The organism is Chelatococcus sp. HY11, from assembly GCF_018398335.1.
Lineage (GTDB): Bacteria > Pseudomonadota > Alphaproteobacteria > Rhizobiales > Beijerinckiaceae > Chelatococcus.
Window position 1 is genome coordinate 904,856 of the sequence record NZ_JAHBRX010000001.1, and the last position, 55,630, is coordinate 960,485.

At 62.4% G+C, this 55,630-nt stretch carries 54 protein-coding genes and 1 tRNA gene (2 of these 55 cut by a window edge); 31 read left to right on the top strand and 24 right to left on the bottom strand.

The features are described from left to right. Together ribH and nusB are read left to right on the top strand one after the other, a co-directional pair. Positions 1 to 198, top strand: partial view of a 6,7-dimethyl-8-ribityllumazine synthase gene (gene ribH / locus KIO74_RS04410; RefSeq protein ID WP_213330872.1) — the end only. It extends 303 nt beyond the left edge of the window; the window shows 198 of its 501 coding nt (coding positions 304-501); its start codon lies beyond the left edge, outside the window; it ends in the stop codon at positions 196 to 198. Beyond that, positions 195 to 674 (top strand): transcription antitermination factor NusB, encoded by a 480-nt coding sequence (gene nusB, locus KIO74_RS04415; RefSeq protein WP_213330874.1) that lies wholly within the window; start codon positions 195 to 197, stop codon positions 672 to 674. Before ribH ends, nusB begins: the two co-directional genes overlap by 4 nt. Positions 675 to 761: 87 nt before the next feature. On the opposite strand, the gene KIO74_RS04420 is transcribed toward nusB, so the two are convergent. Continuing rightward, complete coding sequence (locus tag KIO74_RS04420; protein ID WP_213330876.1) at positions 762 to 1,856, bottom strand: adenylate/guanylate cyclase domain-containing protein; 1,095 nt, start codon at positions 1,854 to 1,856, stop codon at positions 762 to 764. 308 nt (positions 1,857 to 2,164) lie between these two features. On the opposite strand from KIO74_RS04420, the gene KIO74_RS04425 reads away from it, so the two are divergent. Continuing rightward, positions 2,165 to 2,548 (top strand): hypothetical protein, encoded by a 384-nt coding sequence (locus KIO74_RS04425; protein WP_213330878.1) that lies wholly within the window; start codon positions 2,165 to 2,167, stop codon positions 2,546 to 2,548. A gap of 101 nt (positions 2,549 to 2,649) precedes the next feature. On the opposite strand, the gene KIO74_RS04430 is transcribed toward KIO74_RS04425, so the two are convergent. Further along, positions 2,650 to 3,441, bottom strand: coding sequence for a class I SAM-dependent methyltransferase (locus tag KIO74_RS04430; protein ID WP_213330880.1), 792 nt, complete (start codon positions 3,439 to 3,441; stop codon positions 2,650 to 2,652). 100 nt (positions 3,442 to 3,541) lie between these two features. Between KIO74_RS04430 and KIO74_RS04435 the strand changes: the two genes are divergently transcribed. The 4 genes from KIO74_RS04435 to KIO74_RS04450 all read left to right on the top strand — a co-directional run bounded on the left by KIO74_RS04435 (position 3,542) and on the right by KIO74_RS04450 (position 6,824). Next, a complete protein-coding gene (locus KIO74_RS04435; protein ID WP_249730856.1) occupies positions 3,542 to 4,678 on the top strand; it encodes an ABC transporter substrate-binding protein in 1,137 nt (378 codons plus the stop codon). A gap of 14 nt (positions 4,679 to 4,692) precedes the next feature. Then, positions 4,693 to 5,757, top strand: coding sequence for a FecCD family ABC transporter permease (locus KIO74_RS04440; RefSeq protein WP_213330882.1), 1,065 nt, complete (start codon positions 4,693 to 4,695; stop codon positions 5,755 to 5,757). Further along, the gene (locus KIO74_RS04445; RefSeq protein WP_213330883.1) at positions 5,751 to 6,509 is read left to right on the top strand and encodes an ABC transporter ATP-binding protein; all 759 of its coding nucleotides are present in this window, start codon (positions 5,751 to 5,753) and stop codon (positions 6,507 to 6,509) included. Before KIO74_RS04440 ends, KIO74_RS04445 begins: the two co-directional genes overlap by 7 nt. Positions 6,510 to 6,602: 93 nt before the next feature. Beyond that, positions 6,603 to 6,824 (top strand): hypothetical protein, encoded by a 222-nt coding sequence (locus KIO74_RS04450; protein WP_213330884.1) that lies wholly within the window; start codon positions 6,603 to 6,605, stop codon positions 6,822 to 6,824. A 27-nt stretch (positions 6,825 to 6,851) separates the two neighbouring features. Here KIO74_RS04450 and KIO74_RS32145 read toward each other — a convergent pair whose 3' ends face one another. Beyond that, a complete protein-coding gene (locus KIO74_RS32145) occupies positions 6,852 to 6,983 on the bottom strand; it encodes a hypothetical protein (RefSeq protein ID WP_283772115.1) in 132 nt (43 codons plus the stop codon). A 410-nt stretch (positions 6,984 to 7,393) separates the two neighbouring features. Here KIO74_RS32145 and KIO74_RS04455 point away from each other — a divergent pair. Then, a tRNA-Ser gene (locus KIO74_RS04455) sits at positions 7,394 to 7,483 on the top strand. A 98-nt stretch (positions 7,484 to 7,581) separates the two neighbouring features. Here KIO74_RS04455 and KIO74_RS04460 read toward each other — a convergent pair. After that, positions 7,582 to 8,124, bottom strand: a complete 543-nt coding sequence (locus KIO74_RS04460; RefSeq protein WP_213330885.1) for a deoxynucleotide monophosphate kinase family protein — start codon at positions 8,122 to 8,124, stop codon at positions 7,582 to 7,584. Next, entirely contained in the window at positions 8,057 to 9,448 is a 1,392-nt protein-coding gene (locus KIO74_RS04465) for a helix-turn-helix domain-containing protein (protein WP_213330886.1), read from the bottom strand. Before KIO74_RS04465 ends, KIO74_RS04460 begins: the two co-directional genes overlap by 68 nt. A 16-nt stretch (positions 9,449 to 9,464) precedes the next feature. On the opposite strand from KIO74_RS04465, the gene KIO74_RS04470 reads away from it, so the two are divergent. Continuing rightward, on the top strand, positions 9,465 to 9,680 hold the full coding sequence (locus tag KIO74_RS04470; protein ID WP_213330887.1) for a hypothetical protein: 216 nt from the start codon (positions 9,465 to 9,467) through the stop codon (positions 9,678 to 9,680). Positions 9,681 to 10,055: 375 nt separating this feature from the next. Here KIO74_RS04470 and KIO74_RS04475 read toward each other — a convergent pair whose 3' ends face one another. Further along, positions 10,056 to 10,340, bottom strand: coding sequence for a phage protease (locus KIO74_RS04475; protein WP_213330888.1), 285 nt, complete (start codon positions 10,338 to 10,340; stop codon positions 10,056 to 10,058). A 347-nt stretch (positions 10,341 to 10,687) separates the two neighbouring features. Beyond that, on the bottom strand, positions 10,688 to 10,954 hold the full coding sequence (locus KIO74_RS04480) for a hypothetical protein (RefSeq protein ID WP_213330889.1): 267 nt from the start codon (positions 10,952 to 10,954) through the stop codon (positions 10,688 to 10,690). Positions 10,955 to 11,501: 547 nt separating this feature from the next. Between KIO74_RS04480 and KIO74_RS04485 the strand changes: the two genes are divergently transcribed. Next, positions 11,502 to 12,113, top strand: a complete 612-nt coding sequence (locus KIO74_RS04485; RefSeq protein WP_213330890.1) for a hypothetical protein — start codon at positions 11,502 to 11,504, stop codon at positions 12,111 to 12,113. Between the two features lie 264 nt (positions 12,114 to 12,377). Here KIO74_RS04485 and hutC read toward each other — a convergent pair whose 3' ends face one another. From hutC to KIO74_RS04500, 3 genes are all read right to left on the bottom strand, one after another. Then, the gene (gene hutC / locus KIO74_RS04490) at positions 12,378 to 13,127 is read right to left on the bottom strand and encodes a histidine utilization transcriptional repressor HutC (RefSeq protein WP_213330891.1); all 750 of its coding nucleotides are present in this window, start codon (positions 13,125 to 13,127) and stop codon (positions 12,378 to 12,380) included. A 213-nt stretch (positions 13,128 to 13,340) separates the two neighbouring features. Further along, positions 13,341 to 14,870, bottom strand: coding sequence for a histidine ammonia-lyase (gene hutH / locus KIO74_RS04495; protein WP_213330892.1), 1,530 nt, complete (start codon positions 14,868 to 14,870; stop codon positions 13,341 to 13,343). Between the two features lie 169 nt (positions 14,871 to 15,039). After that, positions 15,040 to 16,002 carry a cucumopine synthase-related protein gene (locus KIO74_RS04500; RefSeq protein ID WP_213330893.1) on the bottom strand — a complete coding sequence of 321 codons (963 nt, stop codon included), beginning with the start codon at positions 16,000 to 16,002 and terminating at the stop codon, positions 15,040 to 15,042. A gap of 360 nt (positions 16,003 to 16,362) precedes the next feature. On the opposite strand from KIO74_RS04500, the gene KIO74_RS04505 reads away from it, so the two are divergent. The 5 genes from KIO74_RS04505 to KIO74_RS04525 all read left to right on the top strand — a co-directional run bounded on the left by KIO74_RS04505 (position 16,363) and on the right by KIO74_RS04525 (position 21,668). After that, positions 16,363 to 17,364 (top strand): cucumopine synthase-related protein, encoded by a 1,002-nt coding sequence (locus KIO74_RS04505; RefSeq protein WP_249730857.1) that lies wholly within the window; start codon positions 16,363 to 16,365, stop codon positions 17,362 to 17,364. A 495-nt stretch (positions 17,365 to 17,859) separates the two neighbouring features. Beyond that, complete coding sequence (locus KIO74_RS04510; protein WP_213330894.1) at positions 17,860 to 18,882, top strand: ABC transporter substrate-binding protein; 1,023 nt, start codon at positions 17,860 to 17,862, stop codon at positions 18,880 to 18,882. Then, positions 18,882 to 19,964: an ABC transporter ATP-binding protein gene (locus KIO74_RS04515; RefSeq protein WP_213330895.1), complete on the top strand. Its 1,083-nt coding sequence runs from the start codon at positions 18,882 to 18,884 to the stop codon at positions 19,962 to 19,964. Before KIO74_RS04510 ends, KIO74_RS04515 begins: the two co-directional genes overlap by 1 nt. Beyond that, the gene (locus tag KIO74_RS04520; protein WP_213330896.1) at positions 19,933 to 20,844 is read left to right on the top strand and encodes an ABC transporter permease; all 912 of its coding nucleotides are present in this window, start codon (positions 19,933 to 19,935) and stop codon (positions 20,842 to 20,844) included. Before KIO74_RS04515 ends, KIO74_RS04520 begins: the two co-directional genes overlap by 32 nt. Then, the gene (locus KIO74_RS04525) at positions 20,841 to 21,668 is read left to right on the top strand and encodes an ABC transporter permease (protein WP_213330897.1); all 828 of its coding nucleotides are present in this window, start codon (positions 20,841 to 20,843) and stop codon (positions 21,666 to 21,668) included. Before KIO74_RS04520 ends, KIO74_RS04525 begins: the two co-directional genes overlap by 4 nt. A gap of 147 nt (positions 21,669 to 21,815) precedes the next feature. On the opposite strand, the gene KIO74_RS04530 is transcribed toward KIO74_RS04525, so the two are convergent. The 6 genes from KIO74_RS04530 to KIO74_RS04555 form a co-directional block, all read right to left on the bottom strand. After that, positions 21,816 to 22,328: a MaoC family dehydratase gene (locus tag KIO74_RS04530; RefSeq protein ID WP_213330898.1), complete on the bottom strand. Its 513-nt coding sequence runs from the start codon at positions 22,326 to 22,328 to the stop codon at positions 21,816 to 21,818. Continuing rightward, entirely contained in the window at positions 22,328 to 23,506 is a 1,179-nt protein-coding gene (locus tag KIO74_RS04535; RefSeq protein WP_213330899.1) for a CaiB/BaiF CoA transferase family protein, read from the bottom strand. The genes KIO74_RS04530 and KIO74_RS04535 overlap by 1 nt, the downstream gene beginning before the upstream one ends. Before the next feature lies 1 nt (position 23,507). Further along, positions 23,508 to 24,689, bottom strand: coding sequence for an ABC transporter substrate-binding protein (locus KIO74_RS04540; RefSeq protein ID WP_213330900.1), 1,182 nt, complete (start codon positions 24,687 to 24,689; stop codon positions 23,508 to 23,510). Positions 24,690 to 24,702: 13 nt separating this feature from the next. Next, positions 24,703 to 26,001, bottom strand: coding sequence for a TRAP transporter large permease (locus KIO74_RS04545; protein WP_213330901.1), 1,299 nt, complete (start codon positions 25,999 to 26,001; stop codon positions 24,703 to 24,705). Further along, entirely contained in the window at positions 25,998 to 26,522 is a 525-nt protein-coding gene (locus KIO74_RS04550) for a TRAP transporter small permease (RefSeq protein WP_213330902.1), read from the bottom strand. Before KIO74_RS04550 ends, KIO74_RS04545 begins: the two co-directional genes overlap by 4 nt. A 248-nt stretch (positions 26,523 to 26,770) precedes the next feature. Further along, positions 26,771 to 27,751: a C4-dicarboxylate TRAP transporter substrate-binding protein gene (locus KIO74_RS04555; protein WP_249730858.1), complete on the bottom strand. Its 981-nt coding sequence runs from the start codon at positions 27,749 to 27,751 to the stop codon at positions 26,771 to 26,773. Between the two features lie 96 nt (positions 27,752 to 27,847). Between KIO74_RS04555 and KIO74_RS04560 the strand changes: the two genes are divergently transcribed. The 12 genes from KIO74_RS04560 (at position 27,848) to KIO74_RS04615 (ending at position 41,437) form a co-directional block, all read left to right on the top strand. Continuing rightward, the gene (locus tag KIO74_RS04560) at positions 27,848 to 28,711 is read left to right on the top strand and encodes an IclR family transcriptional regulator (RefSeq protein ID WP_213330903.1); all 864 of its coding nucleotides are present in this window, start codon (positions 27,848 to 27,850) and stop codon (positions 28,709 to 28,711) included. A 121-nt stretch (positions 28,712 to 28,832) separates the two neighbouring features. Further along, positions 28,833 to 29,285 carry a MaoC family dehydratase gene (locus KIO74_RS04565; RefSeq protein WP_213330904.1) on the top strand — a complete coding sequence of 151 codons (453 nt, stop codon included), beginning with the start codon at positions 28,833 to 28,835 and terminating at the stop codon, positions 29,283 to 29,285. A gap of 247 nt (positions 29,286 to 29,532) precedes the next feature. Further along, on the top strand, positions 29,533 to 30,342 hold the full coding sequence (locus KIO74_RS04570) for a LuxR C-terminal-related transcriptional regulator (RefSeq protein WP_213324793.1): 810 nt from the start codon (positions 29,533 to 29,535) through the stop codon (positions 30,340 to 30,342). A gap of 582 nt (positions 30,343 to 30,924) precedes the next feature. Next, on the top strand, positions 30,925 to 33,687 hold the full coding sequence (locus KIO74_RS04575; protein WP_213330905.1) for a xanthine dehydrogenase family protein molybdopterin-binding subunit: 2,763 nt from the start codon (positions 30,925 to 30,927) through the stop codon (positions 33,685 to 33,687). Beyond that, complete coding sequence (locus KIO74_RS04580; RefSeq protein ID WP_213330906.1) at positions 33,684 to 34,253, top strand: (2Fe-2S)-binding protein; 570 nt, start codon at positions 33,684 to 33,686, stop codon at positions 34,251 to 34,253. Before KIO74_RS04575 ends, KIO74_RS04580 begins: the two co-directional genes overlap by 4 nt. Further along, positions 34,250 to 34,870: an Isoquinoline 1-oxidoreductase subunit gene (locus tag KIO74_RS04585; RefSeq protein ID WP_213330907.1), complete on the top strand. Its 621-nt coding sequence runs from the start codon at positions 34,250 to 34,252 to the stop codon at positions 34,868 to 34,870. The genes KIO74_RS04580 and KIO74_RS04585 overlap by 4 nt, the downstream gene beginning before the upstream one ends. A 106-nt stretch (positions 34,871 to 34,976) precedes the next feature. Further along, positions 34,977 to 36,086, top strand: a complete 1,110-nt coding sequence (locus KIO74_RS04590; protein ID WP_249730859.1) for a hypothetical protein — start codon at positions 34,977 to 34,979, stop codon at positions 36,084 to 36,086. Positions 36,087 to 36,274: 188 nt separating this feature from the next. Continuing rightward, complete coding sequence (locus tag KIO74_RS04595) at positions 36,275 to 37,180, top strand: polysaccharide deacetylase family protein (RefSeq protein ID WP_213330908.1); 906 nt, start codon at positions 36,275 to 36,277, stop codon at positions 37,178 to 37,180. A 419-nt stretch (positions 37,181 to 37,599) separates the two neighbouring features. Continuing rightward, on the top strand, positions 37,600 to 39,390 hold the full coding sequence (locus tag KIO74_RS04600; protein ID WP_213330909.1) for an aq_1923 C-terminal domain: 1,791 nt from the start codon (positions 37,600 to 37,602) through the stop codon (positions 39,388 to 39,390). A 103-nt stretch (positions 39,391 to 39,493) separates the two neighbouring features. Continuing rightward, positions 39,494 to 39,853: a hypothetical protein gene (locus KIO74_RS04605; RefSeq protein WP_249730860.1), complete on the top strand. Its 360-nt coding sequence runs from the start codon at positions 39,494 to 39,496 to the stop codon at positions 39,851 to 39,853. Next, positions 39,853 to 40,854, top strand: a complete 1,002-nt coding sequence (locus KIO74_RS04610; RefSeq protein ID WP_213330910.1) for a hypothetical protein — start codon at positions 39,853 to 39,855, stop codon at positions 40,852 to 40,854. The genes KIO74_RS04605 and KIO74_RS04610 overlap by 1 nt, the downstream gene beginning before the upstream one ends. A 103-nt stretch (positions 40,855 to 40,957) precedes the next feature. Then, positions 40,958 to 41,437 (top strand): hypothetical protein, encoded by a 480-nt coding sequence (locus KIO74_RS04615; protein ID WP_213330911.1) that lies wholly within the window; start codon positions 40,958 to 40,960, stop codon positions 41,435 to 41,437. Between the two features lie 27 nt (positions 41,438 to 41,464). Here the strand turns inward: KIO74_RS04615 and KIO74_RS04620 are convergent, their stop codons facing one another. Continuing rightward, positions 41,465 to 42,811, bottom strand: a complete 1,347-nt coding sequence (locus tag KIO74_RS04620; RefSeq protein WP_213330912.1) for an MFS transporter — start codon at positions 42,809 to 42,811, stop codon at positions 41,465 to 41,467. Between the two features lie 286 nt (positions 42,812 to 43,097). Here KIO74_RS04620 and KIO74_RS04625 point away from each other — a divergent pair, with 286 nt between their 5' ends. Further along, positions 43,098 to 44,255: an iron-containing alcohol dehydrogenase gene (locus tag KIO74_RS04625; protein ID WP_291979002.1), complete on the top strand. Its 1,158-nt coding sequence runs from the start codon at positions 43,098 to 43,100 to the stop codon at positions 44,253 to 44,255. Continuing rightward, complete coding sequence (locus KIO74_RS04630; protein ID WP_213330914.1) at positions 44,256 to 44,705, top strand: acyl-CoA thioesterase; 450 nt, start codon at positions 44,256 to 44,258, stop codon at positions 44,703 to 44,705. Between the two features lie 266 nt (positions 44,706 to 44,971). Here the strand turns inward: KIO74_RS04630 and KIO74_RS32150 are convergent, their stop codons facing one another. Both KIO74_RS32150 and KIO74_RS04640 read right to left on the bottom strand, forming a co-directional pair. Next, entirely contained in the window at positions 44,972 to 48,373 is a 3,402-nt protein-coding gene (locus tag KIO74_RS32150; protein WP_213330915.1) for an autotransporter outer membrane beta-barrel domain-containing protein, read from the bottom strand. Positions 48,374 to 48,711: 338 nt separating this feature from the next. Further along, positions 48,712 to 48,849, bottom strand: coding sequence for a hypothetical protein (locus tag KIO74_RS04640; protein ID WP_213330916.1), 138 nt, complete (start codon positions 48,847 to 48,849; stop codon positions 48,712 to 48,714). Between the two features lie 376 nt (positions 48,850 to 49,225). Here KIO74_RS04640 and KIO74_RS04645 point away from each other — a divergent pair, with 376 nt between their 5' ends. Further along, the gene (locus KIO74_RS04645; RefSeq protein WP_213330917.1) at positions 49,226 to 49,819 is read left to right on the top strand and encodes a hypothetical protein; all 594 of its coding nucleotides are present in this window, start codon (positions 49,226 to 49,228) and stop codon (positions 49,817 to 49,819) included. 100 nt (positions 49,820 to 49,919) lie between these two features. On the opposite strand, the gene KIO74_RS04650 is transcribed toward KIO74_RS04645, so the two are convergent. Next, the gene (locus KIO74_RS04650) at positions 49,920 to 50,180 is read right to left on the bottom strand and encodes a YMGG-like glycine zipper-containing protein (RefSeq protein ID WP_213330918.1); all 261 of its coding nucleotides are present in this window, start codon (positions 50,178 to 50,180) and stop codon (positions 49,920 to 49,922) included. Positions 50,181 to 50,545: 365 nt separating this feature from the next. Here KIO74_RS04650 and KIO74_RS04655 point away from each other — a divergent pair, with 365 nt between their 5' ends. After that, complete coding sequence (locus KIO74_RS04655; protein ID WP_213330919.1) at positions 50,546 to 52,027, top strand: alpha/beta hydrolase; 1,482 nt, start codon at positions 50,546 to 50,548, stop codon at positions 52,025 to 52,027. Between the two features lie 42 nt (positions 52,028 to 52,069). Here KIO74_RS04655 and KIO74_RS04660 read toward each other — a convergent pair whose 3' ends face one another. The 4 genes in view from KIO74_RS04660 to KIO74_RS04675 are tightly spaced (each overlapping or abutting the next) and all read right to left on the bottom strand, a layout consistent with a single transcriptional unit that may run on beyond the window. After that, positions 52,070 to 53,704, bottom strand: a complete 1,635-nt coding sequence (locus KIO74_RS04660) for a complex I subunit 5 family protein (RefSeq protein ID WP_213330920.1) — start codon at positions 53,702 to 53,704, stop codon at positions 52,070 to 52,072. Next, on the bottom strand, positions 53,701 to 55,236 hold the full coding sequence (locus KIO74_RS04665; RefSeq protein ID WP_249730861.1) for a complex I subunit 5 family protein: 1,536 nt from the start codon (positions 55,234 to 55,236) through the stop codon (positions 53,701 to 53,703). The genes KIO74_RS04660 and KIO74_RS04665 overlap by 4 nt, the downstream gene beginning before the upstream one ends. Then, a complete protein-coding gene (locus KIO74_RS04670) occupies positions 55,233 to 55,583 on the bottom strand; it encodes an NADH-quinone oxidoreductase subunit K (protein ID WP_213330921.1) in 351 nt (116 codons plus the stop codon). The genes KIO74_RS04665 and KIO74_RS04670 overlap by 4 nt, the downstream gene beginning before the upstream one ends. Continuing rightward, positions 55,580 to 55,630: the 3' portion of a hydrogenase subunit MbhD domain-containing protein gene (locus KIO74_RS04675; protein ID WP_213330922.1), read on the bottom strand. Its footprint extends 963 nt past the window's final position; only the last 51 of its 1,014 coding nucleotides appear in the window; its start codon lies off the right edge, out of view; the stop codon is at positions 55,580 to 55,582. Before KIO74_RS04675 ends, KIO74_RS04670 begins: the two co-directional genes overlap by 4 nt.

The following is a 55,630-nucleotide window of genomic DNA, read 5'->3' on the forward strand; positions in this document are numbered from 1 at the left end:
AGCGCGCGCGCCCTCATGAATCTGGCGGTGAGCCGCCGTCTGCCGTTCGGCAATGGCATCCTGACGGTCGAGAACGACGAGCAGGCCTGGGCGCGGGCGCGGGTCAGCGAGATGGACAAGGGCGGAGGTGCAGCGCAAGCGGCGCTCGCCGTTCTTCGCATCAAGCGCGATCTGGCCGTGACGGGAAAAACCCGATGAGCGACGCGCAGATTTCCAAGGGCGAACGTCGCAGCGCAGCGCGCCTCGCGGCCGTGCAGGCGCTCTATGAGATGGACGTCGCTGCAACCGGCGTCATCGAGGCGGTTGCCCAGTTCGAGGCGCACTGGATGGGACAGGAGATCGACGGTGTCTCCTTCAAGCCGGCGGAAGCTGCATTTTTTCGCGATATCGTTGCTGGCGTCGTCCGTGAGCAGAAGCCGGTGGATCGCAAGGTCGACGCCGCCCTGGCCAAGGGTTGGCCGCTGACGCGCGTCGAGATCGTCCTGCGCGCCGTCTTGCGTGCCGGCTGCTATGAGCTGATGTTCCGCAAGGATGTGCCCGTCCGCGTCGTCATCTCCGAGTATGTGGATGTATCGCGAGCCTTCTATAGCGACGATGAGCCTGGCTTCGTCAATGCGGTGCTGGATGCCGTCGCTCGCGAGGTTCGGCCTGGAGAGCTCGGGCCGCGCGGCTGATCGGCGAATATGACTGGTCCGGCGTCCTCTGACGTTTTGAGTGCCTGAGATCCGAAGGTCGGCATTCTCTATCGCCCGCCAGGGCCGTTAATCCACTTTTTCCGGTGTGGTGACACCAGATGTCTCGGCTGTCGTCGGATAGGTTTTGGCGGCTTCGTCGGTCGTGGATGTCGCAGGCGGCTTGTCAGAGGCCGCAAACAGGTGGATTGACACTCTTTTGCCGCGAATGCGGACAGGCCCGAGATCCTCGAAATGCAGATCTTCCATGCCTCCAGCAGCGAGGAGGTCATGGGCGGCCGCGGATACAAGGTAGTCTTTTCCGAGATCCCGACAGAGCGACTCAATCCGTGAGGTCGTGTTCATCAGGTCGCCGAGCAGCACGATTTCGCGTTTGAAGTCTCCCATCTCGCCGACCACCAGGGGGCCGACGTGGAGAGCTCCCCGGAAATGCGGCGACGTGCCGAAGGTGGCCTCGTAGCGCGACCTGTTCGCGGCGAGCGCGTCGCGAATAGCAAAGAAGCAATCGAGCACGTCGTGGCGCCGCCGCGCCGATTTCAGCAGTGACGGCACTTGCCATGTCACGATGACCTCATCGCCGATGTAACGGTAGATTTCGCCACCGCGATCGAGGATCGCGTCGGTCATGTCGGTGAAGAGGGTGTCGAGGAAGGCATGGAACCGCACGTCACCCAGCCGCTCCGCGGTTCCTGTCGAGCCGGCGAGGTCAAGGAAGAGAACGGCCCGCTCCTCCTGCCGCGGCTGCCTGTAGCGGCCGGTGACCAGCGCGATGAGGTTGGTGGTGCCGAACTGCCGTCGCAGGACGAAAAGGAAGTTGAAGCCGAAAGTCAGCGCGAGCGTTCCCCAGATGTCGCTGCTGCTCGCCTCATAGGGGATGCCCGTGACGAGACGGACGAGCTTCCCGATCATCAGCACGATGGCAAGATAGGCGACAAGACGAAGCGCCAGCGCCGCGCCCAGGCTCACGCGCCGTAGGCGGTCGTGGAAGGCCATTTCAAAATAGCAGACGCAGGCACCGATCAGCCCGACGACAAGCGCGCCGATCATCGCAGGTGTCAGATTATCGATGGAGCGCCATTGGATGACGGCGCCGATCAACGCGCATATGGCCGTGACCGCAATCATAACGCGTATTCTGAAGCGGGTCTTGATGCTCATGGCCATGGCTCGCTCCAATATATCCGTTGGCTTCGCCGATGAGGCCCTTCAGTCGAATTGCCCACGGTGCGCTGCTTCATCTTCCAGCTCCGGGGGTGCGGGCGCGGTCGAGGTTCTGGTAGCCATTTGATCGAGCGTGTATTATTCGAACCGAGCTTCGTCTGCAGATGAGCTTCCTGGGGAAAATAGCGCAGAATAGGCCAGCTCCCCAAGGCTCTTCACGAAGGGAAGGAGCTAGCCTGGAAACGCCGTGTAAGCACCGCGTGTTGCCTCACCCCTAGATGGGATCGGTGGTGAGGTTTTGGGGGAGGGGAATGGTTCGGTTGACGAATGGCAAGTTCGACGCTTTTCGTAGCGTCAGCCACGGTATCGCTTTTGAATTTCGAGACTTCCTGACTTTGCGGAAGCGTTCACGAGAAAAGCCGGCTTTTGGGGATGGCAGGCTCTTTCCGACGCCGAATGAAGTCACGGTGGCGTGGCTTACCCCTCGCTTGCGGGGCGATTTCGCTGTGGAGAGTCGAGCGGGCGGCATTACCCAATTGGTGATGCTCGCCGATGAGGCGGACGCGCAAGCCTTGGCGCAAGACTTGCGGCTTTCCTTCACGCCGGGGGGGCACCAGCGCTGCACCTATATGGCGCGCTATGAGGTGACAGCTTTCACTCAGCTGAAATGGGCGACGCAGGCCGGGCTGATCTGAGCCGCTGATGATCCATCACTGAGCCAGTGCTGGCTTATGGCTCGGTGAGGGCCGTCTCCGTCATTGACGATTTGCGACGTGAGGCCGGAGCCCGCCGCCCCTTAGGTCAGGGGCTTTGTGACGCAGATCGCGTATCGATCCTGGAAGAGACGGTCCAGCCCACGCAACAAGGGCATCTTGCGGGCCTGCGCCAGATGAATGTCATGCATTTTCCGGTCCACCACGGTGCCGGTGAAGCCAGCCTCCTCGAGGAGCGTCACCACTGATTCCGCGGTCATGCCCTTGGAAAAAAACAGCTGCGACCGAATTCGCTGATCACGATCGGCGAGATCCGCATCCCGCATTCCAGCTATCGGCTTGCCGGTGATTTTCTCCAGCGATGCGCGGAGCAGACCGGCCCATGTCTTTTTGTCTTGGTTCAGGTCGACGACCAGTAGTTTTCCGCCCGGCTTCAGTAGCGCATACCATTCCGCGAATGCGGCCCTGGGATCGACCAGGGTCCAGACGAGGTGGCGCGTAATGATGACATCGTAGCTGCCACGGGCCTCCATGGTGTTCTCGGCGTCGCACATGATGAAGCGGATATCGCTGCCGCGCTTCGCCGCCTTGGCGCGTGCCCGGGACAGCATCGCCTCCGACCAGTCGGCGCCTGTAACAGCGAAACCCAGGTCGTGCATGAGATGCGAGATGACGGCCGTGCCACAGGCAAGGTCCAGAGCTGCTCGCCCCTCTCCCTGACCGAGATGCCGCGTGATCAGCCGATGCCAGCCGCGCCTCTCCGCGTCGGAAAAAATTTCGTGTCCTACGCCCAAGTCAAAGGTTTCGGAGCGTATTGACCAATATTCGCGGATTTCGTCGCGCAGTGAATAGTTTGAGCTATGCACGTCCGTCATGGAAGCGAACTCATTGGAATTATTACAAAAGATAGCGATTGACGATCTCTCGTCGATTTTCTATCGGCGAACTCAATAGCAAATTTAAAGGACGGTCGGAATGGGTTTCCTTCATCGAACCGTGGTCACGGTCGTCGCGCTGGCAGCGCTGACGCCGGCCGCCGTCATGGCTCAGGCCTTCACCGTGAAGGACGTAGCCGGACGCGAGGTCAAATTCGACAAACCCGTTGATCGCGTCATCCTCGGCGAGGGGCGTCTTCTCTATTCCGTCGCGGCCATCGAGCCCGATCCCTTCTCGAAAGTGGTGGGATGGCGCAACGACCTCATGCGCAACGATGACGACACCTACAAGGCCTATGTCGCCAAGTTTCCCAAGGCCAAGGATGTGCCGTTTCTCGGCAACCTGACCGACGGAACGTTGCAAACCGAGACGGTCGTCAATCTCAAGCCCGACGCCATGATCTTGACCATCGGCGACAAGAAGGCCGCCGATGAGGTCAAGCTTGAGGAGATGCTGGGCAAGATCGGCGTGAAGGTCGTCTACGTCGACTTTCGCGAGCATATCTTGAAGAATACGGAGCCCAGCCTCAAGGTACTCGGTCAGCTCTTCGGCAAAAGCGAGCGCGCCGACGAGGTTGCCGCTTTCTGGCGCAAGGAGCTCGCGCGCGTCGCCGACAAGCTGAAGGCCGCCAATCCGAAGCGCCCGAACGTCTTCATGTACCGCGCCGCCGGGCTCGTGGAGTGCTGCGGGACTTTTGGCCCCGACAACTTCGGGCTGATGGCGGATCTGGCTGGTGGCCATAACATCGGCTCGGATTTCCTGCCTGGTTATACCGGCTCCATCAATGCCGAGCAGGTCGTCGCGACCAACCCCGACGTCATCGTGGTGACCGGCGCCAACTGGAGCCAGACCCCGAATGCCAAGAACTTCGTCAATGTCGGTCCGGGCGCGGTCGCGTCGGCGGGGGCGAGCCGGGAGGCGCTGGCGGCGTTGATGAAGGAGCCCGCCTTCACCGGATCGAAGGCCGTGAAGAACAATGATGTTCACGCGATCTGGCACCAGTTCTACACGAGCCCCTACCAGTTCGTGGCGATCCAGCAGATGGCCAAGTGGTTCCATCCGGAACTCTTCGCGGACCTCGATCCTGACGCGACGTTCAAGGAGTTCCACAATAAGTTCCTGCCGATTGCCTACCAGCCGGGTTATTGGATCTCGCTGGACGGCGGTAAGAAATAATGTCGACGCTGCACATGGCAGATCCTGCTGTCGGTAGCCTCGAGGGGCGCGGTCAATACCGCGCCCTTATTCGCAGGAAACTCGCCATTCTGACTGCCATGGTGTTGGCGCTGTGTCTGTCCTTCGCCATTGATCTGGCGTGGGGCCCAGCGCGCTATAGCCTTTTCGACGTGATTCTCGCGGTGTTCAATCCCGCCGCTGTTTCGGATTCCATCCGCACGGTGGTCTGGGACATCCGCATGCCGGTTGCGGTCATGGCAATCGTGGTGGGCGCGGCGCTTTCCGTCGCCGGCGCGCAGATGCAGACCATCCTGGCGAACCCGCTCGCGAGCCCGTTCACCCTTGGGATCTCGGCGGCGGCCAGCTTTGGCGCCGCCTTCGCCATCGTTGTCGGCGTGCCATTCCTGCCCGTGGTGGCTTCGGGCTTCATCGTTCCGCTGAACGCCTTTCTGATGGCGCTGGTCGCCACGCTGTTCATCCATTTCATCTCCCAGATGCGCGGCGTATCCGTCCAGACGGTGGTGCTTCTCGGCATCGCCCTTGTCTTCACATTCAACGCGGCGCTCGCCTTCCTGCAATATCTCGCCTCCGAGCAGGCGCTTTCGACTGTGGTGTTCTGGACCATGGGCAGCCTCACGAAGGCGACATGGCCGAAGATCTGGATCACGCTCACGGTGCTGCTGATCGCGCTGCCCCTGTTCGCCCGCAACGCCTGGGCTTTGACCGCCATTCGCCTGGGGGAGGACAAGGCCGCGAGCTTCGGCGTGAATGTGCGCTACATCCGTCTGGAGACCATGCTGATCATCTCGCTTCTCGCGGCCATTCCGGTCAGCTTCGTCGGGACTATCGGCTTTGTCGGGCTTGTAGGCCCGCATATCGCCCGCATGATTTTCGGTGAAGACCAGCGCTTCTTTCTGCCCGGCTCGGTCGTCTCCGGCGCGCTCCTGCTGTCGGTCACGTCGATTGTCAGCAAGTCGATCATTCCCGGCGTCGTCTTCCCGATCGGCATCATCACCGCGCTCGTCGGTGTGCCGTTCTTCTTCTCGCTGATCCTAACCGACGTGAGGCGCACATGGTGACGCTCCAGCTCGATCAGGTCGGAGCCTATTACGGCAAGAAGCTGACGGTCTCCGAGATCAGCACGCCTGTGCTGACAGGGGGCGAGCTGGTGGCCGTCATCGGCCCCAACGCCGCGGGCAAGTCGACCCTGTTCAAGCGTGTCGCCGGGCTCCTGAAAGGGCCGGGCCAGATCCGCCTGAAAGGCAGCGCGAAGGGCAAGCGGGCCATCAGCTACATGCCGCAGGACAGTTCGGCGAATGCTGTGCTGACGGTCTATGAATCCATCCTGCTGGCGCGGAAACAGGGCCAGTCGTGGAGCGTCGGCGACGATGACCTGCGGCTGATCGATCACATCATGAGCGCGCTCGATATCCAGGATCTCAGTTTCCGGGATCTCGGCGCGCTCAGCGGGGGGCAGCGGCAGCTCGTGTCCATCGCACAGACACTGGCGCGCGAGCCCGATGTCGTCATCATGGACGAGCCGACCAGCGCGCTCGATCTCCATCGGCAGATGGAGGTGCTGGCCTTCATGCGCGCGCAGGCGCGACAACGCGGCATGATCGTCCTGATCGCGATCCACGACCTCAACCAGGCGCTCCGGTTCGCTGACAAGACGCTGATCATCGCCAAGGGCCGCATGGTCGCTTGCGGCCTCTCCGGAGACATTATCACCGCCGAGATGTTGCGCGACGTCTATCGCGTCGAGGCCCGGATCGAGCGGTGCTCGCGCGATCTCAGCCATGTCATCGTCGACGCCAATATCCCGGCCTGATACGCTCAGGGGCCGCTGTCTCCGCTGCGGTCATGCTTGCCCTGATCACGCGGCGGTGGGATAACGTCTCCTGCTGGAAGCGGGATGTGAACGATGATGATCGAACACGCAGCAGTTATCAGGCGTATCGCTTTGGCCGGAAATGAAGGCGAGCCTGCTTATCCCTGGTCTCTTGTCACTCAGGACGCGATTGATCGTCTGGTGGAACTCCACCTCGTGGAAGTGGTGGGGACGGACCGTGATCACCGTCCGCTGTATCGCCTGACCAAAGATGGCCGCGAGGTCTCCGGCGACATCGCTCCGGCCTACGGCTGAGCGCTTTATCTCCGTCGCGTGCGGGTTTTAAGTGAAGGTGTGGATGACGAATGCCAGGCCGATAAAGGCCGCGATCGTGCCCGCGATCGCGAATTTCAGCGCGAGGCTGGGATCGCAGCGCGGCGTCAGTCCATCGTCGTAGTCACTCTGATCCAGCACAATCGTTCTCCGGCATAATCTCCCGTCCGGATATGGCGGGGATGCTTCAGTTTCGTGACGGATGCTCCAATCGTAGAATACACATGTGACGCCGGTTGTCTCGCATTGCCTGCCTTCGGCTCCATGCCCGCCCTCTGCATAAGGTCGCTCAATCGAGAGCTCTGAACAAAACGGCTCGCCTTGGCGAGATCGGCGGTCTCGCGGATGGGGGTGCTGAAGCAATCCCACCTGGGGCAATCTCTTTCATGGCCGTTTCGTCGTTGCGACCAACGACGCTCCGTGAAACCGGGTTCTGAAACCTCGCTATCCGACGAAGAAGCGGATTGCGCCGCATAAAATCAGTGCGCCACGACGGCATTTTCACTTTCATGACTTGCGTCATGCTCATGCTGTGGACTATCTGAAGCGCGGGAGAGGTGGCCGAGTGGTTTAAGGCAGCGGTCTTGAAAACCGCCGTGCGGGCAACCGTACCGTGGGTTCGAATCCCACCTTCTCCGCCAGCAACGCTTTGATTTAATTGATATAATCTGTTCGAAGGCTTGCCTTTTTCAGCCCCTCTCCGGCTTGGCCAAAGCGAAGAAATCGGGAACATTCCACGTCAATATTGAGGTTTCGGGACAGAGAGTCCCGAAAAAGTCCCGAAATCTGTTCCCTTCTTGTTCTTGTCTTCAAGTGCTCGGACTTTGCCAGCCAAGTTAGCCGCCCTAAGGCGAAGTTCGTTGAGGGTCCCATCATTCTGAAAAACCAGATCGGGCTCTCCCGGTAACACCTCTGAGGGGTGGTCGGACAACGGCCCGACACCCGGGCGTTGCACCTCGACGAGAAACGCACCACGTTGACGAAGCGCCGCGACCTCGTTCGCAAAGCGTACGCTCTCCTGCACCACATGGCCGCCGGCGCGGATGACGCGATCGACCTTCGCGAGCCAGAGCGACAACCAGAAATCGTCCGCCACACACTGGCGACCCCATTCGGTGCCGAGCGTCTGCTGCGCCTCTGTCGAGGTGATCCCCAATTCCGGAATGAGGTCGCGCTTCAGGTCGCCGTCGACGAACCGCACGATGGTCGCCTCGTCATAGCCTATTTCCCGTAGTAGTGCGGCGAGCATTTGCTTGAGTGGCCGGCCGATGTGCGGCGCCACGAATCCATGGCGCCGGCATAGATGGCGAGCGACCTCGCTCTTGCCGGCGCCGGCATAGCCCATCAGACCAATGATCATGCCGCCGCCCTCGCCATGGTGGCGGTATCCGCAGGCGCGGCAGGGGAGGAACAGCCGGATCTTCAAGCTGGATCTCGACACGCTCGCGCAGCTTCCAGCGCTCATGCAGCAGGAACAGCCATTGCATCGGCGGCTCGAGGCTAGCGCGCAGACCGTTGCCGTATTCGGTATAGCCGGGCACCGAGCCGTTGCTGAGTACAGTCCCTGGATTGGCCGAGGTGTGGTAGTGCCCGTGCAGGATGAGATCGGGCCGCCGCCCGGCGCGAGCCTGTTGCGCCTCCACCTTCTTCGTGCCGCGAACAATCGGCGCCAGCGGCCCGATGAACCCTTGGCCGCCGCCCGTGCCCATGCCGTCGCCGTGGTTGACGAAGACCGTGTGGCCGAGGACGGGCACGACGGCGTCCCTTGAGGCGCCGATCTGGAACGTCACCCGTTTATCGCCCGCATACCGATCGGCAATCATCGAGGCGGCGAGGGTGTCATAGGACGTGCGCGCATAGAGTTTGGCTGTCGGCTTCACCGTGACGCGGCCGTGGTTACCCGGCACCGACACCACATGGACGCGGCCGAAGGTGTCGCGCAGATGCCGGATGCCGGCCGCGATCTCCTCGACGACGAAGCGCACCTGATCGTGAGCGGTGAGGGCATTCGTGATGCGCAGTTCCTCGTGAATGTCGCCAGAGATGAGATCACCACCCAGGACGAGGAGGACGCCTTCGTTCTGGCAATCGACCGTCCAGCGCGGGCCGATCTCGCAGGAGGCCGCGAAATACCGGCGCAGGCGGCGGCGGCAAATCTCGACATCGAAGGCATTGAGGCCGAGGATTTCATCGGGATCCACCCGCTCACCCGCATGCACATCGCTGAGCAGAAGGCCGATGACCGATCGGCTTCGTTTCGGTGACGCGGCGGCGAGCAGCCTTTCGGGCGGCTGCACCGGCTGGTTGCGAATGCCGGCCAGCTGCTCGGCCATCAACTCGACCTTGGCGAGATCCTTCTCGGCCGTCTTCAATCGCTTGCGCCAGAACGCGGCATCATGCAGCTCGCGGCGGGCTGCCTGGGGCGATGTTTCTGGCGTCTGCGCCAGTCCAGCCAGCATCGTGGACAACGTCCGGCTTGCCGTCTTCCGGCCTATACCGAGTTCGCGCGCGGCAACCGCTGGTTTGACGCCAGCGGCCAAGCGTTGGCGCAAGGCGGCTTTCTGCTCGGCCGAAAGGTGGGCGACCACCGCTGCTGCATTGATCATATAGGCCGGATCGTCGATGATGCGCTTCGGCGCCACGAACTTGCCGACGAGCTCGAAGACGGCGCCGGCCTCGAATTCGATCGCATCCGGGTTGAGGTTGATCTCGACGCCCGGCGATGCCGTGTCGATGGCACGCGGGGTTGCTCAGCGCTTCGAGGGCGAACTTCTGCGCGGCGGTGATGATGAACTTGTTCTCGACGCTCATGATACGGTCCTGATCCTGGTGATGTAGTTCTGGATGACGGCGTTCAGATCGGCTTCCTTGCCGACCATCGAAACCCCGAGCATTGCGAAGCCGACGCGCCGCGTGCTGAACGTCGAAGGCGAGCGGCCGCAGATCCGGAATCGCTAGTGGGGCGGCCGGCAGCCGAGACGGTGGCTTCAGCCATCTGGACGCCGTCGCGCCAGATCCGTTCGGTCGTGGCATCAATGCGGGAGATTCCCGAAAGCGCGGTGCACGAGGCCGGCTGACGACAGCGGCGATTTCCCGTGTCTGCGGATCGAGCAGGAAGGCCGGGGAGAGGAAGCGTTATTCGCGATTGGCGACCTTCGGCGTCCAGCTCACGTCACCCCAGATGCCGTCCGGCAGAAGTTCGAGCCGTTCGACCTAGCCGACGGCCGGCCGTGCCTCCCCATCGGCGTTCTTCTCGCTGGCGTGCTCATAGTCGATCGGCAGTGGCATGCCGTTGGCTGCGAAGGCATCGACGACGGCTCGGGGGTGGCTCATGCGCCAGGATCGCCCATCACGGCCAACGATCTCGGGCCCGCGCGGCAGAATGTGGATGCGCTTGGGCGGACCGCCCTCCGCCTGCAAGGCGACGACTCGCGTCTCAACCAGCAGTCCTGTGGGCTGTGGCTGGTCGTTCCGGGCAAGGGCGAGGTGCGAAATCATGGGGCGACATTGCGTCGTCGCCCCGGCGCTCAATACGGATGCGGATGCATCTCACTCGGGGGAATTCGACCATGATCATCGGGGCTGAACTCCCCGGAGGCAAGTGCGTTCCTCGATCAAGCTCTAACGCGGCTTTTAAAGGGTTTTAAAGGGGCCACGTGGCAGACACGAAAGAAATTGCCCCTATACTCATTGGTCACTTTCTCCGGCCGCAGATTACTTGACTGGTGCTAGCGCCTCTCCAAGATTCTCTGGAGCGTTGCAATGGAACTAGGCACCCTGATTTATTCCAAGATACCGCAGCACCCATCTGGTCGCACACTGCTTTGCAACCTCAAAGCCGACTTTCAAGCCCTCTTTACCCGTGTAGTTCGCGGTGTCAGAAAGCCACTTTTCGTCTGTTCGCCCAAGGTAGGCTTGCCAGCGTCAAGCTTGGCATCATCCTCCATTGCGCGCTTCAGGCTGTCGAAAGCTGATCGGTCGAGGCCAAGCTCACTCAAAACAGTTCGAAGCTCCTCAAGCTTTCCCTCGCTTACAGTGAGAGAATGGATCTGCGAGAAGTTGGCAGCGCTTGAGGCAATAACAACGTTTCCGCCATAGATGCTTGCGGTCACCGATCGTTCCACTGCACTTGTAGCTATAATGCTGAGATCATCTGCAAGGCATTCGAGGCTATAAGGAAGGTGCCCGAGCCACAGCGTCGCAAGACGCGCCGATGAACCGGCCTCGAGCCGTGTGGGGTTATTGGCCGACCGGGCGCATCATCTCTTCTCTCCCTTTTCAAACAGGACGTGGACGAGACGGCTAAGGCGAACGCCAAGTTCGCGCTCGGCGATGGCCGGTTTGACGCCCGCGGTAAGGCGCTGCCGCCTGGCCGAGAGGTGGCCGCCCATAACGGATTTGCATGCGTGCTCCTTTGGAAACAACGAAAGGCCCCGGCTCGCGCGACGCGAGTGGTAGAAAATCCGCCGGCGTTAAAGCGAACGTTGCGGAGGGTGCGCCAGCAACCTTGTGTTTGCCGCCCAATCAGTATATGTGAGCTCGGTAGGATTTAGTGGTTAGCAAATCGCGAAATTTTACTTTTATAATTTAGATATATCGAATATCTATAACGTATAATTTTTTTGTATTTTTAATATAAACTGGAAATCAGGTTGCGCTATGCCATTTTCGCCGCCCTTCAAGAACTTCCAGGCAGGAGATATGCTCTTTGGCTTGGGCTCGATCCTCGGGGCTGGATTGGGTAGATATACGAAGTATCTTGCCCCTGGTGTTTGTCGACAGTTATTGATTGTAAATTGTTATCTTATAAGGGATGAAACATCGTTCCTTGGGCCTGCGAAGCATAATAAGGATTTTGTTTTGATGCTTTCTCAGCACCCGAAATATCGAGAGGCCTTGAACCCCGATCTCGATTACAATACTTGGAGTAGAAAAAAATCAAAATTTGGACTATTCTGGAACGCACACAATGGGCTCAATACAACCGCTCATTTCATTCTAGATGATTTGGATTTACTTGATGTAATCAAAAAGAATAATGAAGGCGATTCGTGTCCGGAAATGGGTATAAAAGGAAGATCAATAACTGGCGCTGAGTTGCGATGGATATACCGGAATAGGTACGATCCAAAAGTGCAGAGATCTGTTCAATTCTGGCTCAATGGAGAGCCATCTTACCCTCCCTGGGAGGCGGGCTTTGATGAAGGCCGCGTGTTCGCGAGGAGTGAATACTGGACATTGTACCGTCCGCGATCACAACAGCGTAGCTAGCTGGCTGGTCAAACAGGAAGGCCGGGACCGCCCGGGTGATCACGGCCCGACCCCGCGGTGGCGGCAATCCTAATTTTTCCCCACGAGCGGGACGATCGATGGGCTGGCTAAGCGGTCCGACGTGAACCGGTTCACTCCCTTGCCTGGCTATCGTCCCTAGTGCTTGCGCTGTTTAGCGGCGACCAGTTGCGCGGCCAGGCGTTGAGGAGATTGGCCGCGAAGTCTCCCTGGTTTCCGAGAGCCGTGAATGCTCGGTCTCTAGCGCTAGGGAGCTCCGGGCGACATCGGCGGTTTGAAGCGCACGACGAACCGGTGGCGATCGCCAGGATAGATCAGCCGGACAAATGTGATGAGCTGGCCATCCAGCCATGTCCTGCGCGCGATGGAGATGCAGGCCGTGCGCTCGACCACCTGCAGTCTCCTGGCAAGGATAGCGTCGGCGGACACCGCGCGTATCGAATGCTCCCCCTCAGTGAAAGGAACATTCTGGAGCAGCCAGCTGCCCGGTGGCTCGTCCTTGAACTGCAGCCGCTCCACTTGCGGGACCGCATCAAGATTGATCTGACGGGTCTCCATCGTAAATGGCAGATTGTCGGCATAGTGCATGACCTCGAGGGTCAGGAGACGGGTTCCCACGGGAACGCCGACGTGCCGTGCATCAAGAGCGTCGGTTGCTTTTCGTACGCTGCGATCCGTGATCTCGAACGAATAAGTCCGGTCAATCGCCAAGACCTCCGCGCGAATATCCTGAATGTGCATCAGCGGTTCTTCGATGCGCGGGGGCGCCACGAAAGAACCCGACCGGCGCTTTCGAGAGATCATTCCCGCGGCGGCAAGACTTGATAAGGCCTTGTTCACCGTCATTCGCGAACAGTTATAGATGTCGACTAATTCACGCTCCGGAGGAATACGGGTACCCGGTCCCCATTCACCGGTCGTAATCTTGCTCTCGATATCGCGCTGTATCTCCAAGTAACGAGACGAAGCTTGTTTTTCCGTCGAAAAATCATCCATGGGCGGGCGATGCTACCTCCTGGATACCGGAACCGCTCATAGACTTGCCTCCCTCATCATCTGGAAAACTTCTAATTGGTATATAACATATGGCGATTTAACCGTACATCAAAGACCATATGGATGCCTCCAATGGCCTGTGGGGTGGTTTTCGACTGGCGGGGGCTTCGGACGCGGCGGCGACTATCCATGTCTTCGTCGCCGCCAAGCCCGTCAGAGCGCGGGGAGGGGTTCATTGGCAACCGGCGCGATCAACCGGCCGCTTCCGACAAGTTCCGCCGCCAGCGTGAGGTCGCGAGCCATATAGCGGTCGTCATCGAGTTTCGGAATCTCAGCCCGGATGGCCTTGCGAACGGCATCAAGCGCCGGACTGGAGGTAAGCGGCGCGCGCAAGTCTATGCCCTGGGCGGCGCTGAGCGCTTCTATGCCCACGATGGAGAACAAGTTCTCCGTCATCGGGAGGAGGCGGCGGGCGCCGTGGCACGCCATGGAGACATGATCCTCCTGGTTTGCTGATGTGGGTGTTGAATCCACCGAAGCGGGATGGGACATCTGCTTGTTTTCTGACATCAGCGCGGCGGATGTGACCTCGGCGATCATGAAGCCGGAGTTCAATCCGGGCTTGGGTGTCAGAAAGGCCGGCAGGCCGTAGCTCAAGGCGGGATCGACGAGCAGGGCGATGCGCCTTTGGGCGATCGCGCCGATCTCGCAGACAGCAATGGCGATCTGGTCCGCCGCAAGCGCCACGGGTTCCGCGTGGAAGTTGCCGCCTGAGACGATCGTGCCGTCGGAGAGCACAAGAGGGTTATCCGTCGCTGCGTTCGCCTCCACGATCAGTGTGCGGGCGGCCTGACGTAGGACATCGAGACAGGCGCCGACCACTTGGGGCTGGCAGCGAAGGCAGTAGGGATCCTGAACGCGTTCGTCGCCCTGCTCGTGGCTCGCCCGAATCTCGGAACCGTCCATCAGCGCCCGCAGCGCGTCCGCGGCGTCGATCTGGCCCTGGTGACCGCGAAGAGCGTGGATCTCTGGATGAAAGGGGGATGTCGATCCCATCGCGGCGTCAGTGGACAGCGCCCCTGAGACAAGCGATGAGACCAGCGCGCGATGAGCACGGAAGAGCCCGGCGAGTGCCAGCGCCGTCGAGGTCTGCGTGCCGTTGATCATCGCCAGCCCTTCCTTGGCCTTCAGGATGATCGGGGCTATCCCCGCTTTCGCCAAGGCTTCGCTGGACGGCAAAACCTTTCCGTCGAGTTTCGCCTCGCCCTCGCCGATCAAGGTCGCGGTCATGTGGGCGAGCGGAGCGAGATCGCCAGAGGCGCCGACCGATCCCTTTTCCGGAATGACCGGAAGGACGTTCCTCTCAAGCATGGCAGCCAGACAATGGATAACCGCAGGTCTGACGCCTGAGGCTCCGCGCCCGAGAGAGATCAGCTTCAGCGTCATGATGAGCCGAACGATACCGTCATCCAGAGGAGCGCCGACGCCACAGCAGTGTGACAGGATGAGATTGCGCTGTAGCTTTTCGATGTCGTCTGCGGGAATCCGCACGCTGGCAAGTTTGCCAAATCCGGTGTTGATGCCGTAGTGCGCCTGCTCTCCGCCGGCGATCTCCGTGACCTTGGCGGCTGACGCCCGAACCCTCTCCAGCGCAGCGTCATCCAATCGCGGGATGAGCGATCCCTCGTAGACGGCGGCCAAGGTTTCGAGGGGGACTTTTCCGGGAACAAGCGTATGGGCCATATCGGTACCTGATGAGACGAAGGCTGGGCAGACATATACGCGATCATGCCCGCATTTGTATATACCATACTAAGTTCGGGTTGATGTAAAGCGCACTCTCCGCAAATGGCATGGGCGGCCTTCCGAGGAAGGGCCGCCCATGAAACGAAAGCGCATGCTAACTATATGATCAGGATTGCTTAACTGGATTGAAACGGCCGGGGAATTCCTGACCGTTCACGGCGCGCCCGTAGAACATTCCCAGGTACCAGGGGAAGTAGTGATACGACCACGCGCACAGGCGGTTGCCATACATAATGAAAGTCCGCAGGATCGTGCGGAGTTCTTCCTTGTCATCCGTTTCGCGGATGGCGACCCGCAGCTTGTTCGAGAAATCGAGAAGCGTGTTCAGGCCGGAGTAGCCAAGATACTCGGAATAGGCCGGGTCGAACGCTTCGACCGCCGCCACGAAGTCATCATGAGACAGCGTGTCGATCAGTTTCAGGAGCGGATAGGCCGTGTACATGATGTAGTCACGGAGCATTCCGTTCGCGAAATCCCAGGCGGTGAAATACTGCCCGTATGTACCCGTGTCGCCGATCTCGCCGGTGCGTATACGTCGCAGGTCCTCGGGCTCAAGGGTCTGGATTCTTTTCGCCTCCGCGTAAAACTCCGCCGCGACGCCTTTGAGATTTGAGAACCGTCCTTCGCCTTTGTAGGCCTGCGCCGGATCGTGCGGCTTCACCTCAACGAAGATCTGCTCTTTCGCGAAGAAGAGATTGGTCCAGATTGCCTTTCCGACGCCTTGCAGCAGGTGGTGGTATTCCGGAAGGACTTTTCCAAGCACGGGCTGGGCGAGAGGCTCTAGCCCCTTGCCGTACTGGATCGAAAACTTGTTGCCGGTCGCTTGAGAATACCTCAGGTCCCCGACCGCGCAATCAATGATGCGGCGTCGCAAGCGGACTGGTGCGGTGCTGATGGTTGGCGTCCACGCGTAAAGCGACTCTCCCGACACCACGGGATGCGCCTGCATCACCTTGAACGGAAGATCTTGCCAGAATTCTTCACACAGTTCCGGATTGTCTTCGTCCGCGAGCTCCGCCACGACAACGATGCCCAGTTCCGGCCATGCGATATCAACCAACCTGCCCATTTCAGTCCTCATATTTCGGTAATGGCTCAGGCCAAATAAGATCATTAGCCCGATTAGGTATATACCATACGAGGTGTCTGGCTTTCCGCAAGGCCGTTTTCCGCGAAAGAGCCGGAGATTCAAAGTATTTCATCAGGCCAAATGGCACATTTGTCTAATTTCTCGCGCGCATAGGGCTCTTGCCATGGGATTGCGCTCGGGGGGCAGGGCAGTTCCATTCGCGCGCAGCGACGTGAATTTCGCCCGTCTGAGGATCGTTTCCCGAGCGAGTTTCGCCTGATATCCGCACGAGCGAGGTCGTTCGGGTCATTTTTGTGAACAAAAGCGACATATGGTCTATACAAATATCGATCATTGCATATGCTTGTCCCAGGCGGCCGTGACCGCCTTCTGCTCAAGATGGGAAGTTGGCAAATGACATATGAAAGCTTGGGTGATGTCACCAGGGCGGTGAAGGAGAAGACGGCGGCTTATGAAAAAACTGAGCCGAAGGAACTTCAGGATATTCGCACCGGTGCATTTGCGGTTGGTACCAACAATCAGTATTTCACCAACCTCGATTTCGTGAACGGTATGCTTCGCGATCAGTCCATGTACACGTGGTATCCGCTTCTGCTGACATTCCAGGATGAGCGGTTCACGCTCGAGCAGGCCTGCGTGCTCGTGCATCGCTTCGACTATGCGTACAGCAATTATCTGCGCTACAGCGGCCTGCAGGAGATGGGCGCCTTTGCGGAGGCGATCACAAAGCATCTTCCGACGGCTTCCAGCCGCGAAGAGGCCGTCGAGGCGGTGAAGGCGTTTCTCGGGTATCTCAACAGGCTGGCGGCATGGTCCTTCCACTATTTTCCGTGGAGTATCGGCAAGCATCTCACTTACGAGACGCCCGAGGGCTCCATCGCGGCTCTGGCAGACCCCGCGCGTCGCGTGAAAATCGTGGGAGGCCAGAAGGTTCGCTTAACCTGGCAGCCGCTCGGCGTAAGCGTCATTGCCTATCTGGCCACCAGAGAAAACCCGGAACTCTGCAACGACATTATCGAGGCTCTGCCGTTCACCGTTGTCCAGGATCACGCCGTCGTCAGCGGTGAATCCATGTATGCCTGGGCGCCCGTCGTCAGTACTTCCCCGGTCAATGTGAAGGAGCGCCAGTGCGACGCTCCGGTGGGACGCATTCGTTACTCACAGGGTACAGGCAACAAGATCATCGTGCAGTATGGCGAGGTCACCGAGGATATCGCAACACCGGTTCTTGGTGAAATACTGCCGGAGTACGCGGCGGACATCTACAAGGTCGGCCGAGCGGTTCTTGAAAGCAACTTCGGCGACAAAGCGCCCATCATGCTGACGGTTGAGCTCGCATAGCTCCCGTGTATTGCGCGACCACGGGATGGGTTGCCCTTCCCCTGGCCGTGAAAATGTGCCTTGATTGGCCATGCCTTTCTGATAATATGTATAGACCAAACGCAAATAATGCGGGTAGAGGAGAACGGCGCAATGGCTTTCTGGTTCGAATTCGGATCTATCGGCGGCGCTCCAAATGGTTCAGCGCCTGTTGCGAAAGCGCCTGCCGGCTTACCAGCCTATGAGACGCTTCCACGGTGATCATCCCTTGGCCGGCAATGGCTTTGGAGGGCCGGGCGCGAACGGGATCGGGCCTGCGGCTTCAATATTCTTTCCAAAGCTTCCGGCCGTAACCAGGCAATAGCCGACTGCTGCCCCAGAAGCAGGCGGGGCCGCTCATGTAATCGCAGATGAACAGGATGCTCGCTTCCTTGGCGAGAGCCAGATGCGAGACGCTTAGTTTCTAGAAAAATATCGCAATACAGATCCGAACTTAAATATAAGGGGAGCGTATCCATGAAATGGAGCTTTGGAAAAACCGTCGTCAAAAGTGTGATGATGGTTGCCGCTTGCGCGCTGAGTACGGCCGCGATGGCACAACAAAAGGAGCTTATCCTTAGCGGCTTTGGCGGCGCCTATGACGAGGCGATGGCCGCAAGCGTCAAATCCTTCGAGCAGGAAAACGGAGTCAAGGTCACCATTGTTGCCGGCTCGGGCGCGAACAATATTGCGCGCGTCCGCAACAAGGAAGTCGACGTTATTGTTTCCGACCCGGTATTCGCCCTGCGTATGGAAGCGGAAAAGGCCTTCTCGCCGCTCGATCCCAATCTCGTTCCCAATCTGAAGACCCTTTATCCGAACGCCATCTACTCTGACGCAGTGGTCGCGGCGAACTTCGGCGCCTACGTGATTGCTTATAATCCCGCTGAAGTTAAGGCCCCGGAATCCTGGTACGATCTGGCAAAGCCCGAATACAAGGGCCGGGTTGCTCTCCGGGGGTTCCGCCCGGAAAACATCGACCTGATTACCCTCTTCGCGAAGCGCGCCGGCGGCAGCGAGCGCAATCCGGATGCCGGCTTCGCCGAACTGGCGAAGATCGCCAAGAACATCGACGTCTGGGTCGATGCCCATGCCAACCATCTTGAACTTTATCGCAATAACCAGATTTCGATGAGCGTGTGGACCGACGGTCGCATTGCCTGGGCGCGCAATACGGAAGGCCTCAAGATCGAAGGTGTCATTCCGAAGGAGGGCTTTTTCCCTCTGTCCTCGACGCTCAGCGTCGTCGCGGGACGGCCGAATGGCGAACTGGCTCAGAAACTCGTGAACCACCTGCTCAGTCCGGCCTCTGGCCTCAACATGGCATCGCGCCTTGGATATTTCCCGACAAACCGCGAAGCCAAGCTGCCGCCTGAGATCCAGGCCAAGATCATGATCACGCCCGACAACGTGAAGGATCTTCAAAGCGCCGATTGGAAGTATATCGTCTCGGTCTATGATAAGTGGCAGCAGCGCTGGGAACGGGAAGTTCAACGCTGATGGCCGAGCAATTTGATATTGAGCTGTCGCATTGCCGCAAGCGTTATGGCGCGTTCAGCGTCCTTGACGACGTCTCGCTCCAGGTCAAGAGGGGTGAGTTCATCACCGTTCTCGGCCCGAGCGGCTGTGGCAAGACAACGACGCTGCGTGCTATCGGGGGGTTCATGACCCCCGATAGCGGCCGCATCTCGATCCGGGGGAGGGAGGTGACCCATCTTCCTCCCTACAAGCGCAATATCGGCGTTGTTTTTCAGAACTACGCTCTCTGGCCGCACATGACTGTGGCGGAGATCCTCGGCTTCGGCCTGCGCATTCGCAAGCTGCCACGCGAGGAGATCGCCCGCCGTGTCGACCGCGCGTTAGGCATGGTGCAACTGACCGGCTTGAAGGATCGCTATCCACGGGAGCTCAGCGGTGGCCAGCAACAGCGTGTCGCCATGGCGCGCGCGCTGGCGATCGACCCCGAGGTGATCATTCTCGACGAGCCCCTCTCCAATCTCGATCGCCGGTTGCGGGAGGAATTGCGTATCGAGCTGAAGCGTCTCCAGCGTTCCCTCGGCGTGACGATGCTGTTCGTCACGCACGACCAGGAAGAGGCGTTGTCGATGTCTGACCAGGTCGTCGTCATGCAGTCGGGACGGATTCAGCAGGTCGCCGATCCGCGAACGGTTTATGAGCGTCCCGCGAACCGTTTCGTCGCGGGCTTCCTCGGCAGCGCCAACTTCCTGACAGGCGAGTTGGTGAGCGACGCCCAGGAGGACAAGGCGCAGGTCAAGCTCGGCAATGGCGCAGTCGTCGGCGCATACACCCCTTCGGCGAAATTCGCGGGGGATAGGGTCACCGTCGTCGTTCGGCCGGAGTGGTTCGTGCTTGAAAGGCAAAGTGACCAACCGCGTGAAAATCAGCTCGAAGGCACGGTCGGAGACGTGATCTACGAGGGATCGGCGGTCCGTTATGGGATCTCCCTCGATCATGATCCCGCAGCGCCGGTCTTCCTGCAGGAGCGATCGAATGCTGACGTCCTGAAACCTGGAGACAAGGTGAGGCTCAATGTCACTAACGCTGTCATCGCCACAGACTGACGACCGTGGCGGGCTCCGGGAGCGGTGTGCAGCTTGGGCTACCCGCGCGCCGCTGTTTGTGCCGTTCCTCTTCGTCGTCCTTTTCTTTTTCGTGCCCATGGCGTGGCTCGTCGCGACGAGCATGTCCACACACGAGGTCGGCAGTCCGCCCGTGTTCACCGGCACGCTCGAGCACTACGCGCGTTTCTGGACAGATCCATTCTATCTGGAGACTGCGCTCTGGACGACCGTCAAGCTTTCGGTGGTTTCCACAGCGCTCGCCTTGATCATTGGCTATGTGCTCGCCTATTACATCGCTGAACTTCCACCTGATCGGCGCGGCTTTCTGACGAGCATGGTGGTCGTCTCGCTCTCCGTGAACATCGTCATCCGGATCTTTGGTCTGAATGTTCTCCTGATGAGCGGCGGCCTTGTCGATAGCGCGCTCACTTTTCTCGGCATGCCCAGAGTCCGCATCATGTACACCGAGCTCGGCGTCCTTATCGGCCTGGTACAGATTGCCGTACCCTATGTCGTTCTGCCCCTCATCGGTGTCATCGCGGCCATCGATCCGGCTCTGAAGGAGGCGGCCGCGAGTGTCGGCGCCAACAAGTACAGGACGTTCTGGGCCGTGACATTTCCCCTGTCCTTGCCAGGAGTGGTCGCCGGCACGCTGATTGCCTTCACGCTGAATGCCGCGGCATTCGCCATTCCGGCCCTGATGGGCGGCGGCCGGGTCAGGATGATGGGCATGATGGCCTATGAGCAGGCGACCGTGCAGGGCAACTTCCCGTTTGCCGCGGCCGTCGGGATAAGCCTGACTATCCTTAGTATCGTGATCACGGCCATCTATCTGTTCGCCATCAATAGAACCTTCCGGACGGCGAGGAAAGCAGCATGACCGCCACCACAACGATGTCGAGCGGGAAGGTGCGCTGGCCATTGCCCACGGGGTTGGGAATCGCCGCATCTTGCGCGTTCATTTTCGTGGTTGCCCCCCTCATCGTGGTCGCCGGGGCCGCCTTGAACGCGGAGGCGATGTTCTTTCCGCCCCGGCAATTGACCCTTCACTGGATGATCGCGGCGCTGACGGAGGGCAGCTTTGTCAACGGCGCGCTGATCAGCTTCGTCGTCGCAGCCGTGGCGGCGACGGTTTCGACGCTTTTCGCGCTGCCGGTCGCACTCCAGTTGAGGAAAGCACCGCCCGCCGTCGCGCGGATACTGACCCTGTCATTCATGGGGCCGCTACTCGTCCCCTCGGTCATCTTCGCCTTGGCGCTCTATTCGGTAATGATGTACGCGTTCGGTGTAACCAACCTGTTCATCCTGATGATAGGCCACGTCATCATCACCATGCCCTATCCGGTGCGGACCATCACGGCGGTGACCGAGCATCTTGATCCCGCGCTGGAAGACGCGGCGAGCAGTGTCGGCGCGTCGCCCTGGCGCACCTTCGTCTCGGTTACACTGCCACTGATAAAGCCTGGTGTGATCGCCGGATTTCTCTTCGCCTTCATCACGTCGTGGAACGACTTCTCGATTTCTGTCTTTTTGACGCCACGCGAGCTGCAACCCCTGCCGATCAAGATCTACGAATATCTTCTATTCCAATACAGGCCTATCATCGCGGCGGTCTCCACCTGGTCGGTCATTGGCTCGGCCATCATCGTTCTGATCATCGATCGGCTTGTCGGTCTGAACGTCTTCACCGGCCGCCGCGCTTAGAGCACTCCCCGCTCTCATCGGATCGCCGAGACGTCCTTGTCATGGCCGGGCTTGTCCCGGCCATCCCGATTGAAGTGGACGCTAGGCGCTCTCCCGATCTGTCTCAACGCTGCTGCGTTCGGGCCGACAGCCCGAGCGATGTCGCGCTCAAGTGGCGCGGGCCTTGGCCGCGTCCCGGTATTTCACCGTCTGCAGGTGCTCGGCATACAGCACGAGCTCACCCTCGTTCTTGAAGATCTCGTAGGAGCAAACGACGAGGCCCATGTCGGGATATTTCGGCTCCTTCCGCAACCACGTGCGAATGCCGTAGATGGTGTCGCCGATGAACACCGGCTTCACGAACCTGAGCTTGTCATAGCCATAGCTGAAGCTCTGGGTGTTGTTGTGGGCGAAGAGCCCGAGCCCGTAGGAAAACACCTGCGCGCCGGAGACCAGCCGCCGGCCGAAGGCGCCTTCGGTCCTGGCGAAAATCTCGTCGCCGACGTAAGGGTGCATGTCGAGCACGAGGCTGTTGAACAGCATCGCCTCGCCCTCCGAGATCGTCCGGCGGATAGAGCGTTTGCGCTCACCGACGGCGAGATCCTCCCAGAGCCAAGTCTCCATGTTCCAGACGGGAATGTCGGCGTGGGTAGCGGGATCGGGATTGGGGTTCTTGCTCATCAGCCGACCTCTTCCTCGACGCCCAGGCCATATTCGCGCTCGATCTCATGGGTATGCTCACCAATCTTCGGCGCTCCGCGCCCCGATCGCAGCCGGTCACCGTCAACGGTGATAGGGCATCGCGTGGTGGTGAGCCTGGCGCCGCTCGTGCGCGCGACCTCCTGGAGGAAATCGAGCCGCTTGAAGGCCTCCGTTTCCAGAAGCTCACCCCAGGTCATTACCGGCGCGCACCAATAGTCGGCTGGCACCAGCCGGTCCAGCCAATGCTGCGTCGTTTGCGTCTTGAGATGATCGGCCAGGAGCGCCTTGATCGTGTCGCGGCTGTCGAACCAGGACTTGGGGTCGGCGAAGGCTTTCAGGGGCTCGCAGCCGAGGAGTTCGCCGAGCCGGACCACCGAGCCCATGGCGATGGCGATATGGCCGTCGCGTGTCTCGTAGAGGCCGTAGGGCGCGCCGAGATAGGCATGCGCGTTGTTGACGGCGCTCCGCTCGGGCTGCTTGCCGCCGTCATTGAGATACGTACTCAGCACCTCGAACTGGAAGTCGAGCATGGATTCCAGCAGGCTTACCTCCACATGGCCGCCGCGCCCGGTGACGCCGCGCCGCACGAGGCAGGCGAGCAGGCCCTGCACGAGATGGGCGCCGCAGAGAATGTCGGCGATGGCGAGCCCGGACGGCACCGGCCCGTCGCCAGCATCGCCATTGAGCCAGACGAAGCCCGAGCGGCTCTGGGCGAGCAGATCCTGGCCGGGCAGGTCCGCCCAGGGACCATCGCGGCCGTAACCCGTCACGCTGCCGTAGACGACGCGTGGGTTGACCTTGGCGACCGCTTCGTAGCCGAGGCCGAGCCGGTCGATCACGCCCGGTCGGAAGTTCTGGATGAGGACGTCTGCGCGCTCGATCAGCTTCCACAACTTGGCGATATCGGCCGGGTTCTTGAGATCGGCCGCGTAGCTTCGCTTGTTGCGGTTGATGGTGTGGAACAGCGTGCTGTCGCCATCGAGTTCGAGGTTGGAGATATAGAGCTGGCGGCAGAGATCACCGGTGCCCGGGCGCTCCACCTTGATGACGGTGGCGCCCATGTCGGCGAGGCGCAGCGCGGCGCTCGGGCCGGAGAGGAACTGGCTCAGGTCCAGCACCATGAGACCCTCGAGCGGGCGCGGGACGGTGTTTGTCATGTCAGCCACCCCCGCCGACGCCGGCCTTGCGCTGCGCGGCGGCGAACTGCGTATTGAGCTCCTCGATCAGCGCGGCATCGTCGATCTCGCCCTTGAGGCAGGCGGTTATCCGCTCGCCGAAATGCTCGAACACGGGGATCCAGCCGTCGAAGCGGGGCCGCACATGGGCGCTTTCCAGCGTCGCGAGCGTGTCGGAGAAGAAGCCGCCGCAGAGCGCGTCGTTGCCTGCGTCGGTCCAGGCGGCGAGGCTTGCGGGCTGGCCGCCGTGGGCCACGTAGTCACCGCTCTGGTGCTCCTTGCCGGCGAGCCACTTGGCGTAGGCGATGGCGGTGTCGCGGTTCTTCGAGAGGGCGCTGACGGCGATGCCGGTGCCGCCGAGCTGCGTTCCGGCCGGTCCGCGATCGCTGTGCGCCGGCGCATTGGCAAATTTGAGCCGCGGCCGCCCGTTGTCCCGGGCGTAGTTGGTGTAGCCGTAGCCATAGGCGCAATAGACGATGTCATCGCCCGATACCATCGCCTCATAGGCGTGGATCGGGTTCATGGCGGGCGCCTTCGGATGCGCGACATCGACAAGTTGGTGGAAGCGGCTGATGACCTCGCGGCCGAGCACAGGCGGCAGGAAGGTCTCCGTGTCGTCGACGATGGGATGCCCCAGATTGGCGGCGATCGAAATCACCGTGCTTATGGCATCAGTCGGGAAAGCGGTGGTGGTGATCCACTGGCCTTTGGCGCGCGCCCGGCGGCCCAGGGTGATCACCTCCTCGAAAGTCCGGGGTATCTCCGCGCCGAGATTCTCGAGAAGATCCGGCCGGCAGGAGGAGACCTGCGTCGCCGCATCGAGTGGCAGGGCCCAGATGCCCCCTTTGTAGTCGTAAGAGGGCCACGACTGGCCGACGCTGTCGGCGGCGAAGTCGGCTTTCTCCCTATCGCTCAGCACTATCGCCCAATCAACGAGATAGGGATGGGCCGCGGCGAAGCCGACGAAAGGATGATCGATGACGATGAGGTCATAAGCGCCCGCATAGTCCTCGAGCGGTGCTTCGCCGAATTCGCGCAGGCTGCGCTTGTCCCATTGGATTTCAAGGCCGGGATGGCGCGCTTCGAAGCTGGCCGCCCCGCGGGCCAGCGGATCATAGCCGCGCGGGTGGTCCCACGTCATGCCGCGGAGGATGGTCTGAGTCACGGTATCAATCCCGTCAGTTGTAGAAGAAATTCGGAAGCCAGAGCGAAAGGCCGGGGAAGGCACTCAGGATGACGAGCAGCACCATCATCATGAGGAGGTAAGGGCTGACCTCGATCGCATAGTCCTTCATCGGCACCCGGAGCACGCGCGAGGCGATGTACATCATGCCGCCGACCGGCGGCGTGACGCCCGCGATCGTCAGGTTCGCGACCATGACGATTCCGAATTGCACCGGATCAACGCCAGCTTTCTGGATGAGCGGCAGCAGCATCGGCGTCAGGATGATAAGCGCCGAGGACCCCTCGATCGCCGTGCCGATTATAATGAGCAACACGTTGATGGTGAGCAGCAGGCCGAGCGGGCTCCACTCATAGCTGGCGAGACCGGAGGCCATTTTTTGCGGCACCTGCTCCCAGGCGAGATAGAAGCCCAGCGCCGAGGCCGCGCAGATCATGATCATCACCGCGCTCGTGTCGAGCACCGCCTCCTGGATGATCGACGGCAGTTGCCGCCAGGAGAATGCGCGATAAACGATAAGGCCGATGAGCAGGACATAGACGACGACAACGGCGCCGGACTCCGTCGTCGTGAAGATGCCGTAGCGCGTGCCGAACAGGATGACGAAGGGCACCGACAAGGCCCAGAGCCCGTCGAGAAGAGCCTGCTTCACCTCCGGCAGGGTCGCGCGGCTGGTGCGCTGGGCCGCGTAGCCGCGGCGCTTCGCCACGAAATAGGTGGTGATCATCATGCCGGCGCACATCATGAGGCCGGGCACGATGCCGGCGGCGAACAGCCGGCCGATCGAGGTCTCGGTGAGATAGCCGTAGATGATGAGACCGATCGAGGGCGGCAGCAGCGAGGCGATGATCGAGGAACTGGAGGTTACCACCGCGGCAAAGGCGCGTGAATAGTTGCGCTCGGCCATCTGCAGGCCGATCGTCTTCGACAGGATGGCCGCGTCGGCGTTCGAGGAGGCGGTGAGCCCGCCGAGCAGCGTCGCGAGCACGATGCACATTTGAGCCAGAGCGCCGGTCATGTGGCCGACAAGGATCTCGGCGACGTTGAGCAGGCGCCGCGTGATGCCTGCCGCATTCATGATCGCCCCGGCCAATACGAAGAATGGCAGCGCGAGGAGCGAGATCGACTGGGTTCCTTCCGCCATCTCCTGGGCGAAGGTCGACAGCGGCACGTCGTTGCGGTTGATGATGAAGAACAGCAATGCCGGGATCGCCATCGCCCAGGTGATGGGCGTGCGCAACGCGAACAACACGAACATGAGGATGGAGGGAAGCCAGGGCGAAAGCGCGCTCATGATATATTGGCCTCATGGACATGGCCGGGAAAACGTTGGGGATCGAGCCACAGCTGGACGTGCCTGAGCAGCATCATCGCGGAGGCGAGGGCGAGCGGCGCATAGATGATCGAGCGCGGCAGGTTGAGCGCGATTGTCAGCGACTTCTGCGCATCGACAGCATGAATCGCGAAGAAGATCGTGAGTGCCGTGAAGAACGCGGCGAGCAGCCAGAAGTTGAAGAGCGCGACGATATGCTGCCAGCGCTCCGGAAACATGACGACGAGAACGTCGATATCCGAATGGAGCCGATAGCGCACGCCCGCCGCCGCGCCAAAGAAGACGACATAGGCGAAGGCTATGGTCGCCACCTCGTAACTCCAGGCAGCCGGCTGCGGAAAGATGTAACGGGTGATGACGCCCCAGATGACCGAGCCTACGACGATCACCATCGAGACGCCGGCGACGATTTCCTCAAGGGGCCACATCAGGACGCGCTGCCAGCCCTCGGCCGGGGCGCCCGCTGCGGATTGAGAAGTCATGAAGGGAACTCCGGGCAGTTGATCCACGGGAGGGGGAAGGGCCGGCTGGATATGACCCCTTCCAAGCGGCCGCAGGCATGCAGGGCGCTTTCGAGCGGGGGAGGCTGCCGGCATGCCCCCTCCGTCGCCGCTGCGCGGCGCCACCTCCCCCTGCGGAAGAGGATCGCGCCACGTTCTTCACGAATGGGGCCGGCTTGACCCAGGGCTGACTTGACCTGAGCCCACTCGCCTTGGCCGAACCGACCCGATCAGTTTGCCATGGCCGCGCGGGCCTTGGCGACGAAGCCTGGGGTGAGGTTCGGCAACTTCTCGTAGACACCGGCGCTCGCCTTCTGGAAGGCGGCCACGTCGATGTCGGTGACGAGGGTGACGCCGGCCTTCTCCAGCATCTTCGCGAACTGGTCGTCCTGCTCCAGCGTTGCCTTGGTCAGGTTCCTGGCCGAAACCTTGCCTTCCTCGATCAGGATGGTTTGCAGTTCCGGCGGCAGCTTGTTGAAGAAGCTCGTGCTTGTCACCCAGGCCGTGAACATGAGCTGGTGGTTGGTCTTTGACACGACCTTGCGCACCTCCTGGAGCTTGGAGCCCCAGATGGCGCCGAAGGGTGCTTCAGCCGCGTTGACCACATTCGACTGCAGTGCGTTATATACCTCGCCCCACGGGATTTCCGTCGGCCGGGCACCGAAGTCCTTGAACGTCTCGACCATGATGGGGGAGGGCGGCACACGCACCGTCAGGCCCTTGAGATCGTCGGGCTTGCGGATGGGCTTCTCGGAGAGCATGTGGCGCGCGCCGAACAGGCCGTTCGCCATGATGATCTTCATGCCCTTCTGCTCGAGCTTGTCCGAGACTTCCCTGAAGACCGGGGAGGCGAAAAGCTTCTCCGCCTCGTTCAGGCTACCGAAGATATAGGGCCCGGCGAGGACGCCCGCGTCGGGGACGAACTGGCCGAGCTGTCCGTAGTCCGTCATATTCATGATATTGGCGCCGGAAGAGATCATCTCGTTGACCTTCTTCTGCGCGCCGAGCTGTTCAGCCGGGAAAAGCTGCAGCTCGAGCTTGCCCTTCGAGCGCTCTTTGACGCGCGCGGCGAGGGCCTGCATCTCCTTGTAGGACGCTTCCTCCGTATTCGCGACGGACGTCGCGAAGCGGAGCTTGTAGTCCTGCGCCGCCGCAGCGCCGATAAGTGCGACAGAGATCCCGACAGCCGACAACAATGCCTTGATGGACATATGGCCCTCCCTGTAATGCAGGCGCCCCGTTTCGGGATCAGCTGCGTATTTTTACTAGTGAAAATAACTTTTATATGCCAAACCTAGGATGCCATGATGAAGTTTGTCAAGAGTATGAGAAAAGACGCGGAGGAGGACGACGGCAGCGGTAGCGGCCGCACCTACACCGTGCCGGCACTGGAGAAGAGCCTCGACGTCATCGAGTTTCTGGCGGTGCAGGACCAGCCTGTGAGCCAGAGCGGGATAGCCCAGAGTCTCGGGCGGTCGGCGAGCGAGCTTTTCCGCATCCTCACCGTGCTCAACCGTCGCGGTTGGATCACCCGGCTGAAGGACGACAGCTATCAATTGTCGTCGCGGCTGTTCGAGCTGGCGCACGGCTATCCGCCGAACAAGCGCCTCATCGATGTGGCGCTGCCATTGATGCGGGCGCTGGCTGGTGAATTGCTTCAGTCCTGCCACCTCTCTGTCGCGGACCAGGGGGAGATGCTTGTTATCCTAGGCGTCGAATCGCCCGGCCAGGCCGGCCTTTTCGTGCGCTCGGGCACGCGCTACGAGTTCGCCTCGACCGCCTCTGGCCGCGTTATGCTGGCATTGGGCTACGCGGAGCTGCTTAACAGCGAGACTACGGGCAAGGCCGAGCGGAGACCTGCGCGGGGCGATCTCGCCGCACGGCTCGAGCAGATCCGGATGAGAGGCTACGAGGAGGTGGTGGGCGAATGGCTCGATGCCGTCGTCGACATCTGCTGGCCGATCTTCAACGTGCGCGGCGAGGTCGCCGCCGTTCTCGCCATGCCCTTTCTCGCGGTGCCGGCTCTGGGCCAGGATGTGGCGACGGCCCGCGACCGGGTGAGGGCGGTGGCGGAGGAGATTTCCAGGGCAATCGGTGCTGGCGACTACCAACGCTGGCTGGACGAGGCGCGGCAAAAGGATCGCTCGCAAAAGGAGCGCCCCTCATCCTGAAGAGGCAGTCCGTTGGTTCGGCATCGCGTGTCTCGCTCCATAGCCGACGAACCTTCTTGATCTTATCCACTCTGGAAAATGCTGAGATCAAGTAGAAATCGATAAAGAATAGGGATGGAAAATGGCAACTCAGTATTTTGATGATTATGTGATCGGCGCTGAGCGCAAGACCCATGGGCGGACCATTACGGAGACAGATTTCGTGGTGCACGCCGGCCATTCCGGCGATTTCTTTCCTCACCATATGGATGAGGAATTCGCGAAGACCACGCCTTTCGGCCGGCGTATCGCCCATGGAACGATGGTCTTCACCATCGGCGTCGGGCTCACGGCCTCCGAAATCAACCCCGCGGCCTTCACCTATGGCTATGACCGCATGCGCTTCGTCAAGCCGGTGTTCATCGGCGACACCATCCACACGCTGCTTACCATTGCCGAAAAGTCCGGGGATCCCAAGCGACCGAACGTAGGTCGTGTCGTCGAACGCGGCCAGGTTCTCAACCAGAAGGGCGAGACCGTGCTCGTCTTTGACCACATCCTGATGGTCGAGCGCGGAATCCCGGCGGTCGCCTGAGCCGCGGGAAGCGTTGGCATCGCGGCAGCGGCTGCGTTGCCAGCGATCAAAACCGATGCGGGAAGAAACACGGCGTTGTCCTGTTGAATTCACCACATGCGGCAGTTACCGCCGCTCAAAACTCGTCGTTTGGCCGCCTAGATTGACGCCGTGACTTGCCGTCACTAACGTCGCGCTTGGAGCTGTTTGGCACTCAGTGGTTTATTGAGGATACAACAGTATCCGTCGATCCGTTATTGGGCGCCGTATGAATCCCGACATCACGCTGTCCTCCCCCGACCCCGATGCCGTGCTCTCCGAGGCGGATGTGCGTGACATTGTCAGACTGCTTGGCGAGGTCATCGCCTCTCGGCGTGATTTCTCCGGCGTGAAGCGGCTGCTGGTGGAGGGCATCTGCCGCCTCGTCAAGGCGGATGCATGGACCTGGAGCCTTGGCTGCGCCGTCCAGCCGGGCGAGCAGCCCATCTATCTCGGCATGGCGCATGGTGGCTTCGACGATGAGCGCTATTCCCGGCTGATCCAGGCGGCCGGTCATCCCGACATGGCCTGGACGTCGGAGAAACTCCTCGGGGAATTGCGTCAGAAGGCGTCGCACATTACGCGGGCCCGACAGCAGATCGTCGATGAGGACACCTTCGCCGCCTCAGGCGTGAATGCCTATCTTTGTAACGCGGATATCGGGCCGTTCCTGTTTTCGCTTCGGCCGATCGACAAAGGCGCCGTCAGCACCATTTCTATTTTTCGGCGCAGAAACGATCCTGCGTTCTCCGAACGCGAAGCCAGGATCGCCCATATTCTTCTCAGCGAATTGCCCTGGCTGCATGAACAGGGATGGCCCACGGACCGGGGGGTTACCGTTCCACGGCTCTCGCCACGGCTTCGGCTGGTGCTCAATCTCCTGCTTGATGGCCGCACGCGCAAGGAAATGGCCGCCAGCCTGGCGTTGTCTGAGTATACCGTCGCCCAATATCAGAAAGCTGTTTACAGCCATTTCGGTGTCAGCTCTCACACGACACTGCTGAGGCGCTTCCAGATGGGCGATGGCGGGCACCGATAGGCCCGTTGCAGAGCTCGATTTCACGATCAGGCGCGTCGCGGACCTGCGTCAAGCGCGTTTGAAGCCGCGAAAGCGAAACGGCCTCCCACGCGGCGGCGGTGCTTCCCAATTCCCCGTTAGGCTTAATATAAATCCCTCAAATGGGGGAATAGGCACTACCACTTTTGATTTGCTAGAGCTATTCCAGACAGGGTTAGGATTCGTCGCGTCGGACGCCACGGGAAAGCAAAAATAGGACTCCCGTGTCGGCGGTTTGCAGGTCTTCCAGGGCAGCGTTTGTGCGATCAGTATAGAATTGTATAACCAGAAGCACAGTTCGGATTCGATGCGGGGGGCAGCGAATAGACTATGGTCGAAATAAAATCATTGATGGGATGCTCTCATCCCAGCGACGACTGCGAGAGGGTTGCGAAGTCGAAGATCAATGGCGGCTTGCCGAGGCGGGTCAACGCTTTGACAGGCGGTCCAGATGTCTTCCTTCGCTAAATTAGGTTCTCCCAAAGAATAGACGTCCGGCGTTTCGTTTCTTGGAATGCTGACCGTTTTCCTACATTACTTGTACTCTCCCAGGATCGCGAAGACATGCATCCCTCGCGGCGCGAGTTTTTGAGGTGGGGCACCGTGAGCGGTATCATGCTGAGCATGAGCCGCTTTGCGGGCGCACAAGCCCCGAGTGTTCCCGTGGGGGCGGCGGCGGGTAGCCAGGCTTCGCCGTTCCCACCCAAGGGGCGGATCGACGGCTTCGCCAAGGTGACGGGGGCCAAGCTTTATCCCTCCGATTTCCGAGCTGCCGACATGCCCGGCTGGCCCGCGGAGACGGCCCACGCGCTGCTGGTCCGCACCCCCGATGCCACGCGTATCTATCAGGGCATCGATCTTGCCGCGCTCGATGCGGCGTCACGGCCGACGATGGTGGTGACGGCGGAGGATGTCGCCAAGGCGGGCGTGCGGGTGCCGGCTTTCTATGCCGGGGATCTCTTTTGCCCCGCGGGACAGACGCCGCTTTATCTCGGCCAGCCCGTGGCACTTCTGCTGTTTACCAGCTTCGATGCCTATGACAGGGCGCGCACCGCGTTTCGCAATGGCAATCTGTTGCGGTTCGGCGCCGAGACCGGGCCGATCAAGCAACCCAACTACACGGCGCTCCGTTTTACCCGGATCGCCGGCCCGACCCCGAACGCGCCCGACGTGTATTCCCCCGTCCAGGAGGGCTGGGTCGGCCCCGGCTTCACGGAGAGTTCCGGCCGGCCGATCTGGAAACCCCTTCCGGTGTCCCAGGGCGGCGATTACGCCAAGGGCGCAGCCTTCGGCGAGGAGGTCCGCCAGTCTCTCGCGACGCCGGCGCCTGGCCTGTTCGTGCTCGACCGGAGCTTCGAGACGCAATCGATCGACCCGATGTTTCTCGAGCCGGAAAGCGGCCTAGCCTGGTATGAGCCAGGTTCGCGGACGCTGGACATCCTGCTCGGCGTGCAGTCGCCCTTCGAGGCCGCGAGTTCCGTCGCTTTTCTTCTGGGTGAAGCGCAACCCGGCTTCAAGCCCGCCCGTATCAACGCGCGGTTCGCCTCGATCGGTGGCGGGTTCGGCGGGCGCGACCACACGCCCTTTCCCCTTTATGTCGCGCTCGCGGCGATGTTCCTGCCCGGCCGTCCCGTCCGCCTTGCCCATGACCGCTTCCAGCAGTTTCAAGGCGGTATCAAGCGACACGCTTTCAAGATGCGCTCGCAGATCGCCATCGACCGCGCGACCGGCAAGATGCTGGCTTTCGCTGCCGATCATGTTCTCGATGGCGGCGGCCTCGCCAATTATTCGGCAAGTGTCGCGGTGGTCGGCGCGACCGCCGCCATCGGCATCTACGACATCCCCAAGGTGGACGTGACCACCGTCGCGGAACACACGCGCGGTGTGACCGCCGGGTCGATGCGTGGCTATGGCACGTTGCAGACGCTGACCGCGCTGGAGACCTTGATCGACGAGGCGGCCAGCGCCTTGAAGATCGACCCGATCGAGCTTCGGCGGCGCAATCTCCTCAAGACCGGCGGCCGCACCATGACGGGCAATCCGTGGACCGTCTCGGTGCGGACGCCGGAGATCCTGGACAAGCTCGCCGCTCACCCCATCTGGCGGGATCGCGTCGCGCGGAAAGCCGCGGGCAAAGGCGTGCTGGTGGGCACGGGTGTGGCCTGCTGCACGAAGGACTACGGCACCGGCGCCGACTGCTCGCTCGGCCGGGTGGAGGTCGCGCCCGATGGCGCCATCACAATCCATGCCGACGCCGTCGAGATGGGCAATGGCATCGGCACCGCGATCGCCCGGCGCGTCGCCGCGGTCCTCGGGCGAACGGCCGATGCCGTGAATGTCGCGCGGATCAACATGTTCGACGAGCTGGGCCTCGTCACATCAGGCGATCCCTACACGATGAGCCAGGCCGAACAGGACGCGGCGGCGAAGGATCCGCGCTGGGTGCCGGAGATTTCCTCCGCCACAAGCGCCTCCATCGGCGCGCATGTCGGCACGCAGGCGGCGGCGCAGGCCGCGCGTGTGGTCTTTCGCTTCGGGATGTGGCCGGCGGCGCTGGACCTGTGGGGCATCAAGGCCGGCGATCCACGTGAGTTCCTGTTCGAGCAGGCCTTCTGGCAGGGCAATGAGCTTATCCTGTCCGGCCTGCCGCCGCTTGCCCAGGCCGATGTGGCGGCGAGGGCCCATCAGCGCGGCGATGTCACCGGGGCGATGGCGCATGCCTTCTCGCGCTGGGCCTGGGCCCAGGCGGCATTCCCGCTTGGCGGGATGAACTGGGCGGCGGATATCGACGCGCTGGCGGTCCGCCGCGCGAATGGTGCTTTCACCGTGCTGGACCGCAGCTTCGTTTTCTTCCCGCCGACGGATTACAACCGCATCGGCACCGCGTTCACGTCGTCCTGCGGCACGGTGGTGCGCATCGAGATTACCCCGGCGAGCGGGGCCGTCCGCGTCACCGATGCCTACAGCGTGTTCGAATGCGGTGAGGTGCTGGTGCCCGAGCTGGTGCAGGGGCAGGCGCAGGGCGGATTTGCCATGGGCGTCGGCTACACGCTGCTCGAAACCCTGCCGCCCTTCGAGGACGGTCCCGGTAACGGACGCTGGAATCTTGGCGATTATGTCGTCGCGCGCGCTTCCGATGTGCCGCTGCACAACCTGGAGATCGAGGTGCTGCCTCCGGTCTCGCCCAAAGAGCAGCCCAAGGGCATGGCTGAGGTCATCATGATCCCCGTCGTGCCGGCCTTGCTCAATGCCATCCATGACGCGACCGGCCACCGCTTCCAGTCGCTGCCCGTCACGCCGGCTATGCTGAAGAGGGCTCTGACGTGACTGCCCTGTCCCTGACCATCAATGGCCGCGCGCACGGTCCGATCGAGGTTCGCGACGATTTGTCGATGAACGACTTCCTGCGCGAGGTGCTTGGCATGACGGGCACCAAGTTCGGCTGTGGCGCCGCCCAGTGCCTGAGCTGCGTCGTCATCATCGATGAGCCGGACGGCACGAGCTACACCAATCCGACCTGCGTCGTGCCGGCGGTTAACTTCAATGGCAGGCGTATCCGCACGGTGGAGGGCCATGCGGCAGGAGGCACGCTCACGCCGCTGCAGACCGCCTTCATAGAGCATTTCTCCTTCCAGTGCGGCTACTGCACCGCCGGTTTTCTCAATGAGGGGCAGGTGCTGCTGGAGCGCCTCGCGGCGACCCCCATTCCGCGCGCTGAGCTCGAAAAAACGATCCTCGAGGCGCTCGACGGGCATTTGTGCCGCTGCACCGGCTATGTGCGCTATCACCAGGCGGTCCGTGACGTGATCCTCGCCGAGCCGGCCCGCTACCTCCTGGCCGAGGCGGGCGCCGGCGCGGAGACCGCGCCTCCTCTCACGGGGGAACGGCGATGATCTCCATCTCGCGCTTCTCGGCCCATGTTCTGGCCACCGTGGCGGTGAGCCTCGTCGCCGGCTTCGTCGCGTCCCATTCGGTGCGTGGCGCGCCCGCGAACACGCTCGCAGCGCCGGAGAGTTTCGCGACCATCACGGATGAGCGCGCGCGCTCCGTGGCTCTCTTCGGCGAGATCGGCAAGGTGATTATGAGCCCGCGCTGCATGAATTGCCATTCCGCCGGTGACCGTCCGCGACAGGGGGACAACCAGCGTCCGCATCAGCCGCCGGTGTTCCGTGGCGCCGATGGCATGGGCCTGCCGGCGATGCGCTGCGCGACCTGCCATCAGAAGGGCAATTTCGACCCGGCCCGCATGCCCGGCCACGATCCCTGGGCGATGGCTCCGGTCGAGATGGTCTGGGAGGGCAAGACGCTCGGGGAAATCTGCGTGCAGATGAAGGATCCCGCGCGCAATGGCGGCATGTCGCTCCCCGATATCGTGCATCACATCGGCGACGACGGCCTTGTCGGCTGGGCGTGGTCGCCGGGCGTCGGGCGCACGCCCGCTCCCGGCACACAGAAGGAAGCAAAGGCCCTCGTCGAGGCCTGGGTCAAAAGCGGGGCAGCCTGTCCATAGCCGGGCGCGGCCGGGCCGCGTCAGGTGCACTAAGGCATTGTTCTAACGCATAAAAACTACGCGGAAACGAAACAGATTCTCGCGATCAAGCGCTGGGGAAACGTCGATGACCTACGTGAAAACTTTACGCTGTGCCGCGCTTTCGGCGCTGCTGTGCGGTGTCGGGGCCGGATCCGCCTGGGCGCAGGACCAGTCGGGCATTCCCAGCTATATGGACGTGATCGTGGGCGCCAAGATTCCCGACGCGGCCGAGACCGCCAAGCAGAACGTGCTCGCCCTCAACACCGGCATGTTCCAGCTCTATGGCGATGCCAGCAAGCTCGTGCAGGGCAGCATCCTGTCGCAACACCCGGTCATCCTCGGGTTGTTCTCCGGCGCCGGCGGCCGCTTCATTCTCTATCGGCCGGGCAAGCCGCCGCTGGAGGCGCCGCAGGTTCCGGATGTCTACCAGCTTCTGAAGTCGGTCGGTCACAGCGTGATGGCGCTCGGCGTCGTCGCGGGCCCCCATATCGGCAAGCAGAACGACGGTTCCTTCCAGCCCTCGCTGCTCGCCTATCGGGTGCGGCTGCAGGCGGCTCTGGACAGTCTCGACAAGACCAGCATGCCCGAGGAATGGCGTGCCAATAATCGCGAACTGATCCAGGAGAACATCGCCTTCATCGACAAGGTGGCGGACGGCACGGTCGTCAGCTTCGCGGAGGTGCAGGCTTTCGCGGCGAACCAGAAAAACCGCCTGAAGCTCAACATTCGCTGGGCTGCCGACACGCAGGTCAAGCACTGGATAGGCGTGCTGGCGGACTGGAAGAAGGAGCTCGGTGACGACTGGAGCAAGGTCTACGCCGCCAGCAACACGATCTATGTCGCGCGGCAGAACAACGTGCTGTACAGCGTGCTCGCCCAGTTCTTCTCGCCGGAGGACATCAACTCCCGGCTGATCCTGATCGAGACCGTTTCCTTCACCTCGACGCCGCAGGACATGCTCGAGTCGTTGACGCGCATCATCGCGGACCGGACGGTGGGGGAAACCTTCTTCGGCAGCCGCTACCTGATGGACTATGAGCTCATGGGCGGTGATGCCCGTGACAGCATTGTCGCGGAAACCAAGGCGCGCGGCATCACGACCCACCTGCCGCCCAAGGTGCCTTTCGGGTCCAATCAATGGCCGACGCTGATCACGCCCGGCCCTGGTCCTGCCTCCTTGGCGGATCTGCCGTAAAGGTCATTCCGACGTCCGACGCGCCCGCTTGCGCGTTGCATCATGCCTCGCCTGTCATTCGTGAACAGGCGCGGCGCTGCGGCAAGCTGGCACGCGTGTGAGAAACTCCAGCTCGGGAGATGGGGCTGATGTCGCGTGTATGGTCTGGCCGCCGATGCCTGGCTGTATTTGCAGCCATCGCTCTCATGATGACTGCATTATCACATGCCTTCGCGCAGACGAGCCGCGATTGGCTGACCGATCTGCCGCGCGAAACGGTCCAGGTCAAAGCCTGGCCAAACGGCAAGAAGGTCGCCGTGATCTTCGTCCTCTATGTCGAAGTGTGGGGGCCGGGGAATGGCCCGAGCCTGCGCGCAGACATGACCTCTCGGAATCCGGACGTCGTGAACGGCGCCTTCCGGCAATATGCCATCGAATGGGGATTGCCCCGGGTTGGCCGGCTGTTCGCCGAACAGGGGGTGCCGCTGACCTTTGCCCTGAACGCGCTTTTCCCCTCCAGCTATCCAACGGTCTGGCGGGCGCTGCGCACCAGTGTCCCCCATGCGCCAATACTTGGCCACGGCATGAACAACACGACGCAATTGCTTCCGCTGAACGAAGGCATTGGAGCGCAGCAAGCCTACATCAAGCAGACTTTGGATCTGATCGAGCGTGACACCGGAGAGCGGCCGATCGGCTGGTCGAGCCCCAGCGTCTATCCGAATGCCGATACATTCTCGGCAAGCGCGGCGGCGGGTATCCGCTACACGCTGGACGGCATGGATTCCGATATCCTCAGCCGGTTGCAGACGCCTTCTGGTCCCCTGCTGCAAATTCCTTATCCCGCTGTCACGGTCGATATGGGCCATTATCTGACCCGAGGCATGGAGCCTGTTGACCTCGAAAAGCTCTGGATCGACTATGTCTCGGAGCTTGCGCGCGAGGCACGTGTGGACCCGGAGCGCGAAGCCACGGTCGTCGCAATCGGCATCCATCCGTTCGTGGTCGGCACGCCGACCGGCGCTGCCGCTATGCGCCGCGTCCTGGAGACTCTGAAGACGCTCGACGAGGTCTGGCTCACCGAGACCCGGGCGGTCTTTGATTCCGTGCGTTGACTCGGTTGGACCCGCGAAAGCCCCTTGTTCACGTGTGCTGTCAGGAAATACTTGCGCGGGTCAGACTGGGATGAACCTTCAACGGATTGGGGAGCAGAATGATATGGACTTAGCTTCCCGTGACGATCCAGAGGCAGCCGTCCGCCCGCACGACCTCGATGAAAATGGGTTGTCCGATAACCGGCAAGGGCGCGGCCATCCCGAATGACTCGCGCGGTCAGGCCTCAGTATTTTAGGCGGCTACCTCCGACGGCTGTGCCGAGATCCAAAGGCTTAGCGTTATGTCGTGCCGCTGGTCGACCGTAGAGTTCGCCCGGACGCAGCGCCTACGCCGTCTGGCTTGCTCTCTCTCTGAGAAGAAATCTGCCAATGTGTGTTCCGCCTTCTAACGGCGTGTTCGCTTGAAAAAGGGAAACGTCATGGGAATACACGGGGCTCTGCGTGGCTTGCCCACCGCGTTGGCGATCCTCGGCGCCGTTCAGGTCATGGCCGTTCCCGACATGGCCGATGCCCAGCAGTCGCCGGCTCGAACGCCGCTCAATCTTGCCACCGATAGTCTCACCCAGTCGCTGTCGATCCCAACGATCGCGCTGCCGGGCGTCAATCTCACTGGAGAACGGCTGAAAGCCCTCCTGAACGGCGGCGCGCGTGGACTTCGCGGAATGACAGCGATCAATGCGAAGCGCATTTCCGTTCCTGAGATAAGACTAACTTTCGCGGCTTCCGGCAATGAGAAAGGGCAGGGTGGTACACCGGGGCTCAGCCTCACGAGCATCCTGCTGGAGGACGTCCGTGGTGGGCGTGCCGGAACTGTCACGATAGGAACTGTCGGCTGGAAAACGCAGGCTGGAACAGCCAGGCTCGACAATGTTGTGATCCACGACGTCGATATCGAGGCTGCGCTGGCGCTCTACGGCGGGAGCGCGCAAGGTGGCGCGACTGGGATGAGGGCCATCGCCGCCAAAATGACGGCAACTGGCGGCAATATCATGTCGCGGGGCGTCCATTGCACCGCTGGCGCAATCGCCGTTGGCGCACTGAGGGTTCGGCAGGGTTCAACCTCATCGGCCGTGACGGCCATATCGATGGTCGAAGCCGGGGAAGCGGCAAATTCGGCCGGCGTAGGGCACCTTTGGTGGCTTCTGGCCGCCTATCAGCGCGTCCTGAATGATTTTGAAGCGGATGGTGGGGATCTTCAAGATTACCATTGCGCGGCGAGTATTGCCGGCACGCCTGATACGACAGTCGATATCGAGCGCGTAACGATGGGCCCTTTGCGAGGCGGCGTCGATCCTGCAGTCGCAATGGAGGGCCTTTCGGTCAGGTTCGCCGGTGATCCGGCTGTCTCAATCCGTCAAGCCAACTTGAAGCCAATTGATCTGACGCGTTCTATCAGCGCGTTAAGAGCCGCACCGGCGGAGATAAAGTCCGATTGGTTGATCGCGAATATCCGCGCCTTGCTTCCCTCCATCGAGGCCTTCTCGTTCGAGGACGCGGTGTTTTCCATCCCGCTCTCCAGCAATCCCGGAGGCCGGCAGAGCCTGGAGATTTTGAGCTTCGATGCCAAGTTTGCGAATTACCGCAACAACGTTCCGACGTCGATCGACGTCGATAGCATCGGCATCAAGTTCGATCTGCCGGAGGGCCCTGGTGTCCCTGGCGCCGCTGCTTTGCGGACGGCGGGTGTTTCGCGCTTCAATGGCACGGCACGCGTCACCCTCGGGTGGAACGAAAGCGAGGAGACGATCGGTGTTCATGAGCTGTCCCTCACGGGGCGAGAACTCGGGGGAGTTTTCCTGAGTGGTGAGATCGCAAACGCGGGCAGTGCCTTGTTCTCCGCGACTGCTGGTGAGACGCTGTCGGCAGTCCAGAATGTGACGGTGAAGTTCGTGACGATCTCAGCCATCGATTCAGGCCTCGGCGATCTGATCGCACGGTATTTCGCACAGCTTCAGGGAGGTGACCCTGCGGCGGTGAGGAGCGTTCTGGCGGATAAGGCCAAGGGCATCGTGAGCGCCGCGCTCGCGTCTTCACCATCGGTCGCGGCTATCGCCGACGCCGTGGGTGCGCTCGCCAGCGGTTCCAGGAAAAACCTCAACGTCACAATCCAGGCTTACGGGAACGGGCTCGACATTGCAGATCTGTCGGACATCGTGATCAACTACCCGGCTCTTCTGCAGCGGGTGAGGATCGACGCCGAGGCAAAATAGTTGGGGTATGTTTGAGGGATCCTTGAGCAGACACGTGGGGTGAAAAGCGCGCGAAACGGAACACCGGCAGAGTGCGGGCGGATCAGCCTTGAAAGGATCGCCAATGCCCACGCCCATCAACCGCCGCGTCGTCGCCGGCGCCGTCCTCGCGGGAGTAATCACGGCCACCCTCAACCCCGCGCTCTCCGCCGAGCAGGGCGCCAAGCTGTTCACCTTCGTCAGCGAGAAGGACGAGATCGTCGCCGCGCTGACAAAGGAGGACGCCTCCCTTGGTGACGACGCCACGGCGATCGGAAAGGCGCTTCGGGAGCGCGGCACGATCACGGTCTGGCGCTATGCCGTTCGCAAGGCCAAGGACGGCGAGCTCGAGCAGGCGCCGTTCGCGAAGATCAGCGTGCAGGCCCAGGGTAATCTGCGTGTCGAGCCCTATCGGACGCCGCTTCGCGTGGTTCCGGTGGAATAATGGTGCCGCATCGGCTCCATTTGGCGATGGCGGCCGTGCTGGCGCTGCCCTTCGCCGGTCTCGCCGGATTGTCGTCCGCGCAGGAGCGCACGGGTGGGTCCAGGACTTCGGCGCAGGTTCTGGCTGTGGCGGACGCAACGAATCCCGAATGGCGTGAAGCGGCCGTCCGGGCGCTTCCATCCGCTTGGGTCCTTGGCCGGCTGTACCGGATCGATGAAGCGGCTGGGAAGGCTTTCTTTGCCGCGTTTCCGAAAGGCGCCGATACGCCTTGGACGCCCGGAAACGCTTTCGATTTCGGCCAGACGGTCGAAGTCGCGCTGAAGACGACGGATCACCGTCGGGTGGTCTCGGAGGTTCGTATCTACACCGCCTCGCCTGAGGATCGCGACACAAGCGATATCGAGCAGGTGGGGCCGGGATCCGAACTCTATGCCGCGGCGCAGGCCGAGGGCAGGAGCGGTGTCATGGTTTGCCGGATCAGAGGGTGGGCGCTTGGTGAGGGCAGCGCTGGAACGGCGGTTCGAAGACGGCCCTCCGACGACGCACCCATCGTTGGGCGTCTCGCTCGTCCCTATCTGTCGGATGATAACGATGCGTCTGCCATTGATGGATGGCGGGCCGCGTTCGACATCACTGGCTACAAGGACGGCTGGTTCCGTATCAACAAGGCGACGCCGCCGGGCTCACTCTATGGTGATGACCCGCCCCGGGGCCATCCGAAAACCTACGCCGGGGCCGGGTGGGTTCGGGTGACCGAGGTCACCGGCGCCTACAGCAACACCCAGATGCCGGTGCCCCGCCTGCTTCAATATCCGAATGTGGATGCGCTGGCCTTTCAGCCCGGCGAGAATGCCGCTGATGCAAATGGCAATCTGTCGATCGACGGCACCCTGACAAGGCTCCATGCCTGCTCGGGGTATTGGGCGCTGACGACGAGCAGGGACGGTCAACGTGGCTGGTGGCGGGGAATCTGTTCCAACCAGGTCACCAACTGTAGCTAGCGGCGTTGAAATACGAGCGAAACACTCTTTCCCTATGGTTCCCAGGGAATTTTGGGCTTTGGTTGACCCATAAGTCGCAGGTTGCGGGACGTCGAACACGACCATGCAGGGACAGGTAACGGCGGGGGGCCCTGGCGCCGGATGTATCGAGTGGCCGCGCCGAAATCCCCTCGCGCTGAGGCTTTTAGGCGTGCTGGGGGCTGGCCTGCTTGGTGTGCTGGCGCCGCATGTCGCAAGCGCGACGGAATGGATGTATTGCCACGATGCTCGCTCCAGAGTCAGCGTCGGGCTGTTGTTGGGCCTTGCTGACACTGTGTCTGTCGTGGCGGCGACTCTGGAAACTCCAAAGGGCGACTATACGACGAGCGAGCATTACGGCACAGGCAAGCCGTTCGCCATCCGCTACGTCAGGGGGATGATAAACGAGGCCCGGATCGGGATCGATTTCATGGGGGAACCCGCTAACCGGCTGTTAGGCGAACTCCGTCTGCGCCGGGGCAAGCGCGGCGACATGGTCGTCTATCGGGGTACGCTCACGGTGACGGGAGAGGGCAGCTGGAAGGTGTCCTGCGACGCCGAATGAACGGGTCTGAACCACCCGCCGGTGAGCTCACCGCGTTTCCGGAATTCCGCGGCTGAGAAGGGCGCCGGCCGCGCCCGCGAGCGCGATCATCACCAGAACACCCGTTAGTTCGGCTATCGTGAAGGCAATCGCGCCGGCTGCCACGCCGATGCTGCCGCCGAGAAAGGTGCTGGCATTGACGAAGCCCGCGCCCTGTCCCGCTTGCGATGGCGGCAGGGCTGAGAGGGCGAGACGCGGAGCCAGCGCATAGGGGACCGCCAAACCGGCGCCCATGATGAAGAAGCCGACGGCGAGGAGGCGCAGGTCGCTTGTGATGATGGCTGCACCGGTGATGAGGCAAGCGAGCAGAACGAGACCCATTCCGCCCGTGATCGCATTCCGAAGCCCAAGCCGAGCCGCGATGGCGGAAGCCGAAAGTGCGAGCGCGAGCAGCGCTACTCCCAGCGGAAGCAGCAAGGCACCCGCCTCCAGCGCGGTCAGGCCGAGGCCACGGGGGCTCTGCGCGTAGAGATTGAAATAGAGCAGGAGGCCCATGATGCACAACATCGCCAGGGCGCCGATGGCTGTCCCGATCACAAAGCCCCGCTGCGCGAAGAAAGCGAGGTCCACCATCGGGGCGCTGACACGTTTTTCGACGATCAGCAGCAGCGTGAGGGCGAGGATCGCCAGGACAAGTGGAAGGATCGCCAAAAGGGGAGCCGTTCCGGCATGCGGCAGCGCATGAAGGGTGAAAACCACCGCAACCATGAACGTGGCAAGCAAGCCGAAACCGACCACGTCGATGCCCTCGGTCGATGCCTTTTTCGGAGGCGCGGGGGCTTTCCCGGCGATGACGAGGCCGGCGAGGGCGGCAGCGATCAGAGGAACATTGAACCAGAAAACCATGCGCCAGCCGGCGATATGGGTCAGGCTGCCGCCGACGAGCGGGCCGATGCTGAAGCCGAGCATCAGAAATCCCGTCCAGGCGCCGATGGCCGCGTCCTTGCCCTCCGGCGCCGCGCTGCCGTTGATCGCGGCAAGCGTACCGGGCACGGCGAATGCGGCCCCCAGGCCTTGCAGCGCGCGTCCGATCAGAAGCGCGGCTTGCGTGTCGGCCGCCGCGATGATGCAGGATGCAAAGCCGAACACCGCCAGTCCAGCCATCGAACTCATCCGGGCGGTCAATCGGTCCGCGGCCTTTCCACCGAGAACCACGCAGGCGGCGGACATGACCAGATAAGCGTTCACCGCCCATTGTACGCCCGCTGGCGTGAGGGACAGTTCGCCTTGCATGAGCGGCAACGCCGCCATGATCGCCGTGCTGTTGGCGCCCACGGCCAACATCGCCAGACAGGATGCCCAAAGGAGCAACGCGAACCCCGCTTGCTGCTTCATCTTTTTTTGCCCCCCGGCAAGATAAGAGCGGCCCTCTGACGCTCGCTGACGTGGCCCCCTTCGATATCGATCCATATGGCCCAATCTCGTCTTCCCGAACAAGCCCGTGCCGCCCTATCGCTCGCGTCTCATCGGCAGTCGAAAGCTCAAGATCGGCCAAAGAGATCTTTGCCAATCGGCGTATCTGGGGCACAAACGGTGAAAGGCGAGGCCGACAAGCCAATCAACACTCTGGCCAAGTCCGCTCGGCTCTCGAACCGGAGCATGTGAAATGCCGCCCACGGGGATCGCCGCCTTTTCCTTCCACACCACCGCCTCGATCATTGTCGAGACCGGTAGCGCATCACGGCTTGGCGAAATTACGGCCGGTCGCCTCGGCCGGCGGGTGCTGCTCCTCACGGATGCTGGCATCCGCCAGTTGGGGCTGTGCGACGGCGCCGTTGCATCCCTGGGCGGGGCCGGGATCGATGTTCAGGTTTTCGACCGTGTCGAGGCGGACCCGTCACAGGCGACCGTCATGGCGGCCTGTGAGCTCGGCAGGGCCATGGGGGCGACCGGCGTCATCGGTTTCGGTGGCGGGTCATCGCTGGATGTCGCCAAGATGGTGGCGCTGCTTTTGGGATCGGAACAGCCGCTGGATGAAGTCTGGGGCGTGGGGAAGGCCCGTGGTCCCCGCCTGCCGCTGATCCTCGTGCCGACAACGGCGGGAACAGGGTCGGAAGTCACGCCGGTCGCCATCATCACGGTGGACGCAGACGAGAAGCGGGGCGTTTCGAGCGCTGTCCTGCTGCCCGATATCGCGGTATTGGACGCCGCTTTGACGTTTGGCCTGCCACCCGCCATCACCGCCGCCACGGGCGTGGACGCGATGGTTCATGCGATCGAGGCCCATGCCTCCGCCAACCCCAACAACAATCCCCTGTCCCGGATGCTGGCGCGCGAAGCGCTGCGGCTCCTCGGTAGCCATATCGAGACGGCGGTGAAGAGCGGTGCTGACAGATCGGCGCGCGAGGGGATGCTGGTTGGTTCCATGCTGGCCGGGCAAGCTTTCGCCAATTCGCCCGTGGCGGCCGTCCATGCGCTAGCCTATCCGATCGGCGGGATCTTTCACATCCCCCACGGTCTGTCGAATGCGCTCGTTCTCACGGCCGTGTTGCGCTTCAATCTGCCTGTCGCCGCTGAAAGCTACGGGGAAATCGCGACCGATGCTTTCCCGCATCTGGCCGGAGTGCCAAAGCGCGGCCTCGCCGAGGCCTTCATCGCGGCACTCGATGATCTGACGGCTCGGCTCGACATGCCGCAGCGTCTGCGCGACATGCAGATCCCCCAAGAGGCTCTTCCCCGCCTCGCCGCGGAAGCGATGAAGCAGCAGCGGCTGCTGGTCAACAATCCGCGTCCCGTGACCGAGGCGGATGCACTGGCGATCTATAAGGAGGCCTGGTGAATGCGCGTCCCGCCCTCACGACGTGCCGACTACCCTTATTTCCAGCGCCATACGACGCGCTGGGCTGACAACGACAGCTACGGCCATCTGAACAATGTCGTTCATTACATGCTGTTCGACACCACGGTGAACCAGTGGCTGATCGCCCAGTCGCTTCTCGATCCCGCTGAAAGCCCGGCTATCGGCTTCGTGGCGGAAACCGGCTGCCGCTATCTCAGCGAGATGAGCTATCCATCGGTGATCACCGCCGGGATGCGCGTGTCGCAGATCGGCCGGTCTTCGGTGCGATACGAACTGGCGCTGTTTGCCGACGATAATGATGAAGCCGCAGCCGAAGGCTTCTTCGTGCATGTCTATGTCGACGCCGAAACCCATCGCCCCTGTCCGATACCGGAGCCGACACGCGCCGCGATGGCCAGTATTCGGAAGAATAAGCTTGAGGATTTATAAGTAACTCGCGGATGCAGCGGCTTTCGGCCGGATGGAAAGCTGAGCCGCCGTCATTCCGGGGCCTCGCATCAGCGAGGAGCCCGGAATCCATGAACACAAGGCCTGACAAGACGACGCGTCGGACGGCCCTCTCTTGATTCACCGTCGTGTTCATGGTTTCCGGGCTCGGGCCTTTCGGCCCGCCCCGGAATGACGCGGTGGTTTCGTATAAAATCAGTATGAAAAAGCGCTTTTTGCCGGACGTGGATTTTTTACAGGCACGATCCTTACCAGACCAACCGGAGGCCGCCCCGGAGCTGGTGGTTATCGTTTCCACCTCCCAGTTCGCCGTCATAACTGGCGAACAGCGAGGCGTTGTCGCCGAGTTTGGTTCCTGCTGAGAAGCCGACGAGGGCGCTGTCGCGCGGCACCGCCGCTCCCGAGACGACGAATGGCACCGCGGGCGCGGAGCTGAATGTCGCGGTCATCGGAACCACCCCGTCCGCGAACTCGTGCACCCACCCCAAGCGCAGATTGAGGTCCAGCGGCAGGCCGTGGCCTAGATCGAGGCTCGCCGCGAAATCGGCGCCAAGCGTGGTGCGAACCGATGTCATGTTCTGTGAGGCGACCGCCAGATTGAACGGGCTCAGCCCGGTCTCGACGAAGCCGTCCTGGTCGTTGGTCGCGAGCTGAACGCGAGCAAACGGGGTGATCGCGTTCTTCGGGTTTCCACTCACGTTGAAGCGATAGCCCGTCTCGACCTGGCCGAGAAACTGATTGGCGCTCGTGTCGCCGTTCGCAACACCGCCTGTGCCTGGAAAGGCGATGAAGCGCTCCAACTCGTTGCTGGCATTGGCATAGCCGGCCAACGCATCGGCGTAGAACGCCCCCTCCGTGAACGAGCCATGGAGCGCGACGCTCACCGCGCTGGTGGAACCGTCGCCGGAAAACCCGGTGACGGATTGGGATCCGCCGACATAACCGCTGGCGACGCCGATCCGAAAACGGGGATCAGGGCGATAGTTCATGCCGAAAGCCGTTCCGCCAAGGGCATAAGAGACGCTGGAAGCATTGTTGTTGCCGGCTATGCGACCGGTCGTGCCGATGGCGCTTGCCCAGGCGGCAAAGCGTGGTATCCCGTCAAGGCCCGCCTCACCAAGGGCGACGCTGCGGCCGTCACCGGCCCCCGCGCCCCGGTCCACCGCCATCTGGCGGCCCACGGCGTTCATGAAAAGCTGGCTGGCACGCAGGTTCACGATCCCGAGATCGGCATAGGGCTGGCCACTCAGAGCCTGCAGGGCCGGGGAGCCGAGGGCGGTCGGCACATTAGCCATGGCCGTGACGACGCCCCCGACATTGCCAGTGGCGGCGATGATGTCGAGCACGTTGCCGACCGCCTGCTGATTGGTCGTCTGACCCGCGACACGGAAGGCGTCAGGCTGCAGGGCCAGGGTTACATAGATGTGCTCCCGATCGATGGAGACTTGCGGGGTAAGGAAACCGACGCCACCGGTGACTGCACCGAAGGAGACGGTGCCGCCGTCCTCCGTGGTGATGATCGTATAGCGCGTGTTGGGCACATAGATGCCAGCCTCCGGAAGGATGGCGAGCGTGCCGGCGTTGATGGCGACCTTGTGGCCGGCGCCCCGGACGCTGACGCGGTCGCTGTCGCCCCGGTCGTTCACCTCGACACCGAGCGTGCCGGCGTTGAAGGTGAAGTTTCCGTTGACCGTCAGATGGCCGATCGAGTTGCCCGGCTTGACGGTGCCGCCATTGTTGGTGATGTCGCCCGTGACGTTGCCGGCGCCGCTCAGCGTCCCGCCAGGGTTCACCGTCACACTGCTGGTGAGGTGACCGTTGACGGCGAGGTCGCCGCCGCTGACGGTCGTGCCGCCACCGATACTCGCCGTACCGGAGAGATTGAGCTTGCCCGGTCCATCCTTGAGGAGCGAGCCGGAGCCGCTGATGTCGCCGCTCCAGATGAGCGGGGCGCCGCTCACGATGATGCCGGTGTTGCCGAGCAGCGTCAGCGAGCGGTCCGCTGTGATGCTGGCGGCGCCCGGCGCCGTGCGCAGGCGGGCATTGTCGAGCGTCACCGCCGTGCCGGCCGTGCCGAGACTGCCGTTGGACGTGATCTGCAGGGTGCCGCTCGAAACCTTCGTGCCGCCGGAGTACGAATTGGCGCCGCTCAGTTCCAATGTGCCCGGGCCATCGACGACCAAGGCGCCCGTTCCGCCGATCTGACCCGTCCAGCTCACGAGCGCGTTCGGGTTTGACGCATTCGTTCCAATGTAAATCGCGCCGAGGTCGGTGATGGCCATCGGCCGGTTGAAGGCCTGGCCGTCGGCTGAGGCGACGCCGATCGTGCCGTTGTTCAGGCTCACACCGGTGCCGGCCGCCCCAAGGCTCGCATCACTGCTGACCAGCAAAGTGCCGCCGTTGATCGCCGTGCCGCCGGAATACGTGCTTGCTCCGCCGAGCATGGACGTGCCGCCGCCGGTCTTCACGAGGGACCAGCTGCCGCTGCCGAAGTCGCCGCTGTACCGGTTCTTGATGCCATTCACGTCATCGATGGCGTCGTTGATGACCTGTGTCTGGCCGGCTCCGGGGGCGAGCACCAGCGCGCCGTTCCCGTAGAGAAAAATGCCGGATCCGGCCGCGGCGCCGGGCTCGGCCTCGACCTGCTCCCCGCCGCGACCAGCGCTTCCGCCATGCGTGGCATTCCCGGATAGCCGAAGGGCGCCCGCGAGGGTGAGGGTGCCGCCGTCCTGGATGAAGATCGCGCCACCAGCGCCGCCACCACCGCCGCCACCGGCGCTGGCAGAACTCAGGGAGCCGATACCGCTCGCGCCGCCGAGGAGGCCGCCCATCGCCCAGTTGAAGGTGTTACCGCCGCCGCCGCCGCCAAATCCGCCGGTTCCGCCGCCCGCAAGAAGTCCCGAGCCGCCACCGCCGCCAAACCCGCCATTGGCGCCGCCGATCTGGCTGGAGCCACCGTTCCCGCCGCCGCCCTGGCCACCGGCACCACCCGTCCAGCCGGGCGTACCGCCGTTCCCCCCATCGGCGCCGCTTGGCCAATAGCCGCCGCCGCCGCCCGAGCCGATCTGATCGCTGACGGTCAAATTGCCGCCACTGCCGCCGCGCGCCACGTTGTTCTCGAGCGTGACGTTCGTCACGGTCACCTGGGCGCCGGTGGCAACAAACAGCGCGCCGCCGAGGCCTGCGCCGCCACCGCCGCCGCCATCGCCGTTGCCGCCGTTGCCCCCTCGCGCGACCGCCTTCGTGATGGCCAGATCATTGACCGCGACTTTGCCCTGTTCGACGAACAGACCGCGATACTGGCCGGCGCCCGAGAGCGAGAAGTTCCCGCCATTGACGATCAGATCGCGCTGGATGACCGGCAGATTGCTACTGAGGGTGATGTCGTTCTTGAAGGTGATGGTGTCGTTGTTCGCCGCGCTTGAGATCGCCTGCCTGAGCTCCGCGTCGTTGCCGACATCGAAATTCGCGGCTTCCACCGAAAGCGGCAGACACGACAGGCCCGTGGCGATGGCAATGGTAAGGGCGGGGGCGACTGTTCCACGCGTGGCTCTCGACGAAAGGCACGTCTCGTCCATGAAGCGCGCTGCCAAATGAGGGCGCTTCGCCAGACGGGTGCTTCCCGCGGCGGACCGATCAGCAATCGGCATGGGGTTGGATCCTGCGTCAAAATGGAAGAAGGGATAGGCGGCGTTTATCTCCGATCGTCAGCGCAGCCTTGCGTGCACCAAAACCCGCAAGTGGCCGATCGCCGCGCCCGTACATGGATTCTTCCAAGGACTCATGAGTTCCCCCCGCCATCGCTACCGCTCGTTTTCCAAGATCGAGCGGCTCACAATCCTGATTGTGTTCTTGCCCCGTTCAGATTGAGAGTAGGCTAAGCCTTTGCGCCCGGCTATCGCGATATGTGCGACTTTTGGTATCCAGCAACCAATCAATCGGCTCGGCAATTCTGCGAGCGTGGCATGTCCAAACGGAACGGATAGGCCTAGAGAAACTCATAGGCCGCGAAGAGCGCGAGGCCGATGAGAACGGCGATCGTGACTTTTGACAGCAGGATCTTTCCGGCGATCCCCATCCATGTCCGTTCAGGATACTCGTAATCATCATTCGGTATGTGGCGCATGGGGCGTCTCCGCTTTGTCCTGAGCAACAAGCATAGAACATCCCGTGGAAAAAGCGCAGCGACGAGGATCATACCCGCCAAGGCCTTATCAGTACCAACCGGACCGTCGCGGTAGCCGCAAGATTGGGATCGATCGCCTAGAAGTGGGACGCTGCGCCCATCTCACAGGCACCTCAAAGGGATAAAAGAGCCACAGCGTGTGTCGTCCTGTGGTGGCGTGCATCTGTCGTGCGGATGCCCGCTGCGCTGACACGCGTCCACGAAGCTTCTGCCACTTGGGCCGCAGGGCGGCTCGCCAAGATCATGAACCTGACTATCCCATGATGAGAAGAAGAGTGGGCTGAGGCAAGCGTTTTCACGGAGTAAGAGGTCTCAAATGTCAGTCTCGCGTCGCACTGCGCTTGCAGTGTTTCTGTCCGGTGCCATTCTTGTTCCCGCGGCCGGCTTCGTCGGCCCGGCCATGGCGCAGGCCATCTCCGTTCGCGGTCTTGGTCCGACCACCGTCCAAACCGAACGCGTGCGCGTGGTTTCCGTCGATCGTGGTACCCGGAACGTGGTCGTGGAACGGGGTGGCCGCCAGTGGCGGATAACCGTGCCGGCCGCTTTCGGCAGCCTGGCTGCTTTGCGCCGTCGTGATCGTCTCGATATCAACCGAGTCGAAAGTGCGATCGTCGCCGTTACGCGCGCCGCGCCCGGTGCAAGGCCGGATGTCTTCCTGACCGAGACCGCCAACAACGGGACTTTCGATAATCTGCCCGCGCGCTGGGTGGTCCGCAGCGTGACCGTGACCGCCGAGTTCACGCGTCTCGATGGTGGGGTCGTGCACTATATCGGGCCGGAGGGGGCACGCACCATCCGCGTCGTCGATCCGACCGTAATCACCGCGCTGAGCACCTTGCGCCGCGGCGACATGATCAATCTGGTCTTTACGGAGGCTACGCAGATCGTGCTCACGCCCCGTCGTCTCTGACGCTCCCGCATGGAGAGCTGGGAAACTCCGGCCGCTTGTGCAGGGGCCGGAGTTTCCGCGCGATCCTGGCGAGAGCAGGCTCACGCACATCGATTCGCTCTCAGCATTCCTGATAGCGGCGGCCGCGGTAGACATAGCTGCGGCAGGTGGGGGTCGTTGCGTTGCCGACGATGGCGCCGCCAACACCGCCAATGGCCGCGCCGGCGAGAGCGCCGCCCGCCGTGCCCGACGCAAGGCCGCCAACGAGCGCGCCAGCACCGGCGCCGATGGCGGCGCCGCCGATGGTCCGGTCGGTGCGGTCATTGGGGTTGCAGGCGGCCAGTCCAACGGCGATCAGGCCGAGGGCGATGAAACGCTTCATGTCATATCTCCTAGCTGACGTGATATGAGCACGAATTATCATGATTTTTTGGTAGTGAGAATGCGGAATTTTCGTTTCATGGCAGGGTCGAAAAGTTAAATTTATGTACGTGGCCGTTTTTTATTTGCTTTTATAGCAACGGTCCTGTGATTCTCTTGGTATATGCGCGCCGGCCTGCCGGGCTTGTTCGGATCGATCCTAGAAGAGGTGACGGCCTGGGCCGTCCAAGCGAGTCCGACTTGCGCGGTGAAGCGCGCGATAACTGGCCTTGCCACTGGCGCGTCCATGACATAGGCCGTCCTTGAGGCAGGGCTCACATTCCCCGCCGACGTTTACTTGCAGATCGATCCCTGAAGGTCTTCCGCATGCTCGGTTTTATCGGCAAGACGCTGAAGCGCGGAGCCATTGTGCTCGTGATCGTCGCGGCGTCGCTCTTCGGCCTGCGCGTCTACGACATCCAGCGAGGACCGCCGCTCGAGCCCTGGCATACCTTCGTGCCCCACGAGTTGTCGATCAAGGAGCTCGATCGCGCTGACTGGACGGGATATCTGAAGGCGGAAAATGATATCTTTTCCGCAGTGCGGACCGAGGTGACGCAGAAGCTGCCGGCCCGGGATCGGGTTCCGGTAAATCGCTATTTCGACGGCAGCGCCATCCATCCCGCGCATTTCAAGCAGGACTGGAACCGCTCCTTCATCCTGGAGCCGGATGGCGAGCCGGTCGGCGTCGCCGTTTTTCTCCACGGCCTGACGGATTCGCCCTATAGCCTGCTCCATCTCGCGCGCCACTACCGCGACCGTGGCTTCCTGGCGATCGCCATACGCCTGCCGGGCCATGGCACGGTCCCCGCCGGGCTGACCGAGATCGATTGGGAGGACTGGCTCGCCGCGACGCGTCTCGCGGTCCGGGAGGCGAGGGCGCGGGTCGGTGCGCCCGCGCCGCTTCATCTCGTCGGCTATTCGAATGGCGGCGCGCTGGCCGTGATGTATGCGCTCGAAGCCCTGGAGAACAAGGAACTGGCGCGGCCAGACCGGGTCGTCCTGCTGTCGCCGATGATCGGTGTGACGGCTTTCGCGCGTTTCGCCGGACTGGCGGGCCTGCCGGCTATCCTGCCGGCCTTCGCCAAGGCGGCTTGGCTTAGCGTGCTGCCCGAGTTCAACCCCTTCAAGTACAACTCGTTTCCGGTGAACGGCGCGCGTCAGTCGCATCTGCTGAGCACCGCCGTGCAGCGCAGCGTGCAGCGGCTCGCGCGTGAGAACCGGCTGGCGGATCTAGCCCCCATCCTGACGTTCCAGTCAGTGGTGGATTTCACGGTGAGCACGCGCGCGATCGTCGCTTCGCTCTATGCCCATCTGCCCGCGAACGGCAGCGAGTTCGTGCTGTTCGATCTCAATCGGGCGACCAAGCTCGGGCCGCTTCTGAGCCCCGCCTCGGAAACGGTGGTGACCCGCCTTCTGCCGCCGTCAACCCGCAATTACCGCGTCTCGATCATCACCAATGCGAATGAGGATCAGCGCGAGGTTGTCGAGCGGGTGACGGAAGCGGGCTCAGTCGATGAGAAGGTTCGGGAGCTCGGCCTGTCCTATCCCCCTGACGTGTTCTCGCTGTCCCATATCGCGCTGCCCTTCCCGCTCACCGACTCGCTCTATGGATTGCAGCCCGATCCGGCCGAGGATTTCGGCATACGGCTCGGTGCGATCGCGGCCCATGGCGAGCGCGGGACGCTCATCATGGATCTCGACACGCTCCTGCGGATGTCGTCGAACCCCTTCTTTCCCTATGTGATCGACCGGGTCGACCAGGTGATCCGGGAACCGTCGAAAAGGGCGGCGTCCACGACGCGATAGGGCCAGAGCTGCGGGCGCTTGCTCGCCAGCGGCCTCAGGGATCTATCCGTTCCGAAGCATGAGCACACCGCCGATCAGGACGACAAGGCCGATCAGCGAAAGCCCGGCTGTCGACCAGCGGCGCAGGACCGCGTCGGCCTCAGTAATGCCGTTGATTAATCGACGAAGCATCGGCTCGCCGCTCCCAGCGAGGACGACGATGTCCCCCTCCGGTATAGCGCCCGGAAGGCGCTTCAGGCGGCTCACGATCAGCATGGCGAATGCCCCGATCAGCATCGGCCAGATGAGTTTCCACAGGGCGTCGGGCAGCAGCAGGCTCGTCACGGGCTCACCTGTAATAGCCGGATAGAGTGACCAGGGGACGACGAGCGATGCCAGCGCCACGATGAGCCAGGGCACGATCTGCCCGGCGGGCGCGAGGGACGCGGGATTGTCTTTCGTATCGCGCCTGATGGTTGCAATAAAATGAAGCATCAGCATCGTGCTGCCGGCGCCGGCCAAGGCCATGGCGCTGCCGATGAACCCGTATCCGAGCATGGGTTTCGCCGCGAGTTTTGCAAGCGCGCCGCTGGTCAAGGGCATGCCACCGAGGCTGAGCGCCAGGATCGCGGTGAGCAGGAGGACGGGCCGCAGCATCGCCCCGCCGCTGGCGGCCAGAATGCCGACCGCCAGGAAGAGCCCGCCTTTCACCAGCGTGTGGTGGACCGCGTAGTAGGCGGCGAGGCTGGTCGCGCTCCTGTCCGCATCCAGGAGCCCGACACCGAGAATGACGGCGATCAGCCCCATCTGGCTGACGGTGGAATAGGCGAGGATGGTCTTGGCGCGCGTCTGGGTTATGCCGACGGCCACGCCATAATAGGCGGTGACGAGGCCGAGGACGATCAGCAGGATTCCCCAGGAGGGCAGGCCGGCCTCGAAGGGCAGGAAGCGGATGAATCCGATCACGCCTGCCTTGACCACGATCCCGCTGAGTGCCGCCGACGCCGGCATCGGGGCGGCCGGGTGGGCGAGCGGCAGCCAGATATGCAGGGGGAACAGGCCCATCTTGAGGGCGAAGCCGAGCACGAACAGCGCGACGATCGCGTTCCGCATCGGCGATGATGGCAGTGTCGCGACCACATCCCTGATCAGGGGATTGGCATCCGCATGGCCAGCCGCGAGCATCACGAGCGCCGGTAGAAGGAAGGCTTCGCCGAACAGCGCCAGCACGACATAGATGCGGCTCGCCCTCTCGGCGCGTTCGGTCTGCTCATGGACGATGAGGCCATAGGCGGCAAGGCTCGCCAATGTGAAAAGTAGGTAGAAATTCGCGACATCGCCGACGATGAAGAGGCCGAGGCTCCCGGCGAGCGTCAGAAGCCACCAGACGGCGAAACGCGGCGCCGCCGGCTCGCGTCCGAGGTAGGATGCGGCGTAGGCACCGGCCGCCCCCCAGAGCAGCGCCGCCCCGCCGAGCAGTATGGCGCCTGGACGGTCGAGCACGAGTGATATCCGGAACGGCGATGGAAAGAAGACGATGGTTCCGTCCGGCGCGAACAGCGCCGCGAGCAGTGCCGGCAGAGGCGCGACGACGAGCAGACAGGGGACCCCTGCGCGAAAGCGCGCGGAAAGGCAGCAGAGCGCCATCGCCAGCGGCAGGAGGATCGATGCGACCAGAAGCGGGCCCTGAATTGTCATGGCGCCACCATCGCCGCAGCGTCGGCACGCCCGATCTGCAAGAAGGCAAAGGGTTGCAACGGAACGAAGCCCAGTAGAACCGCCGCGATGGCGAGAGCGAGCGCCGTCATCTCCATGCGTCGCGGGATTGCCGTTCGGATCTGGATGGGCGTCGCCGGCGTTGCCAGGGCCCGGTCGATCACGCGGAAGACGTAGCTGGCAGCGAGCAGGCCGCCGGCGAGAATGGTCGCCGCGAGCCAGGGATGACCGTTCACGACGGCGGCGGTCAGCAACAGGCATTTCGCGATGAAGCCGCCGCTCGGCGGGATGCCCATCAGGGACAACCCCGCCAGTCCAAAAGCCGCGGCGCTCATTGGCAGGGCGCGGGCGAAGCCGCCGAGCTCGGCAATGCGGTCGTGGCCGAAGGCTTCGGCGATGGCTCCCGCGGCGAGAAACATCGCGGCCTTGGCGAGCGCGTGCGAAACGAGCTGGAGCGCGCCACCCGTCCATGCAATCGTTCCCCACGCAGGCAGTTCGCCATCACCGGCTGCCAGCGGAAAGACGATGAAGAGATAGCCGATCTGGGCAACGGTGGAATAGGCGATCATCAGCTTCAGCCGCGCCTGCTTCAAGGCCATGACGCTGCAGAACAGGATCGAACTCGCCCCCATGATGGCCAGGATCTGTCCCGCGAATTGAGCGGCTTCCGGAGGGGCGACATCAAGGACGAGGCGCAGGATCAGAAACACGGGCGCCTTGATGACGAGCGCGGACAGAACGGCGCTGGCGGCCGCCGGAGCCCCGGCATGCGCGGGCGGCAGCCAGAGATGCAGCGGAAACAGGGCCGCCTTGGCGAGGAGGCCCGCGATCATCAATGCGAGCGCAGCGGAGACCGCTGGACCACCGTCGCTGATGCCCGACAGGGTCTGGAGGTCGAGCGTGCCGAAGCGGCCATAAATCAGCGCGGTCCCGAGCAGATAAAGCAGCGACCCCAGCAGCGCGAACATCAGATAGCGCAGAGCGGCCGACACGGTTGCCGCGCGGCCGTCGAGACAGACCAGCGGGACGGCCGCGAAGGTCAGAAGCTCGAGAGCGACGTAGAGATTGAACAGGTCCTCGCCGAGGAAGACGACGTTCAGCGCGCTCCACGTCGCCATGAGCAGGATCCAGAACGTGGTCGGCGCCCTGCCGTGCCGCTTGTCCAGCACGAGCCCGTACTGGGCCTGCGCGAAGAGGCCGGCTGCCGTTATCACCACGGCTGTCATCGCGAGCATGGTCGCCGAGAGACCGTCGGCCCGCAGCGTCAATCCAAGCGGCGGTTCCCAGCCGCCGACGACATAGACGAGTGCTGTTCCGTTCCGGAAGAGTTTGACGACGATGGCGATTGAAACGACCAGCCCCGCCGCCAGCGTGACAGCAGCGACAGGGGCACTGTAGCGCGGGTTCAGGGCCAGCATCGCCAGCACGGCGCAGACGGGCATGATGACGGCCAGCACCAGCAGGAAGCCACCCGCTGAGGTGATAGGGACGAGGGCGGCTGCAAGCTGCGTCAAGGCTTGCTCCGCGGCTCAGGGTCCGGCGGCTCCCCGTTGTCGAGCGTGCTTCGGCCCGTCAGCTCGAGCAGGCGTCTCAGCAACGCGACGGCTAGCGCCGTGGCGGAGAAGGCGACGACGATGCCGGTGATGACCATGGCGTGGGGGACGGGATCGCCCGCAAATCCCGCTGCCGCGCCGCGGCGGGCGACGACACCGAAAACGAGGAATATGCCGGCTCCGAGCAGGTTGAATCCGACAATCCGCCGCAGCAGGCTCGGGTGGGTCAGAACAACGAAAAGACCTATGCCGACGAGGGCTGCTCCACACAGGCCGAAGAGCGTGGTTGGGGCGAGCACGGCGGTCATGGCTCACGCGCCTTCTGCGCCGGACCTGCCACCAGCATCGCCAAGGT

Excerpts from the sequence above, each read along its gene's own strand:
- nusB (WP_213330874.1), top strand. The coding sequence starts at position 195 with ATGAGCGACGCGCAGATTTCCAAGGGCGAACGTCGCAGCGCAGCGCGC.
- KIO74_RS04420 (WP_213330876.1), bottom strand. The coding sequence starts at position 1,856 with ATGGCCATGAGCATCAAGACCCGCTTCAGAATACGCGTTATGATTGCG.
- KIO74_RS04425 (WP_213330878.1), top strand. The coding sequence starts at position 2,165 with ATGGTTCGGTTGACGAATGGCAAGTTCGACGCTTTTCGTAGCGTCAGC.
- KIO74_RS04430 (WP_213330880.1), bottom strand. The coding sequence starts at position 3,441 with ATGACGGACGTGCATAGCTCAAACTATTCACTGCGCGACGAAATCCGC.
- KIO74_RS04435 (WP_249730856.1), top strand. The coding sequence starts at position 3,542 with ATGGGTTTCCTTCATCGAACCGTGGTCACGGTCGTCGCGCTGGCAGCG.
- KIO74_RS04440 (WP_213330882.1), top strand. The coding sequence starts at position 4,693 with ATGGCAGATCCTGCTGTCGGTAGCCTCGAGGGGCGCGGTCAATACCGC.
- KIO74_RS04445 (WP_213330883.1), top strand. The coding sequence starts at position 5,751 with ATGGTGACGCTCCAGCTCGATCAGGTCGGAGCCTATTACGGCAAGAAG.
- KIO74_RS04450 (WP_213330884.1), top strand. The coding sequence starts at position 6,603 with ATGATGATCGAACACGCAGCAGTTATCAGGCGTATCGCTTTGGCCGGA.
- KIO74_RS04465 (WP_213330886.1), bottom strand. The coding sequence starts at position 9,448 with ATGATCAATGCAGCAGCGGTGGTCGCCCACCTTTCGGCCGAGCAGAAA.
- KIO74_RS04470 (WP_213330887.1), top strand. The coding sequence starts at position 9,465 with ATGATGCGCTTCGGCGCCACGAACTTGCCGACGAGCTCGAAGACGGCG.
- KIO74_RS04475 (WP_213330888.1), bottom strand. The coding sequence starts at position 10,340 with ATGATTTCGCACCTCGCCCTTGCCCGGAACGACCAGCCACAGCCCACA.
- KIO74_RS04485 (WP_213330890.1), top strand. The coding sequence starts at position 11,502 with ATGCCATTTTCGCCGCCCTTCAAGAACTTCCAGGCAGGAGATATGCTC.
- hutC (WP_213330891.1), bottom strand. The coding sequence starts at position 13,127 with ATGGATGATTTTTCGACGGAAAAACAAGCTTCGTCTCGTTACTTGGAG.
- hutH (WP_213330892.1), bottom strand. The coding sequence starts at position 14,870 with ATGGCCCATACGCTTGTTCCCGGAAAAGTCCCCCTCGAAACCTTGGCC.
- KIO74_RS04500 (WP_213330893.1), bottom strand. The coding sequence starts at position 16,002 with ATGGGCAGGTTGGTTGATATCGCATGGCCGGAACTGGGCATCGTTGTC.
- KIO74_RS04505 (WP_249730857.1), top strand. The coding sequence starts at position 16,363 with ATGCTTGTCCCAGGCGGCCGTGACCGCCTTCTGCTCAAGATGGGAAGT.
- KIO74_RS04510 (WP_213330894.1), top strand. The coding sequence starts at position 17,860 with ATGAAATGGAGCTTTGGAAAAACCGTCGTCAAAAGTGTGATGATGGTT.
- KIO74_RS04515 (WP_213330895.1), top strand. The coding sequence starts at position 18,882 with ATGGCCGAGCAATTTGATATTGAGCTGTCGCATTGCCGCAAGCGTTAT.
- KIO74_RS04520 (WP_213330896.1), top strand. The coding sequence starts at position 19,933 with ATGTCACTAACGCTGTCATCGCCACAGACTGACGACCGTGGCGGGCTC.
- KIO74_RS04525 (WP_213330897.1), top strand. The coding sequence starts at position 20,841 with ATGACCGCCACCACAACGATGTCGAGCGGGAAGGTGCGCTGGCCATTG.
- KIO74_RS04530 (WP_213330898.1), bottom strand. The coding sequence starts at position 22,328 with ATGAGCAAGAACCCCAATCCCGATCCCGCTACCCACGCCGACATTCCC.
- KIO74_RS04535 (WP_213330899.1), bottom strand. The coding sequence starts at position 23,506 with ATGACAAACACCGTCCCGCGCCCGCTCGAGGGTCTCATGGTGCTGGAC.
- KIO74_RS04545 (WP_213330901.1), bottom strand. The coding sequence starts at position 26,001 with ATGAGCGCGCTTTCGCCCTGGCTTCCCTCCATCCTCATGTTCGTGTTG.
- KIO74_RS04550 (WP_213330902.1), bottom strand. The coding sequence starts at position 26,522 with ATGACTTCTCAATCCGCAGCGGGCGCCCCGGCCGAGGGCTGGCAGCGC.
- KIO74_RS04555 (WP_249730858.1), bottom strand. The coding sequence starts at position 27,751 with ATGTCCATCAAGGCATTGTTGTCGGCTGTCGGGATCTCTGTCGCACTT.
- KIO74_RS04560 (WP_213330903.1), top strand. The coding sequence starts at position 27,848 with ATGAAGTTTGTCAAGAGTATGAGAAAAGACGCGGAGGAGGACGACGGC.
- KIO74_RS04565 (WP_213330904.1), top strand. The coding sequence starts at position 28,833 with ATGGCAACTCAGTATTTTGATGATTATGTGATCGGCGCTGAGCGCAAG.
- KIO74_RS04570 (WP_213324793.1), top strand. The coding sequence starts at position 29,533 with ATGAATCCCGACATCACGCTGTCCTCCCCCGACCCCGATGCCGTGCTC.
- KIO74_RS04575 (WP_213330905.1), top strand. The coding sequence starts at position 30,925 with ATGCATCCCTCGCGGCGCGAGTTTTTGAGGTGGGGCACCGTGAGCGGT.
- KIO74_RS04585 (WP_213330907.1), top strand. The coding sequence starts at position 34,250 with ATGATCTCCATCTCGCGCTTCTCGGCCCATGTTCTGGCCACCGTGGCG.
- KIO74_RS04590 (WP_249730859.1), top strand. The coding sequence starts at position 34,977 with ATGACCTACGTGAAAACTTTACGCTGTGCCGCGCTTTCGGCGCTGCTG.
- KIO74_RS04595 (WP_213330908.1), top strand. The coding sequence starts at position 36,275 with ATGACTGCATTATCACATGCCTTCGCGCAGACGAGCCGCGATTGGCTG.
- KIO74_RS04600 (WP_213330909.1), top strand. The coding sequence starts at position 37,600 with ATGGGAATACACGGGGCTCTGCGTGGCTTGCCCACCGCGTTGGCGATC.
- KIO74_RS04605 (WP_249730860.1), top strand. The coding sequence starts at position 39,494 with ATGCCCACGCCCATCAACCGCCGCGTCGTCGCCGGCGCCGTCCTCGCG.
- KIO74_RS04610 (WP_213330910.1), top strand. The coding sequence starts at position 39,853 with ATGGTGCCGCATCGGCTCCATTTGGCGATGGCGGCCGTGCTGGCGCTG.
- KIO74_RS04615 (WP_213330911.1), top strand. The coding sequence starts at position 40,958 with ATGCAGGGACAGGTAACGGCGGGGGGCCCTGGCGCCGGATGTATCGAG.
- KIO74_RS04620 (WP_213330912.1), bottom strand. The coding sequence starts at position 42,811 with ATGAAGCAGCAAGCGGGGTTCGCGTTGCTCCTTTGGGCATCCTGTCTG.
- KIO74_RS04630 (WP_213330914.1), top strand. The coding sequence starts at position 44,256 with ATGCGCGTCCCGCCCTCACGACGTGCCGACTACCCTTATTTCCAGCGC.
- KIO74_RS32150 (WP_213330915.1), bottom strand. The coding sequence starts at position 48,373 with ATGCCGATTGCTGATCGGTCCGCCGCGGGAAGCACCCGTCTGGCGAAG.
- KIO74_RS04640 (WP_213330916.1), bottom strand. The coding sequence starts at position 48,849 with ATGCGCCACATACCGAATGATGATTACGAGTATCCTGAACGGACATGG.
- KIO74_RS04645 (WP_213330917.1), top strand. The coding sequence starts at position 49,226 with ATGTCAGTCTCGCGTCGCACTGCGCTTGCAGTGTTTCTGTCCGGTGCC.
- KIO74_RS04650 (WP_213330918.1), bottom strand. The coding sequence starts at position 50,180 with ATGAAGCGTTTCATCGCCCTCGGCCTGATCGCCGTTGGACTGGCCGCC.
- KIO74_RS04655 (WP_213330919.1), top strand. The coding sequence starts at position 50,546 with ATGCTCGGTTTTATCGGCAAGACGCTGAAGCGCGGAGCCATTGTGCTC.
- KIO74_RS04660 (WP_213330920.1), bottom strand. The coding sequence starts at position 53,704 with ATGACAATTCAGGGCCCGCTTCTGGTCGCATCGATCCTCCTGCCGCTG.
- KIO74_RS04670 (WP_213330921.1), bottom strand. The coding sequence starts at position 55,583 with ATGACCGCCGTGCTCGCCCCAACCACGCTCTTCGGCCTGTGTGGAGCA.